Genomic DNA, 54203 nt, shown 5'->3' on the forward strand with positions numbered 1-54203 from the left:
CCGATCGCGATGGAAGACGGCCTGCGCTTTGCGATCCGCGAAGGCGGCCGCACCGTCGGCGCCGGCGTCGTCTCGAAAATCATCGAGTAATTCGCGTAAGCGAATATACAAAGAAAGGGCGTCCCTCGGGGCGCCCTTTTTCGTTTTTGCCTAAGCCAACAGTAATGCTAACTTCTTTCGTATTGAGACATTGCAATTAGAAAGAGGTCATAAGATGCACTTTTGGGCGCGTTCAGTTTGTCTTGTCGCAGCGGTTGCTTTCTCATCTACCTCTGCGTCCTCACAACAGATTGCGGATCGGATCTATTTGGGCGGGCCAATTGTAACGATGAACGATACGGCTCCGTCCGCAGAAGCTGTCGCAGTCAAAGACGGGCGCATTCTTGCGGTCGGGTCGCTATCTGACTTGTCGGTGCATCAGGGTGAGGAAACCGAAACCTATGATCTGGAAGGGCGCGCGATGCTTCCGGGTTTCGTTGATAGCCACGGACATGTCGTCATGGGCGGCCTGCAAGCCCTGTCCGCTAACCTTCTTGCGCCACCGGACGGGGATGTCATTGATATCGCCAGTCTGCAATCCACGCTGACTGACTGGGCCGAGGAGAATGCGCAAGCCGTTGAGCAGGTCAAAATGATCATCGGTTTTGGTTACGATAATGCTCAATTAAAGGAACTCCGTCACCCAACACGACAAGAGCTGGACATTGTGTCTGAGGACTTGCCGGTCGTCATTATTCATCAGTCTGGGCATATAGGTGTCGCAAACTCGAAAGCTTTGGAATTAGCTGGTATAACGGCGGCTTCCGAAGCACCTCCGGGCGGGGTGATCCAACGCGATGAGGCCGGAGAGCCAAACGGTGTTCTGGAGGAGTACGCGTTCTTTTCTGTTCTCGTTCCCTTGCTGGGAAATCTGGGTGAAGAGGGTCTGGCAGCATTTGCCCGAGCTGGAACCGACCTTTGGGCAAAGTTTGGATATACGACCGGGCAGGAAGGCCGATCATCAGGTCAGATTGTCGAGGTTCTCAGGAAAGTTGCTGCGGAAGAAGCTCTTCCAATCGATGTAGTAGCCTTCCCGGATGTTCTTGAGTCGAAAGAGTTTATTGGTGCGAACACTTCGAAAAGCTACGAAAACAGGGTTCGGGTCGGGGGCTGTAAACTTACAATTGATGGCTCGCCGCAAGGTTTCACCGCTTTAAGGGATCGACCCTATTATGATCCGGTTGGGAACTATGCTGCCGGCTACGCAGGATACGCAGCCATCACGATGGAGCAACTCCAGGACGCGGTGAATTGGTGTTACGACAACGATTTCCAAATCCTCGTGCATTCCAACGGTGAAGGGGCATCTGACATGCTGATTGCTGCACTCGAAGAGGCACAGATCAAGTATGGCGATCCTGGCAACCGCCCAGTTCTGATTCACGGTCAGTTTCTTCGCGAGGATCAAGTCGCAAGCCTTAAGCGCCTTGGTGTGTTTCCGTCGCTCTTTCCGATGCATACGTTCTATTGGGGCGATTGGCACCGGGATCATACGGTCGGGCCGATAAACGCAGAAAATATTTCGCCTACAGGATGGCTGCACGAGCGTGGCATGAAGTTCGGCACGCATCACGATGCGCCGGTCGCCTTTCCGAACAGCATGCGTGTTCTCGCCGCGACGGTAACCCGCCGCACACGGTCTGGTGACATTTTGGGTCCCCATCAAAGAGTCGACGTTATGACCGCCTTGAAAGCCATGACAATCTGGCCCGCCTGGCAGCATTTTGAAGAAGACGAGAAGGGGTCTATCGAAGTTGGAAAAGTCGCGGACTTTGTGATTTTGTCGGACGATCCTACTGTCGTCGATCCGGAAACACTGGCGGAGCTTGAAGTGCGTGTAACGATTAAAGGCGACGAGGTGGTCTATGAAGCGGAAGGCGATGTCAGAGAGGGAAATCTGCAATTCTCGCCATTTTCAAATGACCCTGTGATTGCACACCTTTTCATGCACGCGGTCTATCAAGGCATGAAGGTTGAAGCCCCGTGGCTTGTTAGGAACTAGCCTGTGGGTTTTGGGAACTGAGACGTCACCGAATTGGTTTTATCCGGCGACAGCTTTGGCTTCACCGTTGAGCTGATCGCGCCGATCGCGATGGAAGACGGTCTGCGCTTCGCGATCCGCGAAGGCGGTCGCACTGTCGGCGCCGGTGTTGTGTCGAAAGTCATCGAGTAATCACGGTAGGTCGGGGTTCAGCCCGGCACATCGGTGAGCCTAAGTAGGCCGCTCCAAAAGGGGCGGCCTTTATTACTTTTAGAGATTGAACACAGTCACTATTGAAACCACAATCTGGCAGTCTCTTTTTTAACCGACCAATCCTTTGAGAGAAGATGATTTGGACATGTCCAAAAAGCCGCGCTTTGCGATGTCAATTTTTTCAAGTTTAGTATTTTGGATTGGAACTTTAGCCCCGAACGTTTTGGTGTCCGCGCCATCCAGTGATGCGCAGGTATATAGCGCCTTAAAAAGCATGGGTTACTCAAACATTCTCATTGAAGGATGTAGTGTTTCGTTTTCGAGAATGATTGTGCCAACCAAAAGCAACGACTACCTAATCAAGTATGATCGATACGTTAACCTTCGCACACTTGATTTCAGTGATGCGTATGAAATTAGCGTTAGGGAAACTGACAACGGATATCTGCACATCGCCGTGGTGCCTCTTAACAAAAACTATTATCAGCACGAAACTCAAATACTTAACTTCAGAAGTTGGGTAATACGCAATTATCCAAACTCGAATTGGCCATACACTGACACAGGAATTGAAATTCAATCAGCTGCAAAAATTGAAGCCAAATTATGGAACATACTGCCTCAGGTTAAGCTCTTGAATCGATGGACTAAGCATAGTGCGAAGGGTTCATTGACATTACTTCCGCCTGAATTTCGGATGACTTATTTTGAACGCAACAACGTAGTTGAGTTCATGGATGCAATTGTTGAACAAGCAAAATACTATCATTGCTCTAACCTTGATGACGAGGGCGACGCATAGGCAGAGCGTATGTGGGTGAGTCTCTTTCGCTCAGCTAGCAAATCGAGACTTCGTTGATCCGTCTCGTTGAACTCTATTCTGTCAGACTGACGATATCTGATTTCCCCCTTGCCAAACCCCAACAACCCCACTAATACGCGCGAGTTCTCATCAAGAACATCAAGGCGGGGTGATTCCCGCCTTTTGGGTTCGATGAGGGTTGGCGATGCGCGTCTGTCCTCCTCTCAACCTCAACGCCTGATAAAAGGCTGTATCTATGCAAAGCCAAAACATCCGTATTCGGCTGAAGGCATTTGACTATCGCGTTCTGGATGCCAGCACGCAAGAGATCGTCAACACTGCCAAGCGGACCGGCGCGAACGTGCGCGGCCCGATCCCGCTGCCGAACAAGATCGAGAAGTTCACGGTTCTCCGTGGCCCTCACGTTGACAAGAAATCCCGCGACCAGTTCGAGATCCGCACGCACAAGCGTCTCTTGGACATCGTTGATCCGACCCCCCAGACCGTTGACGCGCTGATGAAGCTCGACCTCGCTGCTGGTGTGGATGTCGAGATCAAGCTGCAGTCGTAAGATCGGAGGGTATAGATTATGCGCTCTGGTATTATCGCAAAAAAAGTTGGCATGACCCGCCTGTTCATGGAAGACGGCAAGCAGATCCCTGTGACCGTTCTTCACCTGGACAACCTGCAGGTTGTTGCACAGCGCACCGCTGACAAAGACGGCTACACTGCCGTTCAGCTGGGCGCCGGTGCTGCCAAAGCAAAACGCACCTCGAAGGCCATGCGCGGTCACTATGCCGCTGCCAAGGTCGAGCCCAAGCGTAAGCTGGCCGAGTTCCGCGTCTCCGAAGATGGCCTGATCGATGTGGGCGCCGAGATTTCGGCAGAACACTTCCTGGAAGGTCAGAAAGTTGACGTTTCAGGCACCTCGATCGGTAAAGGCTTTGCCGGTGCAATGAAGCGTTGGAACTTTGGTGGTCTGCGCGCCTCGCACGGTGTTTCGATCAGCCACCGTTCGCACGGTTCGACAGGTCAGTGTCAGGACCCGGGCAAGGTGTTCAAAGGCAAGAAGATGGCCGGTCACATGGGTGCTGCCCGTGTTACCACCCAGAACCTGGAAGTTGTCAAAACCGACGCCGACCGGAACCTGGTCTTCATCAAAGGCGCCGTTCCCGGACCGAAATCGGGCTGGGTCACCGTCAAGGACGCCGTCAAGAAGAAAGCACCGGAAGGCCTGCCTTTCCCGGCAGCCGTAAAAGGTGCTGCAACTGAAGCTCCTGCGGAAGAAGCTCCCGCGGAAGGTGGTGAAGCATGAAACTTGATGTAATCAAACTGGACGGCGGCAAAGCCGGCAACATCGAGCTGGATGCGGACCTGTTCGGCCTTGAGCCGCGCGCGGACATCCTGCACCGTGTGGTCCGTTGGCAGCGCAACAACGCGCAGGCTGGCACTCACAAGGTCAAGACCCGCTCGGAAACCAGCTACTCGACCAAGAAGATCTATCGCCAGAAGGGCACCGGTGGCGCACGCCATGGTGACCGCAACGCGCCGATCTTCCGTGGTGGTGGTATCTATAAAGGCCCCGTGGTGCGTTCGCATGGCCACGACCTGCCGAAGAAGTTCCGCAAGCTTGGCCTGCGCCACGCTCTGTCGGCCAAAGCCAAAGCAGGTGAGCTGGTTGTGATCGAGAACGCCGAAGCCGAAGGCAAGACCGCCGCTCTGGCCAAACAGGTTGCAAACCTGGGCTGGAAACGCGCTCTGGTCATCGACGGCGCGACCGTGAACGAAGGGTTCCTGAAAGCGTCGAAGAACATCGAAGGTCTGGATATCCTGCCGTCGATGGGCGCAAACGTCTATGACATCCTCAAGCGTGACACCCTGGTGCTCACCAAAGCGGCTGTCGAAGCACTGGAGGCTCGTCTGAAATGAGCGCGAAGGCAGAACACTACGACGTGATCCGCAAGCCGATCATCACCGAAAAGTCGACCATGGCCTCTGAGAACGGCGCGGTTGTCTTTGAAGTGGCGATCGACAGCAACAAGCCGCAGATCAAAGAGGCCGTTGAGGCGCTGTTTGGTGTGAAGGTCAAAGCGGTGAACACCACCGTGACCAAAGGCAAGGTCAAGCGGTTCCGCGGCCAGTTGGGCAAGCGGAAAGACGTCAAAAAAGCATATGTGACCCTGGAAGAGGGTAACACCATCGACGTGAGCACCGGTCTCTGATCGAACCCGTCTTTGGAGAGAGATAAAGGCCCCCGCGCAAGCGGGGGTTTTTTTGTTGGTACCTAACTCAAGAGGATAGCAAGTTTGATTGTATTGGCTTGTTTGGCCACCCGTTGCACGATAGTCGTCTAGCAAATTTAACTTGTAGAAACCACTTGTTGATATATATGGCAACACTGTTAGAGTTATGTGAGTCGGGTCTACTGATAAAAATTGATCCGCTAGAAGATGATGAGCAACCTTGGAGAACGCTATATGCAACGCCTGAATTTGTTGAATGGCTTGACGCTGTCCTTCCGGTCATGGACCACAATGAACTTTATTCAAGTTTGTTGCCAATCGAACAGGTGTTCGCAGTTTTCCACGAATTTGTTTCCGGCGACGAGTTCTCTACGGATCGCCGCTTCAAAAAACTAAACTTCAATCCTGAACAGTATGTTTGGGAGATAAAAACGGATGACGTACGAATCTTTGGTTGGGTGCCGCAAAAAGACGCCTTTGTCTGTTGTTACGGTGACAGCGCGGATCAAATCAAATTGCTTTATCTTTACAGTAGGTACGTAGCTCAAACATCTTACGTTCGACATGAAATCGATTTGGACGAGCCGAAGTGCTGCCAGAGCAAGGAGTATGGTGATGTCATATCAACTAAAGATTGACCCTAAATCACGCAAAGCAGCCAAATTTATTTCTCAGCTCCAGAAGAAATTGCAAGCTGAGTTAGTTGCATCAGGAATGACACAGCAAGAAGTCGCTGAAGTGTTGGGAGTCGATCGGTCGGTGGTAAATCGACGCTTAAAAGGTAGTGCGAACTTGACTGCTAGATCGATTGCAGAGTTTGCTTACGCGTTTGACAAAGAAATCGACCTTGAGTTCGTCGAGAAAGATCGTCGGGAAAAGACAAACTCTACTGAGGCGACTTCAAATGTGATCGATTTGCGGCAAGAAGCACAAAACTCACCAACTGGAAACCTCGTCTCCGGATTGACGTTTAGAATTGAAAGTGCGGCGTCGTGAATTCAGAAGCATATGGCACGACAGTCTTCTGCGATGACATTAGGTACGAAACTAATGGCAAGCTGACATTGATCGGGTGCTACACCGGCGAGATGAACTTCTCTGGACCGGCTCCAGGTTTGCTGCCCAACTTTGGTGCGCTTGTTAATTTGAGGGTACCGATAAATGTCGAGATCAATACTATTAAACTCTGTGTCTACCTTGAACTTGCGAGTTCTCGGGATGAGATTTTTAGTACTGAAATTGAGATTACGGACGAACAGCGAAAGAGTGCATTTGCTGGGACTGAAAATGAACGCCCAGAGGACAAAGTCCTCTCTATGACGTTTCCTCTCCACTGGTCACCACTTCCGGTGAATGAAAAGGGGAGGATTAAGGTGAGAGCGTACTTGGACAATGATATAGAGGTGCGACTTGGCACCCTAAAAATGAACTTTGTCGAAGGTGATGGCAAAGGCGAAGAAGCCTAAAGGTTCTTGAGGGCTTGAGGGGCAAAAGGGAACAACGAAGTTTCTGCTTCAATCCCCTATAGACACCCACCCCCAACACTGCTAAACGCTCCCAATCTTGCGGCCTCGGATTCGTTCCGGGGCCTCTGATATTTGTAACCGGGGACCTTCGGGGCCCTATACCCTTGGCACCTACGGGGGCCTATCACATAGCGGGGAACATCCCTGCACTTGCTAAACGGAAGACAGAAAGCATGGCACTCAAGTCGTACAAGCCGACGACGCCGGGCCAGCGCGGGCTGGTGCTGATCGACCGTTCGGAGCTTTGGAAAGGACGTCCGGTCAAGTCTCTCACAGAGGGTTTGACCAAATCGGGCGGCCGGAACAACACCGGACGGATCACTTCACGCCGCCGCGGCGGTGGCGCAAAGCGTCTCTACCGGATCGTTGACTTCAAACGGAACAAATTTGATGTCGCGGCAACCGTCGAGCGGATCGAATATGACCCGAACCGGACCGCATTCATCGCACTGGTAAAATATGAAGACGGCGAGCAGGCATATATCCTGGCTCCGCAGCGTCTGGCTGTTGGTGACAAAGTCGTGGCATCCGCCAAGGCCGACATCAAGCCGGGCAACGCAATGCCCTTCTCGGGCATGCCCATTGGTACCATAGTCCACAACATCGAGATGAAGCCTGGTAAAGGCGGTCAGATCGCACGTGCGGCCGGTACTTATGCGCAATTCGTTGGTCGCGATGGCGGCTACGCTCAGATCCGTCTGAGCTCGGGCGAGCTGCGCATGGTCCGTCAGGAATGCATGGCCACCGTTGGTGCCGTGTCCAACCCCGACAACAGCAACCAAAACCTCGGTAAAGCCGGTCGTATGCGCCACAAGGGCGTTCGTCCGTCGGTTCGTGGTGTTGCAATGAACCCGATCGACCACCCGCACGGTGGTGGTGAAGGTCGTACCTCGGGTGGCCGTACGCCGGTTACTCCGTGGGGTAAGGACACCAAGGGTAAGCGTACCCGCAACAAGAACAAAGCGTCCCAGAAGCTGATCATCCGCTCGCGGCACGCCAAGAAGAAGGGACGTTAATCTATGTCTCGCTCTGTTTGGAAGGGTCCTTTCGTCGATGCTTACGTGCTGAAAAAAGCCGAAGCAGCGCGCGAGTCGGGCCGCAACGAAGTCATCAAGATTTGGTCGCGTCGTTCCACCATTCTGCCCCAGTTCGTGGGTCTGACCTTTGGTGTGTACAACGGCCATAAGCATATCCCCGTCAACGTCTCGGAAGACATGATCGGTCAGAAGTTCGGTGAATACTCGCCGACTCGTACCTATTACGGTCACGCCGCTGACAAAAAAGCGAAGCGGAAGTAAGTCATGGGCAAGGAAAAGAACCCCCGCCGCGTGGCTGAAAACGAAGCAATGGCGAAAACGCGCATGCTCCGTACTAGCCCGCAGAAACTGAACCTGGTTGCGCAGATGATCCGCGGCAAGAAAGTTGAGAAGGCTCTGACCGACCTGACTTTCTCGAACAAGCGTGTCGCGCAGGACGTCAAGAAGTGCCTGCAGTCTGCAATCGCCAACGCCGAGAACAACCACAACCTGGATGTCGACGAACTGATCGTCGCCGAAGCCTGGGTTGGCAAGAACCTGGTCATGAAGCGCGGTCGTCCGCGTGCCCGTGGCCGTTTCGGCAAGATCATGAAGCCGTTCTCGGAGATCACCATCAAGGTGCGTCAAGTTGAGGAGCAAGCCTAATGGGACATAAAGTCAATCCGATCGGCATGCGCCTTCAGGTCAACCGCACCTGGGACAGCCGCTGGTACGCCGACACCAAAGACTACGGTGATCTTCTGCTGGAAGACCTCAAAATCCGTGAGTTCATCAACAAAGAGTGCAAGCAGGCCGGTGTTGCCCGTGTGATCATCGAACGTCCGCACAAGAAGTGCCGCGTTACGATCCACACTGCACGTCCCGGTGTCATCATCGGCAAGAAAGGTGCAGACATTGAAGTTCTGCGCAAAAAGCTTGCTCGTATGACCGACAGCGAACTGCACCTGAACATCGTCGAAGTGCGCAAGCCCGAGCTTGACGCGCAGCTGGTTGCCGAGTCCATCGCTCAGCAGCTGGAACGTCGTGTTTCGTTCCGTCGCGCCATGAAGCGCTCGGTTCAGAACGCCATGCGCATGGGCGCCCTGGGTATCCGGGTGAACGTCGCTGGTCGTCTGGGCGGCGCCGAAATCGCACGGACCGAGTGGTACCGCGAAGGCCGCGTGCCTCTGCACACCCTGCGTGCCGACATCGATTACGCACATGCCGAAGCGATGACTCCTTACGGGATCATCGGGATCAAGGTCTGGATCTTCAAAGGTGAGATCATGGAGCACGATCCGCAGGCACGTGACCGTAAAGCACAGGAACTCCAGGACGGCCCTGCACCTCGTGGTGCTGGTGGCGGTCGTCGCTAAGGAGGGAAAGATATGCTTCAACCAAAGCGTACTAAATTCCGCAAGATGCACAAGGGCCGGATCAAGGGGCTCGCCAAAGGCGGTTCCGATCTGAACTTTGGCACCTACGGTCTGAAAGCACTGCAGCCCGAGCGCGTCACCGCGCGTCAGATCGAAGCTGCACGTCGTGCCATGACCCGTCACATGAAACGTCAAGGCCGCGTCTGGATCCGGATCTTCCCGGATACTCCCGTGACCTCGAAGCCGACCGAAGTCCGTATGGGTAAAGGTAAGGGCTCCGTTGACTTCTGGGCAGCGAAAGTAAAGCCCGGTCGTGTGATGTTTGAAATTGACGGCGTCAATGACGACATCGCCCGCGAGGCCCTGCGCCTGGCCGCGATGAAGCTGCCGATCAAGACGCGCGTTGTGGTCCGCGAAGACTGGTAAGCGATTGGGGCTTTGACCCCACTCGTTACAAGATTGACCCTCGTCGGGAAACCGGCGGGGGTTTTCTTTTGGCTCGGCAGCCCGTGATTTCGTGGGTCCTGAAAAACGTCGACCTCCAGCCACCCCGCCTCTAGGCTAACTTGCAGGAATGGGAGGGCCCTATGGTTCAGCTGCGCAAAAAGATGATCATTAAGGAAGTCATAACCACCGACCAGTTTGGCCAGCCTTGTGATCCGATCAGTCGGGTTGCAGCGCTGGCGGTGATGCAGAACCCTCTTGCCGGGCACTTATCGGACGATCTTTCAGAGTTGTTCGAGATCGGCGCCATTCTGGGTTTGGAACTCGCCGCTGAGGCAGTTTCTCAGCTTGATGGGCCGCCGGTTTCGTACGGCAAAGCCGCGATTGTCGGCATGAACGGCGATCTTGAGCAGGGCGGGGCGGTGATCCACCCCAAACTCGGTGCGCCCATGCGCGCTGCGGTGGGCGGAGGTGAGGCGGTGATACCGTCCAACGCCAAGCTGGGCGCGCCGGGTTGCGCGATTGATCCTCCGCTGGGGCACAAGGACAATCCGTGGTCGTTCGATCATTTCGACACGATGACGCTGAACATCCCAGATGCGCCGAAACCGGATGAGATCGTGCTGTGCCTCGCCTATGCCGACGGAGGTCGCCCGATACCACGCTGTGGCAAAGGGCCCATCAAGACCTAAGCGGCTGGTCTTGCCGAGAGGGCTGGGGTATGCCCAGCCCATGGCACAGATTGAATCACTCTTCGTCACCCGTCTCTATCGCGCAAACTTGTCCGAATTCGATCCCAGGATCGACGCGGAGGAATTGGAAAGTTCATGCCTTGTTATTGCTGAAGATGATGAGGCCGGGCAGGACTGGTGTGAAGCGAACGCGTATCCCGGCTACACCAGTTATGCTTCGCTGACCGATTTGCCTTGGCGATTTCCGATATTTGCCGATCTTGTCAAAGTGCTGGATCAGCACGTCGCGGCTTTCGCCAAGGATTTGGAGTTTGATCTGGACGACCGCGCGTTGAAGCTTGAGGATCTGTGGATCAATATCCTTCCTGAAGGCGGGATGCATGCCAGCCACCTGCATCCGCACAGCGTCATCTCAGGCACGACTTATGTGTCCATGCCCGAAGGGGCCAGTGCGTTGAAACTGGAAGACCCGCGGTCGGGCCGCATGATGGCCGCACCGACGCGGCTGAAGGGCGGGCGCCGGGAATTGCAGCCTTTCATCTATATGAAGCCGCAGGTAGGTGACGTCCTGCTGTGGGAAAGCTGGCTGCGCCACGAAGTGCCGATGAACATGGCCGAGGACGAGCGGATTTCTGTTAGCTTCAACTATAAATGGGAGTGAAGCGTCTTAAAGCGTCAAGGTGAAAGCGCTCCAGTTACTTCGTCGGAGGATACTATGACCAAAACAGCTCTCGTCACAGGCGCATCATCCGGAATTGGTCGGGAATTGGCACGTTATCATGCGTCACAAGGCGGCAATCTGATCATCAGTGCGCGGCGCGGAGATGCGTTGGATGCCCTCAGATCAGAGCTTGAGGCCGCCCACGATGTTACTGTCACTGCGATTCCGCTTGATCTGGGTGCTGTTGGAGGCGCGGAAAAACTTTATGAGGCCGTCAAGTGCAGAGACCTGACGGTCGACTACCTGATCAACAATGCTGGATTCGGAGGGCATGGGGCTTTTTTGGATCGCCGCCTTTCGGACGATCTGGATATGATCCGGCTGAACGTCGAAGCCCTTGTATCTTTGTGCCATCTGTTCGGCACGGATATGATCAGTGGCGGTGGCGGAAAGATACTGAATGTCAGTTCGACTGCGGCGCATATGCCGGGTCCATTGCAGGCGACCTATTTTGCCACCAAGGCCTATGTTTCGAGTTTCAGTCAGGCGCTCGCGGAGGAGCTGAAAGGCAATGGCGTCACTGTGACGGCGCTGGAGCCGGGCTATGTCGTGACCGAATTTGCTGCTGCTGCAAATCTTGAGGGCACGAAGCTTGTTGCCCAAAAAGGGGCGACTGCTGAGGCCGTGGCCAAAGTCGGCTATGACGCCATGATCGATGGGAAGCTCACGGTGATCAACGATAAGTCGCTCGCGTTTGTGCTGGGTTGGGTCATGCCGTTGCTGCCGCGACGCGCGCGCCTGAAAATGGTTCGGAAAATGCAGGAGAAGGGTGCCTGAGCACTTGGCCGCGTTTGTCGGGATCCAGAAAGGTCGCAGTAGTGATCTGCTGCCCGGTTTCAGAGGGCGGCGGTAATTTGGAAACAGGTAGTTTCATCTGCCCGAACACGGTTTGAAACTTTCCCTTGCCACCCACCCCCCAAACCCTTATACGGCGGCATCCTGCGATCTCCCGGCGTTGTCGGGCGATTCGTATGTCTATCATTCATCCACCAGGTCAAAGGTGACCCTGTAAGGGGGCCTTCTGGTGTTTTGAGCAAAGGAAAAGGCGATGAACGCCCAAGAACTGCGTGACAAAACCCCGGACCAGCTCCGCGAGGAACTGGCCAACCTGAAGAAAGAAAGCTTTAACCTGCGCTTTCAACAGGCAACCGGTCAGCTGGAAAACACAGCCGGTATCAAAGCGGCCCGCCGCAATGCTGCCCGTGTCAAAACCATTCTGAACGAAAAGGCCGCTGCTGCGGCATCCGAGGAGTAATCAGATGCCCAAGCGTATCCTGCAAGGCACCGTGACCAGCGACGCCAACGAACAGACCGTAACCGTATCCGTCGAGCGCCGCTTTACGCATCCGGTTCTGAAGAAAACCATCCGTAAGTCCAAGAAATACAGGGCTCACGATGAAAAGAACGCCTTCAAGGTCGGCGACACCGTACGCATCATCGAATGCGCGCCGAAATCGAAGACGAAACGTTGGGAAGTTCTGGAAGCGTAAGCTTCCGGGATTTTTCCATTTGTCGAAACCCTGGGGGATTTAACGAGACCAGCCCCCACAGGTCGGGAGAAACCACATGATCCAGATGCAGACCAATCTGGATGTCGCTGACAACTCCGGCGCACGCCGAGTTCAGTGCATCAAGGTCCTGGGTGGTTCCAAGCGTAAATACGCCTCCGTCGGCGACATCATTGTCGTCTCGGTGAAGGAAGCCATCCCGCGCGGCCGCGTAAAGAAAGGTGACGTCCGTAAGGCCGTCGTCGTACGCACCGCCAAGGAAGTCCGTCGCGAAGACGGCACCGCGATCCGTTTCGATCGCAACGCCGCCGTCATCCTGAACAACAACAACGAGCCCGTAGGTACCCGTATCTTTGGCCCCGTTGTTCGCGAACTGCGCGGCAAGAACTTCATGAAAATCATCTCGCTGGCTCCGGAGGTGCTGTAATCATGGCTGCTAAACTCCGCAAAGGCGACAAGGTCGTCGTGCTGGCCGGCAAGGACAAGGGCAAAGAGGGGACTATCACCTCGGTTGACCCTAAAGCCGGTAAAGCTGTTGTCGATGGCATCAACATCGCCATCCGCCACACCCGTCAGTCGCAAACCTCGCAAGGTGGTCGCCTGCCTCAGGCAAACCCGATCGAGCTGTCGAACCTGGCACTGCTGGACAAAAACGGCAAAGCAACCCGCGTTGGCTTCCGCATGGAAGGCGACAAGAAAGTGCGCTTCGCCAAGACCACAGGGGACTTGATCGATGCTTGATACCGCAACCTACACCCCGCGTCTGAAAGCTCAGTACGCCGAAACCATCCGTGCCGCTCTGAAAGAAGAGTTCGGCTATAAGAACGACATGCAGCTGCCCAAGCTGGAAAAAATCGTTCTGAACATCGGTTGTGGTGCTGAGGCCGTCAAAGACTCGAAAAAAGCGAAAGCTGCTGTCGAAGATCTGACTGCGATTGCTGGCCAGAAGGCCGTTGCAACCAAGGCGAAGAAGTCGATCGCGGGTTTCCGCGTCCGTGAAGACATGCCGCTGGGTGCGAAAGTGACCCTGCGCGGCGACCGGATGTACGAATTCCTGGATCGTCTGATCACCATCGCGATGCCTCGCGTTCGTGACTTCCGCGGTGTGAAGCCGTCTTTCGATGGTCGTGGCAACTTTGCCATGGGCATGAAAGAGCACATCGTGTTCCCGGAAATCGACTTCGACAAGGTCGACGAGGTCTGGGGCCTGGATATCGTAATTGCCACCACAGCGAAAACCGACGCTGAAGCAAAGGCATTGTTGAAAGCATTCAACATGCCGTTCAACGCGTAAGCGCCGGGAGGATTGAGACATGGCTAAAAAAGCAATGATCGAACGCGAGAAGAAGCGCGAACGCCTGGTGGCCAAATATGCCGCAAAGCGTGCCGAGCTGAAAGAAATCGCGAATGACGAGAGCAAGCCGATGGAAGAGCGTTTCAAAGCGCGTCTGAAACTGGCGAAACTGCCGCGTAACAGCTCGGCTACCCGTCTGCACAACCGTTGTCAGCTGACCGGTCGTCCCCACGCTTACTACCGTAAGCTGAAGGTCAGCCGTATCGCGCTGCGCGAGCTGGGTTCTGCTGGTCAGATCCCCGGCATGGTGAAATCGAGCTGGTAAGGGAGACATAGATATGAATGATCCTATCGGCGATATGCTCACCCGTATCCGCAACGCGCAAATGCGCGGCAAGTCCACCGTTTCCACCCCGGCTTCCAAGCTGCGCGGCTGGGTTCTGGACGTGCTGGCGGACGAAGGTTACATCCGTGGCTACGAAGCGACGACCGGTGAAAACGGTCATCCGGCCATCGAAATCAGCCTGAAATACTACGAAGGCACCCCTGTTATTCGCGAACTCAAGCGGGTTTCCAAGCCTGGCCGTCGCGTCTACATGGGCGTCAATGACATCCCGCAGGTCCGTCAGGGTCTGGGTGTGTCGATTGTCAGCACTCCGAAAGGTGTGATGTCGGATGCAAACGCTCGCTCCAACAATGTTGGCGGCGAAGTGCTCTGCACCGTCTTCTAAGGAGGTCTGCAATGTCTCGTATTGGTAAAAAACCGGTCGAGCTGCCCAGCGGCGTTACCGCCTCTGTGTCGGGTCAGACCATCGAAGTGAAAGGTCCGAAAGGCACCCGTAGCTTCACCGCCACCGACGACGTTACGTTGTCGGTTGAAGACAACGTGGTCAAGATCGATCCCCGTGGCATGTCCAAGCGTGCGCGTCAGCAGTGGGGCATGAGCCGCACCATGGTCGCCAATCTGGTTGAAGGCGTAACAAACGGCTTCAAAAAAGAGCTGGAGATCCAGGGTGTTGGCTACCGGGCTCAGATGCAGGGCAACACCCTGAAGCTGAACCTGGGTTACAGCCACGATGTTGATTTCACTGCTCCGGAAGGTGTCACCATCACCGCGCCGAAGCAGACCGAGATCGTTGTGGAAGGTATCGACCAGCAGCAGGTGGGCGAAGTCGCGGCCAAAATCCGCGAATGGCGCCGTCCCGAGCCGTACAAAGGCAAGGGCATCCGCTATAAGGGCGAGTTCATCTTCCGCAAAGAAGGCAAGAAGAAGTAAGGACGCAAACAATGGCAAACAGCAAAAGAACCCTGTTTCTGAAGCGCCGCCTGCGCGTTCGGAACAAACTTCGCAAGGTCAACGCGGGTCGTCCGCGTCTGTCCGTACACCGTTCGAACAAGAACATCTCTGTTCAGCTGATCGACGACGTACGTGGCGTGACCCTGGCCGCAGCCTCGACCCTGGAAAAGGATCTGGGCGTTGTGGGCAAGAACAACGTCGAAGCGGCCACCAAAGTGGGCGCGGCCATCGCCGAGCGTGCCAAAAAGGCGGGCGTCGAAGAGGCCTATTTCGATCGTGGCGGTTTCCTGTTCCACGGCAAGGTGAAGGCTCTGGCCGACGCTGCGCGTGAAGGTGGTCTGAAGATCTAAGACTTGCGGGCAGCTTTGCGGCTGCCCCGATGATCCGGGGGCCTCGGCGACAGTCGGGGCTCACTTGGATTGAACTAAACGGCGCCGCATGCGCCACATGAGAAAAGGGATGCCAAATGGCAGAACGTGAAAACCGTCGGGGCCGTGGCCGCGACCGTGAAGAAGCACCGGAATTTGCAGATCGTCTGGTCGCAATCAACCGTGTGTCGAAAACCGTAAAAGGTGGTAAGCGCTTTGGCTTCGCCGCTCTGGTGGTTGTCGGCGATCAGAAAGGCCGCGTCGGCTTTGGCAAAGGTAAAGCGAAAGAAGTACCTGAGGCCATCCGCAAGGCAACCGAACAAGCCAAGCGTCAGATGATCCGCGTGCAACTGCGCGAAGGTCGGACCCTGCACCACGACATCGAGGGCCGTCACGGCGCTGGTAAAGTGGTTATGCGCACCGCACCTGAAGGTACTGGTATCATCGCCGGTGGTCCGATGCGTGCTGTGTTCGAAATGCTGGGCGTCAAGGACGTTGTGTCCAAGTCGCTGGGCTCGCAGAACCCGTACAACATGATCCGCGCCACCATCAACGGCCTGCAGAAAGAGCAGAGCCCGCGTTCGGTTGCCGCACGTCGTGGCAAAAAGGTTGCTGACATCCTGCCCAAGCGGGACGAAGCACCGGCTGCTGCTGAAGCAGAAGCATAAGGAGAGCGACCCATGGCAAAAACCATCGTCGTCAAGCAGATCGGCTCCCCGATCCGCCGCCCCGCCGAACAGCGCGCAACCCTGATCGGCCTGGGCCTGAACAAGATGAACAAAACCCGTGAGCTGGAAGACACTCCTTCGGTCCGCGGCATGGTCAACAAGATCCCGCATTTGGTTGAGATCATCGAAGAGCGCGGCTAAGCGTAACTTCTTTGCAAGATTTGAAACGCCTCCGATTTTCGGGGGCGTTTTTTTAGTTTACCAATCAGCTGGGTGCAATTCACGAACCGCTTTTTCGTTGCTGAAATTGTCGTGAGAACGGACTTCCAGAATATTATCCGAAAGAAAGCGCACAGGCGGTACCGGTAGGTTTTCTGGTGCCGGACCTGCCCGAACACGACCTGCTGAATCGTATCGCCCACCATGTGATGGGCAATTGATCCAGTAGGGATCGCCCCTCAAGGGCTGCATTGTAGGCATGGTGACAAGCCCGAGATGTGTGCAGATGGGGCGGTATACTAACCATTGGCCATTATCACCGAATGATCGGTTGGCATCCGTTGCAGGTGCATCTGCGCGCAGATTTGCGTTTCGTGCAAATTTATCCGGTAATTCGACTAGAGGCGTCGAGCGCGCCGCCTCAACCTCTTCTTGCGTTCTGTATCTGACAGTGACTGGACCGTCCCGAAACTTGATCAGTAATTGTTGGCCAGGAGTCAGCCCGGTCAGATCGACCTTCGCTACCTCGACGGGCCGAGAGCGTCTATACCGTTCGCTCCACGTTTGTGGAGATGCAGCGCTGTAAGGCACGGTCAGACAGGTTGCACCGCCAAATATCAAGAATTCCCTGCGTATCATAATACATGCACCCTGATTTCAAACGATTATACCAATGTTCGGAACTGATTGGAGAAGAATTGCTACGGTTTTTTGTCATCGCATTCTAAAACGTGAATTCTGCAAGACCTACATAGAGTTGTGTTGTTTGAATAAGTCTGCAGGAGTTTGGCGCTGAGCTTATCTGGGTGTTTTAACATTCCTAAAACGCATACCGGCTAGACCAAAACACGCGTTGTTAGCGGTACCCAACACTCCTATCTGAGCGTTGTCCACAAAGGAACACATGGAAACGCCCGGGGAATACGCCTCGGTACAGAAAGGATTAGAAATATGGCACATACAGCTACTCTGATACATGGCGGCTTCAATCTGCGAGGCCGTATCGCGGCCTTCGTTGAAGGCATGAAAGAAACCCGCGCGCGCGCGATCGAATACAACCGCACCTATTCCGAGCTTCAGCGCCTCAGCAATCGCGAGCTGGACGATATCGGTATTCGTCGGTGCGACATCGCTGATATCGCGCGTGAGCACGCGTACTGCTCGTAAGACACCTACCACTCACGAAGAAAGGGGCGCCGGACCGGCGCCTCTTTTGGTTTTGGCAGTTGTGATACAACAAACCTTGCAACCGAAGGCGCGACGCTGTAGAGCGCTCCGGTGGCATCGCGCCACGAGAATCAAAACCAAGAAACGCCGTGGTTGGCCCATCACGCTTCGGGGGTCACATCCGGCTTAGGAGAAGCGATATGAAACTGAACGAATTGCGCGACAACCCTGGCGCCGCACCGAAACGCACTCGCGTTGGCCGTGGTCCCGGTTCCGGCAAAGGTAAAATGGGTGGCCGTGGTATCAAAGGCCAGAAATCCCGTTCGGGTGTGGCCATCAATGGCTACGAAGGCGGCCAGATGCCGCTCTATCAGCGTCTGCCCAAGCGTGGCTTCAACAAGCCGAACCGCAAGGAATTCGCTGTTATCAACCTGGGCCTGATCCAGAAATTCGTCGACGCCGGCAAGCTGGACGCCAAAGCTGCGATCACCGAAGATGCACTGGTTGCCTCCGGTCTGGTTCGTCGCAAGCTGGACGGTGTCCGCGTTCTGGCCAAAGGTGAAATCACCGCCAAAGTGAACCTGGAAGTCACAGGTGCTTCGAAATCTGCTGTTGAGGCAGTTGAGAAAGCGGGCGGTTCACTGACGGTCACAAAAGCTGCTGCGGCAGAGTAAGCGCTTGTGAGCGGGCCAAGACCCGCTTACATAGACCTCAGAGTTTTCCAAGACGCCGCCCGAGCCGGAAAACGGTTCCGGGCGGTGTTTTCATAAGAGAGACCGATTTATGGTATCAGCAGCAGAACAAATGGCAGCCAACACAAGCTGGGCTGCTTTGGGCAAAGCCACCGATCTGCGCAACCGCATCCTGTTCACGCTGGGTTTGTTGATCGTCTATCGTCTGGGCACCTTCATTCCGGTCCCAGGTATCGACGGGCAAGCCCTGCGTGAGTTCATGGAGCAAGCGGGGCAGGGCATCGGCGGCATGGTTTCGATGTTCACCGGCGGGGCGCTGGGGCGGATGGGTATCTTTGCCCTCGGCATCATGCCCTATATCTCGGCCTCGATCATCGTGCAGCTGCTGACATCGATGGTTCCCGCGCTCGAACAGCTCAAGAAAGAGGGCGAGCAAGGGCGCAAGAAGATCAACCAATACACCCGTTTCGGTACCGTGGCTCTGGCCACCGTTCAGGCTTATGGTCTGGCGGTTTCGTTGGAATCGGGCGATCTTGCGACCGATCCGGGCATGTTCTTCCGTATGTCGACCATGATCACTTTGGTCGGCGGCACCATGTTTCTGATGTGGCTGGGCGAGCAGATCACCGCACGCGGCATCGGTAACGGTATCTCTCTGATCATCTTCGTTGGCATTATTGCCGAGGTTCCCGCCGCTCTGGCGCAGTTCTTCGCTTCGGGCCGCAGCGGTGCGATCAGCCCCGCCGTGATCGTGGGTGTGATCATCATGGTCATCGCCGTGATCACCTTTGTGGTGTTCATGGAGCGGGCCCTGCGCAAGATCCATATCCAATACCCGCGCCGTCAGGCTGGTATGAAAGTCTACGAAGGCGGCTCCAGCCACCTGCCGGTCAAAGTGAACCCGGCGGGTGTGATCCCTGCGATCTTTGCAAGCTCGCTGCTGTTGCTGCCGGTAACGATCTCGACCTTCTCGTCGGGCGCCACAAATGGCCCGGTGATGTCGTGGCTGCTGGCCAACTTCGGCCCCGGACAGCCGCTTTATCTGCTGTTCTTCGCTTCGATGATCGTGTTCTTCGCCTATTTCTACACGTTCAACGTTTCGTTCAAGCCGGACGATGTGGCGGACAACCTGAAAAAGCAGAACGGTTTTGTGCCGGGTATCCGTCCCGGCAAGAAGACCGCCGAGTATCTGGAATACGTCGTCAACCGCGTGCTGGTTCTGGGTTCGGCCTATCTGGCGGCCGTTTGTCTGCTGCCTGAAATCCTGCGGGGCCAGTTTGCTATCCCGTTCTATTTCGGCGGCACCTCGGTTCTGATTATCGTCTCTGTGACCATGGACACGATCCAACAAGTCCAGAGCCACCTGCTGGCGCATCAATACGAAGGGCTGATTGAAAAGTCCCAGCTGCGCGGCAAAGGCAAGAAACGCGGCAGAAAGGGAGCTGCTCGTCGATGAACATCATTCTTCTCGGCCCCCCGGGGGCAGGCAAAGGAACGCAGGCGCGTCACCTGGTTGAAACCCGCGGTATGGTGCAACTCAGCACCGGAGACATGCTGCGCGAGGCCAAAACCTCGGGCACGGTGATGGGCCAGAAGGTTGCTGCGATAATGGACGCGGGTAAGCTGGTCACCGATGAGATCGTGATCGGCCTAATCGAAGAGAAACTGACCACCGAAAAAGGCGCCGGTTTCATCTTTGACGGCTTCCCCCGGACGTTGGCACAGGCCGACGCGCTGTCGGCTCTGCTGACCAAGCTGGGCCAGTCGCTGCATACGGTGATCGAGATGCGTGTGGATGATGACGCGCTGGTGGACCGGATTACGGCGCGGTCAACCTGCGGCGGATGTGGGGAGGTCTATAACGACAACACCAAACCGATTCCTGCGGATCGCAAATGCACCAATTGCGGTAAGGAAAATGACTTCGTCCGTCGTGCCGACGACAACGAAGACAGCCTGCGTACGCGCTTGATGGAATACTACAAGAAGACCTCTCCGCTGATTGGTTACTACTACGCCAAAGGCGATCTGCGTCCGGTGAACGGGCTGGCGGATATCAAGGAAGTCACCGCGTCGATTGAGGCGGTTCTTGGCTGATATCAATATGGGCTTGACGGCACCGCCAAAAGCCCATATCGACCCCCATCCCTAAAGGGAATCAAAACCGCATGCGGGATTCGTCCCAATTGCCCCGACCACCTCGAATAATACTGGACCCTCTGGCGTCACTGCCACGGTCAAGTGTTGTGAAAAAAGGTTCCGGAGTTACGGAACCGCAACAAAAAGGAAAGTGACACGTGGCACGTATTGCCGGCGTAAACATCCCGACTACAAAGCGGGTACCAATCGCCCTCACATATATCACCGGTATCGGAAACACCTCGGCCAAAGCAATCTGCGAAGCCGTAGGCATCGAAGCGCACCGTCGCGTCAACGAACTGTCCGACGCCGAAGTTCTGGCCATCCGCGAGCACATCGATGCAAACTTCACCGTCGAAGGTGACCTGCGTCGTGAAGTTCAGATGAACGTCAAGCGCCTGATGGACCTGGGCTGCTATCGCGGTCTGCGTCACCGCCGCAACCTGCCGGTTCGCGGTCAGCGTACCCACACCAATGCTCGTACCCGCAAAGGCCCCGCAAAGGCCATTGCCGGTAAGAAGAAATAAGGGAGGGTCTGACTGATGGCACGTGACAAGACTCGCGTTAAGCGCAAAGAGCGTAAGAACATCGCATCGGGCGTTGCCCATGTGAACTCGACCTTCAACAACACCAAGATCCTGATCTCGGACGTACAGGGCAACGCCATCTCGTGGTCGTCTGCCGGTACCATGGGCTTCAAGGGATCGCGGAAATCGACCCCCTACGCCGCTCAGATGGCTGCAGAAGATGCAGGCAAAAAGGCGCAGGAACATGGCGTCAAGACGCTGGAAGTCGAAGTTCAGGGCCCCGGTTCGGGTCGTGAATCGGCTCTGCGTGCGCTGGCTGCAGTGGGCTTCAACATCACGTCGATCCGCGATGTGACACCGATTGCTCACAACGGCTGCCGTCCGCCGAAGCGTCGTCGCGTCTAAGCGATTTTGAATTAGGCTGGGGCTGTGTTTTTGCACGGCCCCAGCACGTCATTTTGAACCTCGGGCGTCTGCACCTTGTTGGTCATGGGGCGCGGACAGGAATGGAGGGATTACATGATCCACAAGAATTGGGCAGAATTGATCAAGCCGACCCAACTGGACGGCAAGCCGGGCAACGACCCTGCACGTCAGGCAACCCTGGTTGCCGAGCCGCTTGAGCGTGGCTTTGGTCTGACCCTGGGCAACGCGCTGCGCCGCGTTCTGATGAGCTCGCTGCAAGGTGCGGCCATCACCAGCGTTCAAATCGACAACGTCCTGCACGAGTTCTCCTCGGTTGCGGGCGTACGTGAAGACGTCACCGACATCATCCTGAACCTCAAAGGCGTGTCGCTGCGCATGGAAGTCGAAGGGCCCAAGCGCCTGTCGATCAATGCCAAAGGCCCCGCAGTTGTCACCGCTGGCGACATCAGCGAAAGCGCTGGCATCGAGGTTCTGAACCGCGATCACGTCATCTGCCACCTGGACGATGGCGCAGACCTGTTCATGGAGCTGACCGTCAACACCGGCAAGGGCTATGTCTCGGCTGAGAAGAACAAGCCCGAAGACGCACCCATCGGCCTGATCCCGATCGACGCGATCTACTCGCCGGTCAAAAAGGTTGCCTATGACGTTCAGCCGACCCGTGAAGGTCAGGTTCTGGACTATGACAAGCTGACCCTGAAAATCGACACCGACGGTTCGATCACGCCCGAGGATGCGCTGGCATTTGCCGCACGCATCCTGCAGGATCAGCTGTCAATCTTCGTCAACTTCGATGAGCCGGAATCGGCTGGCCGCCAGGACGAAGACGATGGTCTGGAGTTCAACCCGCTGCTGCTGAAGAAAGTGGACGAGCTGGAACTGTCGGTCCGTTCGGCAAACTGCCTGAAGAACGACAACATCGTTTACATCGGCGATCTGATCCAGAAGACCGAAGCCGAGATGCTGCGCACTCCGAACTTCGGCCGCAAGTCGCTGAACGAGATCAAGGAAGTGCTGTCCGGTATGGGTCTGCACCTCGGCATGGATGTCGAGGACTGGCCGCCCGACAACATCGAAGATCTGGCCAAAAAATTCGAAGACGCGTTCTAAGCGCGTCTTCACAAATGCCCGGGCTGCCGGGGACCATATGGGCACTTCCGCCCCAAGGAGAGCCGGTGACACGCATCGCCGGCCAGACAAAGCAAAACGCGAAAGAAGGAACTAGAAAATGCGTCACGCACGTGGTTATCGCCGCCTGAACCGTACTCATGAGCACCGCAAAGCTCTGTTTGCAAACATGGCTGGCTCGCTCATCGAGCATGAGCAAATCAAAACAACTCTGCCCAAGGCAAAAGAACTGCGCCCGATCGTTGAAAAACTGATCACTCTGGGCAAGCGCGGCGACCTGCACGCCCGCCGTCAGGCCGCAGCACAGCTGAAAGAAGACAAAGACGTCGCCAAGCTGTTCGAAGTTCTGGGCCCTCGTTACGCCGAGCGTCAGGGCGGTTATGTCCGTATCCTAAAAGCAGGCTTCCGCTATGGTGACATGGCACCGATGGCGATCATCGAATTCGTTGACCGCGACATCGACGCCAAAGGCGCAGCTGACAAAGCTCGTGTTGCCGCCGAAGAGGCCGCAGACGAAGAATAAGCCTTGGCTATATCTGAGTTTCAGCCCCCGCGTCGCAGACGCGGGGGTTTTCTTTTGCTCTGTGTGAAAATCCAAGGCGGTTTAAATTTAATTGCTTTCGGCTTTCAGAATACCATCCGTCGACGCTCCCGCGGACAAATTGGCGTCAGAGAAATCCTCTGTCTCTGGCAGTTCCAGATGAAGAGACGACGTGTGATCGATTTCGATCTTTCCCCGGGTCAATGTATAATCAAGTACGTGCCCACCGGTGGTCCGGTCGTCAGAGATGAAATGCAAGTGGTAACCCGGTACGCCAATCCCGACTGCGTAGTCAGGGCAGCGGAACCCGAGAATAGTTCCCTCCACGTTTTCCAATTCAAACTCGGCCTGCGTTTTGACCACTTCCAGCAAAGGTTTGTATGGCCGTTCCTGTTTCAAAACGTTTCGATACCTAATGTGTTTGATCAATCCGGTGAAACGAACCGCATAAAACAAGTTCTTTGCATCGGCCATGTCATCCAAACCCTCCTCGAAACCGGATTTGTTAACAGGAGAATCCAACGCAAGCGAAATCGTCGGTTCAAAGTCAATGACGGCTGCGTATGGTGTCAGCGCGCCGTTATCCGCAATTGTCGCTTTGCCTTCCCCATCCAGGCGATAAGCGACACCATCCAGCACCACCATTTCTCCGTCCAGGGCGTTGAAGGTACCGAGACCGAAATCTCCGTGTTCCAGCAGCTGACCGATGGAAACAGTCCCGTCATAGACTCCCTGCATGACGGCACTCAGTAGTGAGGCCTGGTAATACTCGTGGGCGTGCTCTTCCCGCACAAAGCTCTTATTTCGATGATGAGAGGCAAGGGCCGTTGCAAAGGTCAATTCCCGGTCTTTGTGCATGGTCGTTCCCTCTGATTGGATTCAGCGCCAAGTCCAACACATAGCACAACTCCCTGTGAAACTTTTGCAACGCTTTGCGAAGCCATAATGCTCAAGCAGGATATTTGTGCGAATAGCTCAAAAGAAAGCGGTAGGTCCTCTGCATTGTCGAAGGCAGCGGGTTATGTCGCTTGCAATCTTTGCATCGGCCCCGCATATCCGGTTGGCGATATTGCCGGAGGGCCGATGATGCTAAGACTATTGTGTTCCCTAGTATTGCTGATGGGCGCAATACCGGCAGCCGCAGAGACGCAGGTACCAAAAAGCCAGACCGAAATCAGCCTCGGGTTCGCCCCTGTCGTAAAGCAGGCTGCCCCGGCGGTTGTGAACATCTACGCCAAGATTGTTCGCGAAGGGCGGGCAAATCCGCTATTTTCTGACCCGTTCTTTCAGGACTTCTTTGGCCGTGGATTTGGGACGCCACGCCCCCGTGTGCAGAATTCGCTCGGCTCCGGCGTGATCCTCACTGGTGATGGGTATGTGGTGTCAAACTACCACGTTGTGGGGATGGCATCGGAAATTCAGGTCGTGACTACCGACCGTCGTGAATTCACTGCCGAAGTCGTTCTGGGTGACAAAGAAAGCGACATTGCAATCTTGCGGTTGGAAGAGGCAAACGATCTGCCGTTCCTGCAGATGCGCGATTCCGATCAGGTTGAAGTAGGAGAGCTGACGCTGGCGATTGGCAACCCCTTCGGCGTTGGCCAAACTGTTTCGTCAGGTATTATTTCAGGGCTGGCGCGCACAGGAACCGCAACCGGAAACGCACGAGGGTACTTCATTCAAACCGATGCGGCGATCAACCCGGGCAATTCCGGTGGCGCGCTGATCGATGTGAATGGTGATCTGATTGGTATCAATACTTCAATCCTGACCCGCTCGGGCGGGTCGAACGGTATCGGCTTTGCCATTCCGGCCAATTTGGTAGCCGAATTCCTTCGGCAGGCGCAGTCTGGCAACGAAAGCTTCGTAAGTCCTTGGGCAGGAATGGCCGGTCAACACATGAGCGCGGACATAGCCGAGTCTCTGGGTATGGCCATCCCTCTAGGTGTGGTGATTTCTGACTTGCATGAACTGAGTCCGCTGGCAGAAGCGGGTCTGCGGGTCGGTGACGTTGTCACTCATGTCGACGGAGACGAGGTGAATTCTCCGGCCGAGATGAAATTTCGCATGGCTGTTGCCGGGGTAGGTGGAAAGTCGGTCCTGACTCGGCTGCGGGGCGAAGACCGCTCGGATATTGAAGTGGCGCTGATCAAACCGCCTGAAACGCCTGCGGCGGATGAGACTACGCTGGACGAGGATACGGTCATGCCAGGTCTGATCGTTTCGGGCGTAAATCCGGCGGTGATCATAAAGCTTGGCTTGTCGCTGTCTCAGACCGGCGTCGTGGTGGTTGATCCGAGCCGCTATGGCGGCCGCGCAGGATTGCGTGTGGGCGATGTCGTTAAAGGTATCAACGGAACCAGAACCGAGACACCGGAGGATATCGTTCAGGCCCTGACCGATCCAGGTCGCCGGGTACAGATGGAGGTTGAGCGGGGAAGCCGGTTAATCTCATTGCGGTTTCGGTTGTGATCCGTGAGTGATTTGTTCGATACCGGTTCTGCGGAACCAACCGCTTCGCCGCACAGGCCGCTTGCGGATCGCTTGCGCCCACAATCCCTGTCTGAGGTGATCGGGCAAGAGCAGGTTTTGGGACCAGATGCGCCATTGGGGGTGATGCTCGCGTCAGGTAGTCTGTCCAGCCTGATCTTCTGGGGCCCGCCGGGTGTGGGAAAGACAACCATCGCCCGGTTGCTGGCGCAGGAGACCGATCTGCATTTCGTGCAGATCAGCGCGATTTTTACCGGTGTGCCGGATCTGAAGAAGGTATTTGAGGCTGCTAAAATCCGTCGTCAAAACGGGCAGGGCACCTTGTTATTTGTTGACGAAATCCATCGTTTCAATAAAGCGCAACAGGACGGGTTTCTGCCGCATATGGAGGACGGCACGATCCTATTGGTTGGCGCGACGACCGAAAACCCTTCCTTCGAGTTGAACGCGGCGGTACTCAGCCGGTCTCAGGTGCTGGTTCTGGAACGCCTTAGCCTTGCTGATCTTGAGCGTTTGACACAACGCGCCGAGAAAGAGCTTGACCGCGCCTTGCCGCTAACGTCTGCCGCCCGCGAGGCGCTGCAGGAGATGGCGGATGGCGACGGTCGCGCACTACTGAACCTGATTGAACAGGTTGCTGCTTGGAAAGTGGACGCCGATCTGGACCCGGATGCATTGTCGACGCGCCTGATGCGGCGGGCCGCAAAATACGACAAATCGGGGGATGAGCATTATAATCTGATCTCAGCCCTGCACAAATCGGTGCGTGGATCGGACCCTGACGCGGCGCTGTATTGGTTTGCGCGGATGCTGACCGGCGGCGAAGACCCGCGCTATCTGGCGCGGAGGATCACGCGGATGGCGGTTGAAGATATCGGTTTGGCCGATCCTCAGGCGCAATCGATCTGCCTGCACAGTTGGGAAACCTATGAACGGCTCGGCTCGCCCGAGGGCGAGTTGGCACTGGCGCAGGCGTTGGTGTATCTGGCTCTCGCTCCGAAATCGAACGGGGCCTATGTGGGGTATAAGGCGGCGATGCGGCTGGCCAAGCAATCGGGCAGTGAACCGCCACCCAAACATATCCTGAACGCTCCGACATCGCTGATGAAGGATCAGGGATATGGTGCAGGGTATGCCTATGACCACGATGCCGAAGATGGGTTCTCGGGTCAGAACTATTTCCCGGATGATATGAAGCGCCCGGTTCTCTATCAGCCGGTAGAGCGTGGTTTTGAGCGCGAGCTGAAAAAACGGCTGGAATACTTCGCCAAGCTGAGAACGCAACGCAATCAGGGCTAGACTTGACTCTGCACCCGATGCGCGCGACAGACGCGCATGATTTCTAAGGCACTGAAACAAGCACAATCCGGGCGGATCAGCCGTGCGGAACAAGGGGCAATGGCATGAGCGGCGTACAGGTGATCACCGTAGCAGAGGGCGATGGCGACCAGAGGCTGGATCGTTGGCTGCGCCGCCTGTTTCCTCATGTCAGCCAGGGCCGGATCGAGAAGATGTGCCGCAAGGGTGAATTGCGCGTAGATGGCAGTCGGGTCAAAGCTTCGACGCGGCTAGAGGTCGGGCAGTCCGTGCGCGTGCCGCCGCTGCCAGACGCCGACCATAAGCCCGCTGTCGTAAAGCATCGTGTTTCGGACGCTGACGCAAAGATGATCCAGTCTTGCGTGATTTATGAAGACGATCACGTGCTGGCGCTGAACAAGCCGCATGGCTTGCCAGTTCAGGGTGGCAGCGGTCAAACCCGCCATGTGGACAGCCTGTCCGAAGCGTTGCGCTTTGGGTATGAAGAGAACCCGCGCCTTGTGCATCGTTTGGATAAGGACACATCTGGCGTTCTGCTGATGGCCCGTACGCGCGAGGCCGCCAAAGGGCTGACAGCAGCCTTCCGGCACCGAAACACCCAAAAGATCTATTGGGCGCTGGTAGCTGGTGTACCAACTCCGTACCTGGGCGAAATCAAGACCGGGCTGGTCAAGGCTCCGGGACATGGCAAACAGGGTGAAGGCGAGAAGATGATCGCTGTTCATCCGAGCGAGGTGAACGATACGCCCGGCGCGAAACGTGCGCATACGCTCTATGCAACGCTGTATCGCGTTGCAGGGCGGGCAGCCTGGGTCGCGATGGAGCCGGTGACGGGGCGGACCCATCAGCTGCGCGCACATATGGCGGCGATCGGCCACCCGATCATTGGCGATGGGAAATATGGCGGCTCGGGGCAGGAAAATCTCGGCGATGGCTGGGGCGCGCAGTTGGGAGGTATCATCAGCAAAAAGCTGCATCTCCACGCCCGCAGCCTGTCCTTTGAACACCCGATGACCCGCAAACCCATCTCGCTTACGGCGCCTTTACCGGATCATATGAAACACAGCTGGGATACGCTGGGCTGGACCGAAGACCTCGCTGCAGATGATCCGTTTGAGGAGTTGCGATGAACGCTCCATTGCGGCTGGTCCTGTTTGATGTGGATGGCACTCTGGTCGATAGTCAGGGTGCCATTGTTTCGGCAATGACTGCCTGTTTTCAGGCGCAGTCACTGCCGGTCCCGGATCGTGACGCCATCCTGTCCATCGTCGGTTTATCTCTGCCCCATGCAATGGCGCGTCTGGCAGCAGATCAGTCCGAGCGGATACAAAGCGCATTGGTTGACGGATATAAGCAGGCCTATCACGCGCAAAGGTTGGAGCAGGGCGCCGCAAGCTCGCCGCTTTATCCCGGTGCGCGCCAAGTGATTGAGGCTCTTCACGCTCAGCCCGAGGTTCTTTTGGGAGTGGCCACAGGCAAATCTCAGCGCGGGCTTGATGCGCTGCTTGAAGGGCATGGGTTGCAGCAGCATTTCATTACTCGTCAGGTTGCAGATCACCACCCGTCCAAGCCGCACCCGTCGATGATAGAAACAGCTTTGGCTGAAACGGGCGTGCCGGCTGCGCAAGCCGTCATGGTGGGCGACACCAGCTTTGACATGGATATGGCCGCAGCCGCGCAAGTTGCCGGGATCGGTGTCAGCTGGGGTTATCACGATCGTCGGGCACTGACGACCGCAACACATGTGATCGAAACATTCGAAGAATTGCCAGGCGCACTGGCCAAGATCTGGGGCTAAAGAGATGAGCGACTGGAAACCCAAACGCTTCTGGACGACAAGCACGGTCGTTGAGACCGACGGGGGCTATACGGTTGAACTGGATGGTCGGCGGGTCAAAACGCCCGCCAAGGCTGCGCTGGACCTGCCCACGCGCCCTATGGCCGAGGCCGTTGCCCGGGAATGGGATGCACAGGAAAAGGAAATTGATCCGACCACGATGCCATTCACCCGTTCGGCCAATGCGGCGATCGACAAGGTGCGGCACCAGCATGGTGAGGTTGCCGATATGCTGGCCGATTACGGCGACTCGGATCTGTTGTGTTATCGGGCGACCCATCCCGAAACGTTGCAGCAGCGGCAGTCCGAGGCCTGGGATCCTGCATTGGATTGGGCTGCGGACGTGCTGGGCGCGCGGTTGATCCCGCGTGCAGGGGTGGTGCATCAACCGCAAGCTGCCGAGGTGCTGCACGGCCTGCGTGACCGGGTGCATGGACTGAATGCGTTCCAGCTGGCGGCGTTTCATGACCTCGTCAGCCTGTCGGGATCATTGATTCTTGGTTTCGCGGCAGCCCAGAATTGGCGCAAACCGGACGAGATATGGCGCATTTCTCGACTGGACGAGCTTTGGCAGATCGAACAATGGGGCCACGACGATGAGGCACATGCCGCCGCCGAAGTGAAACGGGCCGCCTTTCTGCACGCAAAGCAGTTCTTTGACCTCTCGTTCTGAGACGGATTCTCGTCAAATCGTGAATTTGTGTCCGATTCTGCCCGAAAAGACCTATCGTTTTCCCTGATCCAGCCCTTGACGTTTGTTGATGAATACGCCCAAACTCGGGCCACTAAAGGGGAGACACCTTTTGGGTAACCTTTCTGGCGCCTATGCGCCGGATCGAACCGTTCTATTCAGGGATGGAAAATCAGGAAGAGGTAAAAATGAAAAAATCCGTAATTTTGGGCGTGGCAACCATTGCCGGCCTGGCTGCTGGCGCGGCTGCAGCGGGTACCGTTGACGACGTGAAAGCCCGCGGCAAGCTGAACTGCGGCGTTGCAACCGGCGTACCCGGCTTTGCCAGCCCCGATGCCAATGGTGAGTGGCAGGGTTTTGACGTGGCCGTATGCCGCGCGGTAGCCGCTGCCGTTCTGGACGACCCAAGCGCCGTTGAGTTCATCCCGACCACCGGTAAAACACGTTTCACCGCGCTGGCTTCGGGCGAGATTGACATGCTGGCCCGTAACACCACGTGGACCTTCAGCCGCGACGTCGACCTGAAGTTCGAATTCGTCGGCATCAACTACTACGATGGTCAGGGCTTCATGGTTCCCAAGGCACTGGGCGTCAGCTCGGCCAAGGAACTGGACGGTGCAACCGTTTGCATCCAGACCGGCACCACAACTGAGCTTAACCTGGCGGATTTCTTCCGCATCAACAACATGAGCTACGAGCCGGTTCCGATCGAAACCAACGCCGAAGCGCAGCAGCAGTATCTGGCTGGTGCCTGTGACGTTTACACCACCGACGCATCGGGTCTGGCTGCTACGCGCGCCACCTTTGAAAACGCAGGCGACCACGTGATCCTGCCCGAAATCATCTCGAAAGAGCCGCTGGGCCCGCTTGTCCGTCATGGCGATCACGAGTGGGGCGATGTGGTCCGCTGGACCCTGAACGCACTGATCGCAGCGGAAGAGCTGGGTGTAACCTCGGCGAACATCGACGAGATGTCCAGCGGTGCCACCGACAACCCAGAGGTAAACCGCCTGTTGGGTACCGAAGGTACGCTGGGTGAGATGCTGGGTCTGGACGCGAACTGGGCACAGCGCGCGATCAAAGTCGGCGGTAACTACGGCGAAGTGTTTGCCAAGAACATCGGCGAGGAAACCCCGATCGGTCTGGCACGCGGCCTGAACGCACAGTGGACCGATGGTGGCCTGCTGTACGCACCGCCTTTCCGCTAAGATCCACGGAAAAGGGCGCGGGGGAACCCGCGCCCTTTTTCCTTCCATAAGAAACACGCCCGGAACGATCTGAGCAGAGGCAAACTCTGCCAACATCCGGGATGCACGGGGATATACATAGGTCATGACGACACTCACTGACCCGCCGAAGGAGCACTTCCGGCTGTCCATGCTCCTTTATGATACGCGGTACCGATCTGCGACCATTCAGGTCATAGCGATGATCGGTTTCATGCTTCTGGCAGCCTGGATTATCAACAACACCATTCAGAACCTTGAAACGCTGGGCAGAACAGTCGGGTTCGACTTTTTTGCCGAACCGGCCAGCTATGACATCAACCAACGCCTGCTGGAATACGACTCGCGCGATACACATCTGCGCGCGGCGTTTATAGGCCTGCTAAACACTCTGGTTGTTGCAGTTCTGGGCTGTATCACAGCAACGATCATCGGTGTCATGGTCGGTGTTTTGCGCCTGTCGAATAACTGGCTGATCGCGCGGATCATGACAGTCTATGTCGAGATGTTCCGTAACGTTCCAGTGCTGCTTTGGATCGTGTTCGCCATGGCGATCCTGATTGAAAGCCTGCCAGCACCGCGCGCCTTCCGAGGTGAAAACCCAGAAGCCACGATGGATCTTTTTGGCACGGTCGCGGTCACAAATCGCGGTGTCTATATCCCCGAGTTTCTGTTCTCGCGCGGATTGGGCGATATCCACCTTTTCGGTACATCAAGCCTGCGCTTTGATGTTTCGCTTGACCTGATCGCCTTCCTGATCGTGTTTGGCGGCAGCATCTTTGCGATGCGCAAGGTTTCGGCCTGGGCCAATTCAACGCAAGAAAAGACTGGCGATCGCCCGACCATCTGGCACATCCAACTGGGCCTTTTGTTCGTGCCATCAGCCATCCTGCTGGGCGTTCTGGGTTTTCACCTGGGCTACCCTGAGCTGAAAGGCTTCAACTTCAGCGGCGGTACCCACCTTCGTAACTCGCTGATTGCCTTGTGGCTGGCCCTGTCGCTGTACACTGCGGCATTCATCGCCGAGATCGTGCGCGCCGGTATTCTGGCCATTTCCAAGGGTCAGACCGAGGCCGCATCCGCACTGGGCCTGCGCCCGGGCCGGACCATGCGTCTGGTGATCTTGCCGCAGGCGTTGCGGGTGATCATCCCGCCAATGATCTCGAACTATCTGAACCTGACCAAGAACTCGTCGCTGGCGATCGCGGTCGGATATATGGACATCACGGGTACGCTGGGTGGCATCACCATGAACCAAACCGGTCGCGAGCTGGAATGCGTTCTGCTGCTGATGCTGGTCTACCTGTCCATCTCGCTGAGCATTTCGGCGGTGATGAACTGGTACAACAACCGTGTCAAACTGGTGGAGCGGTAATATGAGTGATGTTTCATTTGTCCGCACGGAAATGTTGCCGGAACAGGCACCACCCGCCTCCGAGGTCGGTGTACTGGGCTGGATCAAGCATAACCTGTTTTCAAGCTGGCTGAACGCCATCCTGACGATCGTATCGCTGGTCTTCATCTACTATGTGCTCTCCAACATCCTGTCCTGGACGTTCGAATCCGTTTGGAACGCCAATTCCCTGTCGGAATGTCGTGAGATCATGATGGCCACCTGGGGCGATACGCATGGTCATGCCTGCTGGGGTGTGATCAAGGATCGTTGGCTACAGCTGCTATATGGGTTCTATCCGCCGTATCCGGCGCATCCGGATGCCACATGGTCGAACCCGCCTGAAACAGGGGCATGGCCGGCCTATTTCCGTCCGAACCTGACCTTCATCCTGTTGTTGGTTGCTATTGCGCCAGTGTTGTTCACTAAGGTGCCGCGTAAGCTGTTGATTGTAACGGCGGCTTATCCGTTCCTGCTGCCTTGGCTGATGTGGGGTGGGTCGATCTGGGGGCCGCTCATGGTCGCCGCCGGATTTGCCATCGGGTATTTCGCGTACAAGTTTGCGCTTCCGGTTGCCGGGTCTCTTGCCGCGATTATCCTTGCGATTGCGCTGCCCATACTATGGTGGCTGTTTGCTGCCGGTTCCGTGGCTGACGCAATCAATGCAATCATTCCGATCGGTATCGCGCCGGTGGAAAGCCGCGACTTTGGTGGCTTTATGCTAGCGATCCTGTTGGGTGTCGTGGCCATTGGTGTTTCGCTGCCTATCGGTATCGTGCTGGCGCTGGGTCGTCAGTCCGATCTGATGATCGTCAAATACCTGTGCGTGGGCTTTATCGAGTTCATTCGGGGCGTGCCGCTGATTACCCTGCTGTTTGTGGCATCGCTTTTGCTGAACCTGTTCCTGCCGCCGGGCACTAATTTTGACATCATCCTGCGGGTGATGATCATGATGACCCTGTTCTCGGCCGCCTATATGGCCGAGGTGATCCGGGGTGGTCTGGCTGCCCTGCCGCGTGGTCAGTACGAAGGCGCAGACAGTCTGGGCCTGAACTACTGGCAGGCGCAGCGGCTGATCATCATGCCACAGGCGCTGAAAATCTCGATCCCGGGCATCGTGAGCACGTTCATCGGTATTTTCAAGGATACGACTTTGGTCTCGATCATCGGTCTGTTCGACGTGATTGGCCTGACCAACGGCATCCGCGCCGATACCGCCTGGAACGGCGTCTACTGGGAACTGTTTGCCTTTATCGGCGTTCTGTTCTTCGTGGTTTGCTTCTCCATGTCCCGTTATTCCATGTACCTGGAGCGCAAGCTTCAGACTGGCCACCGTTAAGGAGTTCAACACATGTCTGAACTTGCAATTGAACGCGAAATCGACCGCTCCAAAATGCAGGTGAGCGACGAAATCGCCATCGAAATCACCAATATGAACAAGTGGTACGGTGCCTTCCACGTGCTGCGCGATATCAATCTGACCGTCAATCAGGGCGAGCGGATTGTGATCGCGGGGCCGTCGGGGTCGGGCAAGTCTACCCTGATCCGCTGCCTGAACGCGCTGGAGGAACACCAGCAAGGCACGATCATCGTGGACGGGACCGAACTGTCGAATGACCTGAAAAACATCGACAAGATCCGGTCCGAGGTTGGCATGGTGTTCCAGCACTTCAACCTGTTCCCGCACCTGACCATTCTGGAAAACTGCACGCTGGCCCCGATCTGGGTGCGCAAGACGCCAAAGAAAGAGGCCGAAGAACGCGCGATGCATTTCCTGGAAAAGGTGAAAATTCCGGAACAGGCCGACAAGTATCCCGGCCAGCTTTCGGGTGGTCAGCAGCAGCGTGTGGCGATTGCCCGTTCGCTGTGCATGATGCCGCGGATCATGTTGTTCGATGAACCGACATCGGCGCTGGACCCCGAGATGATCAAAGAGGTGCTCGACACCATGATCGAACTGGCCGAGGAAGGCATGACCATGTTGTGCGTCACGCACGAGATGGGCTTTGCCCGTCAGGTCGCCAACCGTGTGATCTTTATGGATGCCGGTCAGATCGTGGAACAGAACGAACCGGAAGAGTTCTTCAACAACCCGCAGAGCGAACGGACCAAGTTGTTCCTCAGCCAGATACTGGGACACTAAATTCGGATCAGAAAACCAAGAAGGCGGGGTGTCGACCTCGCCTTTTTCTATTCCAGCAGCTCGCGTGGGATCGTGAAGCCCAGAACCTCACCCTGATGCCATTCGAGCGCATTCCAGTCGGGGATATCGAACCGGATTACATTCGTTGCACAAGTCGGATAGTCGTAGAATCTCGAATGATCGGGCTGGTTGCGTACCAGCCGATTTGCAAATGCAGCGATGCCGGGATTATGCCCCAGCATTAGTACGGTATTGCCGGTGGCTGTGGCCAATTCGGCGAACATCTCATCGGGGCCTGTCAGATACAAGGCGGGGGTAAAGCGGATTTCCGGGGTGCTCAGCCCCAGCCTGTCCCACGTTTCCCGGGTGCGCTTGGCGCTTGAGCAGATAACGTCATCCGGCAGCCAGCCATTGCTTTGCAGCCACGCCCCAATCGCGGGGGCCGATTTGCGTCCTCGATTGTTCAACGGGCGGTCGTGATCTTCGGCAAAGGGATCGCCCCAACTGGACTTGGCATGGCGCATTAGGATCAGTGTGCGGGTCATGATCGGTGAAATGCTTTCATGTGATGCGCAGATTGCTCTGGCTGGCGCTCTGCGCCGGCGCTGAGAGGGCAGGCGAGCCGGGCAAGGCAGCCTTTATTCATGCAGCTGTGTCCCGCTTTGGTATCGAGATGATCATGACAGGCTGCCACGTCATAGAAGCTGTGGGTGTTCAATGCCCCAACCGGACAGGTTGTTGCACAAGGCGCGGGGCATTCTGTGCAGGGTGACGATTGAGAAACGGATGGAATTGAGAACTCATCCGCAAAATGCAACGCACCACGGAATGACATCATCATCCCTACCGTATCGTGCACCAGGGCCCCGACCGGGCTGCTGAAGGTGCGACCGGACTTAAGTGCCCAGTCAATGAAGGGTGCGTATGGTGGGCCGCCGAACGGATAGTAGGCGGTGCCCCTCATGTCCCGCGCAAGCTGGCCGATCACCCGTCTGGACCAGCGATCAACCGGGTCGGGTTGGCCATCCTGCCACTCAGCCGAGGCCTTCAGAGCGGGCCAGAATGCCCCCGCAGCCCCCAGAAGGATTAGGGTTCCGTCATCAAGTTGCTTTGCTTCACTGGGCCTTGGATGAAGTGCACCCATAACTATCAGCCCAACCTGAGTGGCTGCTCGTTCGACATTGGCGTAGGTCATCAACGGCGGAAGGGCAGAGCCAGGCTCCAGCCCAGTTTTGTTGGTCGATCGTCCTGCCATTCCAATCCCACGCTCATTTGTTCGTGCCCGTCCCGAGGTTGTGCGATGTAAGTCCCCAGCATTCGGTCCCAGATAGACAGTGCAAAGCCATAATTGCTGTCATGCTCTGTTCGGAATACCGAATGATGTACGCGATGCATATCGGGTGTCACAAGAATCCTACGTACCACAGCGTCAACGGCAAGGGGGAGCTTCAAGTTTGAATGATTGAACAACGCTGTGCCATTAAGAAGGATCTCGAACAGGAACACAGCCAGGGCGCTGGCGCCGAGCAGATAGATTAGCCCGATTTTCAGGATCATGGACAACGCGATTTCAACAGGGTGAAAGCGGACTGCAGTAGTGACGTCCATGTCTCGGTCGGCGTGATGCACACGATGTAGCCGCCAAAGGATTGGCACCTTGTGGGTAATCAGATGCTGTAGCCAGATTGCAAAGTCCAGAATCAGCACACACAGAATAAGCTCAACCCACCCTGGCCAGGCGAGCCAATTAAAAACGCCCAATCCATTTTTCCCGGCATCAATGGCAGCGCCAACTGCCAATAAGGGCAACCCAATCGCCATAGTCCTGAGCATCAGTGTGTTCAAAACAGTGATTGATAGATTGGTTAGCCACCGATTTTTTCGCGAACAGGTTCGTAAGCGTTTTGGCGCAATTGTCTCTGCCGCCGCAAACAAAACAAACAGGATCAAAAACACGCTTAGGCGAAATAGGGGCTCGTTCTCCATACATTCACAATCGGGCATGTTAATGCCCGGTGCAAGATGTTGAAGATCACTATGGCGTTAATCAGGACGGATCAAGGATCCGGCACCGTGTTCCGTAAACAGTTCGAGCAGTACCGCATTGGGCGCGCGCCCGTCCAGAATAACGACCGCCCGAACGCCATTATGCAGCGCGTCCAGCGCAGTTTCGGTTTTTGGAATCATCCCACCCGCAATAGTGCCTTCACGCGTCATCTCACGAATTTGGCCAGCCTTGAGCTCGGTCACGACATCGCCTGCTGCGTTCTTGACGCCCGCTACATCGGTCAGCAGCAGCAGGCGGTCTGCCTTAAGAGCTGAGGCGATCGCCCCGGCTGCAGTGTCGCCATTCACATTGAAGGTTTCGCTATTCCGACCTGCGCCCAGCGGCGCGATCACAGGGATAACATCATGCGCAAACAGGTCATGCAGGACTTTGGGGTTCATCTCGGACGGTGTGCCGACAAACCCGAGCGAGGCGTCGGTCTGTTCGCACATCATCAAATGGGCATCCTTGCCCGACAGACCCACAGCCATGCCACCCTGCGCATTGATCGCCTGCACGATCCGCTTGTTCACAAGGCCCGACAGGACCATTTCGACCACTTCGACTGTGGCTTTGTCCGTCACGCGTTTACCACCCACAAACTCGGACTGGATGTCCAGTTTGTCGAGCATCGCATTGATCATTGGGCCACCGCCGTGCACGACGACCGGGTTTACGCCAACCTGACGCATAAGCACCACATCGCGCGCAAAGCTTTCCATGGCTTCGTCGCTGCCCATGGCGTGGCCACCTAGCTTGATGACGACAATCGCACCGTCGTATCGCTGCAGATAGGGCAGGGCGCTGTTCAATGTGGCGGCGGTGGCGATCCAATCCCGGTTCATATCTCGTGTCTTCATGGCTGATTGTCCCTCTGGGACCCTGTGTTAGGGCGTTTGGAGGATGGTGCCAAGACCGGATCGCGGAAACAGCCAATCTGAACGGGCCGTACCCGATGGGCGCGACCCGGCTTCCTTAGCTCATGACTTGTATATTGCTGAACAGAGTCACTCCAGATGCGCAATGATCGAACGCAGGGTCGGAATGCCGTCGCCCTTCTCGGATGAGGTCAACACGATCTCGGGGAAGGCCGCAGGATGTTTCGAAAGCGCGGCGCGTACCTGGTCCAGCACTTTTTCCCGGTCTTTTGCTTTGACCTTGTCGGCCTTTGTCAGAACGCACTGAAAGGTCACTGCGCTGGTATCCAGCAGCTTCATGATCTCGGCGTCCACAGGTTTCACCCCGTGGCGCGAGTCGATCAGGACGAAGGCACGGCGCAGGGTCTGACGTCCACTCAGATACTGTTTCAGCAGACGTTGCCATTTTTCCACGACCTTCACCGGCGCGTTCGCATACCCGTACCCAGGCAGGTCGACCAAATAGAGTTCAGGCCCTTGCGTGAAAAAGTTGATTTCTTGAGTGCGCCCCGGCGTGTTCGAGGCACGTGCTAACCCCTTGGTGCCCGTTAGCGCGTTGATCAAGCTGGATTTACCGACATTCGAACGCCCGGCGAAACATACCTCCAACCGATCGGGGGCAGGCAGGCCATCCATCGCAACGACGCCTTTGACGAATTCGGATGGCCCGGCAAACAGCTTTCGACCGGTTTCCGTTGCGAATTCATCTGGAGTTTCAGCTAGTGGAAAGGGAAGTGTGGTCATAGAACCTGAACCTCGTCACCGGTGTGAATGGTGCCGCCTTCCAGAACTTCGGCATAAACGCCAAAATCCTGATGATCCCAGCTGCTCAGCGCACCCAGTGTGTCGGCATCCCGCTCACCCGTTTCAGGGTTGGCGGTTGTCGCCAAACACCGCGTGATGCGTTCGCGCACATGAAAAACGGCCTTGCCGATCCGGATGTCGCGGCCAATCCAGTCGAGCTCATTCCACAGCGGCAGGCCATCGAACCAGATATTTCCACGCCAGCGAGCGATAGAAAGATCCCTGCCTAGCTTCTGCTCGACCGCCCGATGCGACGACATGTTGCACAAACTGATCGAAGGAAAATCGCTGTCCGTCATGCCGCGATTAGCGGCGCGGACAATGCGGGCAGACGCAGCGCGATCTGCAGGCATCAGTGGTTTGACCCAGTCCAGAAAGGTGTCCTGATGCGCGTCGGGCTCAAAGCTTAGATCGGGGCGATTGGGATGGCTCAGCGTGACCGAGTCGCCTTGCAGCTGCGCCGAGATTGCCATCAACTGAGGGGCCTTCGCGCCTCGGCTGAAATTGGCGCAGGGTGCCCATTCCGATCCATCCGCTTTCGACGCCTCATGTGCAACCGCCCAAACACGATCCCCGGGCATGGTATGCCCGGGGATCATGGTAACGTGATCAAGGCGTTCACGCCCGTGACTTTTGATCGGGTGCCGCCAAATGCTGGTGACCGAACCGCTCATTTGTCGTCCGTCTTTGGCGTTCGTTTGAAGCCTGATTTGATGTTGCCGAATACATCGGGCGTATAGCCCTGGCTCCGCATGATCAGGTATTGCTGGGTAAATGTGATCGTGTTGTTCGCGATCCAGTAGACCACCAAACCGCTGGCAAATCCGCCCAGCATGAACATGAAAACCCATGGCATCCAGGCAAAGATCATCGCCTGTGTTGCATCGGTCGGTGCCGGGTTCAGTTTCTGCTGCAGCCACATCGAGATACCCAGCAGCAGTGGCAGGATACCGATAAAGATCAGCGCCATGAAGCTTTCAGGCTGCGGTGCCGCCCAAGGCAGCCAACCAAAGAAGTTGAAGATTGAGGTCGGATCCGGAGCGCTGAGGTCCTGGAACGGGCCAAACCATGGGGCTTGACGCAGTTCGATGGTGACAAAAATCACCTTGTACAGCGAGAAGAAGATGGGGATCTGCATCAGGATCGGCAAACAGCCTGCGGCCGGGTTAACCTTTTCCTTCTTGTACAGCTCCATCATGCCTTGCTGCATCTTCTGGCGGTCATCCCCTGCGGCCTCTTTCAAGGCCTCCATCTGGGGCTGCAATTCCTTCATCTTGGCCATCGAAACGTAGGATTTGAACGCCAGCGGGAACAGGATCGCCTTGATGATCAGGGTCAGGCCGATGATGGACCAGCCCATGTTGCCGATCAGCAGGTTGATGTTGTGCAGCAGCCAGAAGATCGGCTTGGTCAGGAAGAAGAACCAGCCCCAGTCGATGCTGTCGATGAACTTCTGCACACCTTCGGCCTGGTATTCCCGAATGGCTTCCCATTCCTTGGCACCAGCGAACAGGCGTGTGGTCACTTTAGCAGTCTCACCCGGCGCTACGGTCAGCGTCGGCAGCACCGTTTCGGTTTGATAGATTTTGCGGCGCGAGTCATATTTTGCGGCTGCTTTGAAGGTCGAGCCCGGCTCTGGGATCAGCGTGGTCATCCAGTAGTGATCCGTGAAGCCGATCCAGCCATCTTCCTTGACCTGATAGACCTCGGCCTGCGCCCGTTCGTTCGGGTCGATGTCAAAATCGCGGACATCACCATAGTCAACTTCTGACAGCGTGCCGTCCGCCATGCCGATCACACCCTCATGCAGGATGAAGAAGTTTTTCAGGCCCGGAAGGTCGCCATCTTCACCAATACCGTGGCGTGCAAGAATGCCATAGGGGGCCATGCCCACCTCGGATTGGGTCGCGTTTTCAACCGATTGGGTAACTGTGAACATGTAGTCCTGGTCGACCGCGATGGTGCGGCGGAAAGTCAGGCCATTGCCATTGTCCCAGGCCAGCGTGATGGGGTTGTCTACGCCAAGCGTCTCACCCTCTTCCAATGTCCAGAGCGTGTTGGGGCCCGGGACATCCGCACCTGCAACTCCTGTACCCGGTGCCCAGCCGTAAAGGGCATAATAAGCCGATTCCGAACCAACCGGAGACAGCAGCTCAACAATAGGCGCGCCTTCTTCGATCGAGACTTTATAATCTTTCAGAAACAGCTCATCGATCCGCCCGCCGGACAGGGACAGGCTGCCTTTCAGACGGGGGGTGTCGATGTTGACGCGAGGGGCTTGTTCCTCTGGCAGTGTTTCCTCGGCGGTCGCTGTGGCTTCACCCACGGTGCTGGTCGCGCTGGGTGTTTGCACCTCGTCGCCTTCCAGAGCAGCAATTTCTGCAGCGTCCTGCGTCGTGGTTGATTCCGGCGGTGGGAACAGCACGAACCAGACAAGGATCACCAGAAAGCTGAGCGCGGTTGCAAGGATGAGATTTTTGTTCTGATCGTCCATCGGGGACAGCCACCTTGAGCAGTGAAACACACCCGGTGGGTTCAACAGAGTGCAGCCCCAAAGGTCAAGCGGAATCGCCCATCAAATCGCTCCGGCGCTGGATTTGGCGCACCGTAATTGCAGATTTCATCCCATTTTGCGACCGATCTTGGATGCACCCCTGATCTTGGCACGATGCGCCGCGATCCAATCCAGGGTCTGCTCAAATGGCATTGGCTCTGCAATTCCGAACCCCTGAACGTGGTTACTGCCCAATTGCGCCATCAGCGCGTGCTCGCCGGGCGTTTCCACGCCTTCGGCGAGCGTCTCGAGGTTCAGACGTTCAGCCATGGTCAGAATGGCGCTGACCAGTTGCTGCTGGCTGGGATCTTGATCCGATTTGGTGACAAATGTCCGATCAATCTTGATCCTCGAGACGTCAAACCGCTTGATCGAGGCGATCGAGGCATGGCCGGTTCCAAAGTCATCCAGGTCGATACAGCATCCAAGCGCAGCCATGCCGGTTACATTCCGCGTGATCACGTCATCCGGCCTGCGCGAGAACACGGTTTCCAGAATCTCAACCGCCAGCCGATCCGGTGTCAAATCAAACTGATCCAACTCCCATTTCAGGCGGTCGATCAAGCCGGGATTGCGCAACTCATCGGATGAGAAATTGATACCGATCCGGGGCACAACGCATGCTGCACGATCCCAAGCTTGCATCGCTTCAAAAGCATGGTGACGCATGATTTGGCCTAGCCGCTCCATCAGTTCGGCTTGCTCGGCGAAGGGCAGGAATACCTGCGGGCTGAGAACACCTTTTATTGGATGCTCCCACCTTGCCAAAGCCTCGAACCCTGTGATGTTCCCATTATCCGTTGAAACCTGAGGCTGAAACCAGGGCCGAATCTCTCCATTGTCCAATGCCGCCTCGAACTCTTTTCTCAAATTGGCTCGGACCAGGGATCGCCGACGGGTCGCGGTTGAATAGGCGCGTATGGTCGAGGGACCGCTTCTTTGCGCCTCGGACAGTGCAGCGGTGGCGGCGCCAATCCACTCATCAGCCTCGACCTGTCGCAGGTCTGAATGCAGGCAGAACCCGATCGAGCAGGATTGGTAAACTCCTGTGCCATTCAACAAAAGTGGCTCTTCGACTGCGCTTTGGATGCGGCCAGACATTTGAATGCAGGCTTCCAGATCAAGATGTGGGGAGGGATGCAGGCCAATGAGAAACCGGTTCTGATCGATCTGCGAAAAGATGTCCTGATTTCGGATGATCGACAGGATGCGATCACTGAATTGCTGCTTTACATGAGTGGCGGCAGCCTGACCGTGCAGATCCTGAAGGTCGGCATAGCCGTCCAAAGCAATTGCGATACAGGCGGCATTCTCACCTGATTTGCTGACCGATTCACTCAACGCCTCCAACTCTGATTGGAATACGTCATATGGAACCAGGCCGCTGGGGCGCATACCTGAATTGTGGGCTGTATAAGAACGGCTTCCCCAATTTCCGATGACGGCAAAAGCAGGGGGCAACCCCAACGCTGTGGTAACAAGCGCCCGTTCACCGCCCAACCAGAAGGCGGCTAAACACGCCGCAGGAATAAAGGCCAGAACCTGCGGTCCGGTGAGAAGTATCCGCAGTGTTTCGGAACAACGGTCGACAAAGAGGAATTTCCGCATAGATTTTACGGCCTTCAGCTTGGGCTAGGATCGCGCAAGCCAACCGTAGGAAATCAATCTGAGTCAGGCGTTAACGTAACTGGGGAATTTCGTCTGAATTTTCGTCTTTTTGAATCGGATCGATCGAAAGGTTTGCAAAATCAAACAGTTTCGGGTCCAGAAGATGCGAAGGCCGGGCATTGGTCAATGCCCGAAACATCACTTGCCGCCGACCGGGGCTGTTCTTTTCCCATTGATCGAGGATTTGCTTGACCTGCTGGCGCTGCAGCCCGTCCTGACTGCCACATAAGTCGCAGGGTATGATGGGATAGTTCATCGCCTTGGCGAATTTCTCGCAATCTGCCTCGGCCACATGGGCCAGCGGGCGATAGACGAACAGATCACCTTCTTCATTCACCAGTTTGGGGGGCATGGTTGCAAGACGACCGCCATGGAACAGGTTCATGAAAAAGGTCTCAAGAATGTCATCGCGGTGATGGCCAAGCACGACCGCGGAACAACCTTCCTCGCGCGCGATACGATAGAGGTTGCCCCGACGCAGGCGTGAACACAGCGCACAATAGGTGCGGCCCTGCGGAACTTTGTCCATCACAACGGAATAGGTGTCCTGATACTCAATCCGATGTGGCACCCCCATACGGTCTAGGAATTCTGGCAGGACTGTTGCCGGGAACCCCGGTTGCCCCTGATCCAGATTGCAGGCCAGAAGATCCACGGGCAGCAGACCGCGCCATTTCAGTTCGTAGAGCACCGCCAGAAGGGTATAGCTGTCCTTGCCGCCCGACAGGCAGACCAACCAGCGGGGTGTTTTACCTTCGGCGGTGCGGTCCACCATGCCGTACTGCTCAATGGCCTCGCGCGTCTGGCGCACGATGCGCTTGCGCAGCTTCTTGAACTCGGTGGTTGAAGGCGCACCGGCAAAAAGCGGATGGATATCGTCGGCTTCATCAAACATGGGCGGGGCCTATCGCAGTTGGGTGAACCGGGCAAGGGTCAGGGTCGTTCGTCGTCGGGCACAGGGTCATAGCCATCGCCACCCCACGGATGGCAGCGCCCGATCCGGCGCGCCGCCAGCCATGCGCCCTTGATGGCGCCGTGTTTATCAAGCGCTTCCAGTGCATAGGCGGAACAAGTCGGCTGATAGCGGCAGTTAAATCCAACCCAGGGGCTGAAGATCAACCGGTAGGCCCGGACGGGCAGGGCGAGGAGATGGGCAAAGAGGGTCATTTGCCACCCCCGTGTATTTTGCGCAGCGCATAGCGCAAATCGTCTTTAAGCGCATCAAACGGCCGTGCAGCGGTAACCTCGGCGCGGCCGATCAACACGTAGTCCCAGCCCGCATGCCCATGAATAGGTAATACGGCTCGCGCGGCTTCACGCAGGCGGCGTTTGGCGCGGTTGCGGGCGACGGCATTGCCGACCTTCTTTGAGCAGGTGAACCCGATGCGAATGCCCGCAGCCTCATCAGCGCCACGTTTACGCGCCTGCACCATCATCGATGCAGTGCCTTGCCGTTTGGCCCGCGCGGCTTTCAGAAAGTCCGAGCGATTCTGCAGTACGGTCAATGATTCAGATGCGCAAACGGACGCCGCCGGGGGCATCACCCTCGGCTGGTTGTTACCATCCTCAGGGGCCTCCGGCGGCGTCATGTTCATAACCTGAAAGGTCGAGCGGCTTATGCGCTCAGCGACTTGCGGCCGCGTGCGCGACGTGCGTTCAGGATTTTGCGGCCGGCTTTGGTAGCCATGCGCGCGCGGAAACCGTGGCGGCGTTTGCGAACCAGGTTCGAAGGCTGATAGGTGCGTTTCATCGCTCCGTCTCCAATCTATAGCGGTGGGTGCGGCGCGGATTCGCCTAGCCCTAGTGTTCGAAGCCCGTCCTCTACTGGGTAGCGGGGGGTAAGTCAAACCCCTAGGTGGGGGTTTTGGTGCGTTTTGCAACAAATCTGTAATCTGCCCGGGCAAAAGATTTCAAAAACCGGGTTCAGAGCGCGTATCCCTCACATTAAGTGCCATAAACATCAAGGCCCCGTGAGGCCTCTGTTGCAGCGCGCGCGGGCGGCGCATGTTGTGGGCAAGATGAATGAACAAGAACCTGCTACCCAGATGAACGAAACCACCAAGATCCCGCGCAACGGGCTGGCACGTCATATCCCATTGGCGGTGATTCTCGCCGTTGCCGCCGTGGGGTTCTTTGCGCTGGGCGACTATCTGACCTTTGAAACCCTGCGTGACAATCGCGAGGCTCTGCTGGCCTGGCGCGATTCAAACTACTGGGCGATGGCGGCGGCTTTCGTAGGGATTTACATCATTATTGTTGCTTTCTCGCTGCCTGGCGCTGCGGTCGCCTCGATGACCGGTGGGTTCCTGTTCGGGTTGCTTGCAGGAACGGCTTTCAATGTTTTTGCCGCCACCATAGGCGCTTCGACGATCTTTCTGGCCGCACGCTGGGGTTTGGGTGAATCTCTGACCGCCAAGCTTGAAGCCTCGGAAGGGACGGTCAAGAAACTGAAGGACGGGCTGCGTGAGAATGAAATCTCGGTTTTGTTCCTGCTGCGTCTTGTACCTGTGGTGCCCTTCTTCGTTGCCAATCTGGTGCCGGCATTGGTTGGGGTAAAGTTCCGAAACTTCCTGATTACGACGGCGCTGGGCATCATCCCTGGTGGGATTGTCTATACCTGGATCGGTGTTGGGCTGGGTGGTGTCTTTGATCGCGGCGAAACCCCGGATGTCTCGCTGTTATGGGAACCCTTCGTGATCGGGCCAATTATTGGCTTGTGCGCGCTGGCAGCGCTGCCGATTGTCATCAAATCCCTCCGTGGTCGAAAGGGCTCCTGATCCATGCAAGAGTTGAAAACCGATATCCTGGTGATCGGGGCCGGGTCAGGCGGGTTGTCTGTAGCCGCCGGGGCCAGACAGATGGGTGCGGATGTCATCCTGCTGGAAGGCCACAAGATGGGTGGGGATTGCCTGAACTTCGGCTGTGTCCCATCCAAAGCTCTGATCGCCAGCGGCAAGGCTGCATATGCTCAAGCCCACGCGTCGGCTTTTGGCGTCGCGGATGCGATGCCACAAGTGGATTATGCAGCAGCCAAGGATCATGTGCAGAGTGTTATCGCCCAGATCGAACCCATGGATAGTCAGGAGCGTTTTGAAGGCTTTGGCGTCAAGGTAATCCGGGAGTACGGTCGCTTCATCTCACCCACGCAGGTACAGGCCGGAGATCATCTGATCACCGCCCGTCGCGTCGTGGTGGCCACAGGTTCATCGCCCTTGGTGCCGCCGCTGCCCGGGCTGGATCAAGTGCCGTATTACACCAACGAGACCATATTCGACCTGCGCGATAAGCCCGAGCACCTGCTGATCATTGGCGGAGGTCCCATCGGCATGGAAATGGCGCAGGCGCATAACCGGCTGGGCTGCAAAGTGGCCGTGATCGAGGGCCTTAGTGCGCTGGGCAAAGACGACCCTGAAGCTGCAGCCGTCGTGCTGGACAGCCTTCGGACTGAAGGTGTCGAAATCCATGAAAACGCCATGGTGTCCCAGATCCGAGAAAATGCAGGCACCATTGAGGTGGTCACTGAGAATGATGAGGTCTACGCGGGCTCTCATCTGTTGCTGGCCGTCGGACGCAAGGCCAATATCGACCGTCTGAACCTCGACACTGCCGGGATCGACAGCACGCGGGCAGGCATCAAGGTGGACGACTCTTTACGCACGAGCAATCGCAAGGTCTATGCCATTGGTGATGTTGCAGGTGGGCTGCAATTCACCCATGTCGCCGGATATCATGCGGGGATCATCATCCGCTCTGCCTTATTTGGGCTTCCGTCGAAAGCGAAGACCGCTCATATCCCATGGGCCACCTATACAGATCCCGAACTGGCACAGGTCGGCCTGACCGAGGCACAAGCCCGTGAACAGCATGGCGACGCGGTGGAGGTTGCCCGGTTCGACTATCACCACAATGACCGCGCAGTTTCCGAGCGCAAGACCAAGGGGTTCATCAAGGTGATGGTCGTAAAGGGCCGACCTGTGGGCGTGACAATCGTCGGATATCAGGCCGGAGAATTGATCAACTTGTGGTCGCTTGCGCTGGCCAATAATCTCAAGATGGGTCAGATCGCAGCGATGGTTTCGCCTTACCCAACGGTCGGAGAGCTTAACAAACGTGTGGCAGGAGCCTATTTCTCTCCAAGGCTGTTTGAGAATCAAATGGTTAAACGAGTGGTCAGGTTCGTCCAGGGCTGGATTCCCTGACCCAAGGAGGAGCGCAAAGTGAACTCGCTGTCGGGCCGATTTCTGATCCTGACGACGGTCTTCGTCATGTTGGCCGAAGTGCTGATCTTTGTGCCCTCGATCGCGCGTTTCCGTGAAGATTTTCTGCTGAACCGGCTGGAACGCGCCCAGATCGCCTCGCTTGCTTTGTTGGCCGACGATATGCTGGCTGATGAGCTTGAAGCGGAATTGCTGTCAAATGCGGGGGTCTATAACGTCGTATTGCGCCGCGACGAGGTGCGTCAGCTAATGCTGTCTTCACCGATCCCGACCCAGATCACCAAGACCTTTGATTTGCGTAATGCCAGCGCTTGGGTGCTGATCCGTGATGCTGTCTCGAGGCTGTTTACCCCCGAAAACGAGGTCATTCGTGTGATCGGCGCGCCGGTCAAAGACGCAGGACTGTTGATCGAGGTGACAATGGACAGTGAGCCCTTGCGCATGGCCATGACGGATTATGGGCTCCGCATCCTTGGGCTGTCCTTTGTGATCTCAATCATAACGGCCTCGTTCCTGTTTCTGGCTGTGCGCGTGGTACTGGTGCGTCCGATCAAAAGCGTTGTTGGCTACATGCAGCGCTATGCCAGCGCACCTGAGGATGCGCGCGGCATCATCTCCCCCAATTCCAAGGTGACCGAACTGCGCGAGGCCGAAGAGGCCCTGCAGATGCTTCAAACCGATCTGACCCAGGCCCTGAAACAACGTGAACGTCTGGCCCAGTTGGGCGGGGCGGTGGCTAAGGTCAGCCACGATCTGCGCAACATTCTGACCTCTGCTCAGCTGTTTACCGATCGAATTGAGGCCAGCAATGACCCCCTGGTGGCGCGAATGGCACCCAAACTTGTCAATTCGATCACGCGGGCGGTTTCCTTGTGCGAAAGCACCTTGGCGTTCGGACGCGCCGAAGAACCAGCCCCAACCCTGACCATGGTGCGCTTGCGGGACGTTACCGCAGATGTTGTCGCCAGCGAACAACTCGCCATTGCCGATGCCTGCGTTGAGATCGTGAACGACGTACCCGAAGATCTTGTTATCCGTGCCGACCCGGAACAGATTTTCAGGGTTGTCATGAATCTTGTGCGCAATGCCCGTCAGGCGCTTTTGGTCTCTGGTAAGGCGGGGCGCGTAACAGTGTCTGCATCTGAGCTTGAAGCCGACTGGTGCATCGAAATCAGCGATACGGGTCCAGGCCTGCCTCCTAAGGCCCGAGAGAATCTGTTTACACCATTTCAGGGTGGTGTTCGCAAAGGCGGCTCGGGACTTGGGCTCGCGATTTCGCAAGAATTGGTGCGGGGTCACGGCGGAGACCTGTTTCTGAAAGACACAGGGCCTGATGGAACCACCTTTGAAATAAGGCTTCCACGCGGCGATATGACTTTTTGAAGTTTTTTTGAAGAATCGACTTGCGCGCCCTTGGCCTCGGGTCTACATACCGCCTCACCAACGCGGACCGATAGCTCAGCTGGATAGAGTACTTGACTACGAATCAAGGGGTCGGGGGTTCGAATCCTCCTCGGTCCGCCACTTTCCTTTGTGTAAGGCGACACATAGTTCTGCCACCAGCGACAGAACCTTGCCATTTCGCCTCACTTCCTTCATCCAGCACCTAAGCCGATTTTATTGATCCTGACTTCCTTTTGGGAAAATCAGGACTGATTTGCAGATCAGACGCCGAAGGCGCCTGTTCCTGCTGATCTGCCACGTGGCGAACGCGGATGGGGGCGAGGCAATACTATTCGACAATAGTGGTGCGGCCCGCAGGCTCAGCCGAGGACACGGTGTTGTCTAATGGGGTTGCCCGAGGGGGAAGGCAACGTCTTACCCCTGATGGCCAGGGGCGTTTGGCTTGTCCAAATCCCGCGGCCCCGAAAACAAGTGCGGCGGTGCAGGTCGCGCCATCAATCTCTTTGCCAGCAACACGTTGTTTTTTATAGAATTGGACGGAAAGCGGTCGTTCGCTGCCAAGCATAATGGAATACCGAAGTCTATGTAACCAGACTTTCGATCCGCAGAGCGTCAAGTTTTATGCGATGGGTTAGCCTCAACCGACGTGTACCGAATTTTAGCACGCTCCACTCCAGCAACTGGCATCAGAACACCCCAAGGGTAGGCGGGACTCTCGCCGCGCTGATATTGGTAGACTACGATTTCAGGGAGGTTTCGTTTGTCATAGCGTCTGCCGAATGTGAAAACGACGCTGTTGGGGGCTGCAAACACTAGATTGATACGTCGCACTCCTTTATCGCTCAGTTGCTTTGCAACTTCGAGAAAGTTCTGCGCAAGCCGGTTCTGTTTTTTTTGCGACCAATGCGAGTCTGACGACATACCATCAAGCGTCAATCTGATCGTCGGTAGCGCAAAAGTCGTTGCCAAGTCCTCATCATTTACTGGATAAGAAAAGGTGATTGCCAAAATGACTTCCGAGGCATCCGAAATCGCGTCTAGCCCATCTACGACGAAGCGGGCACCATCGTCTTCACCTTCGATGTTGCGCCAGGTTTCCTGAAAGCGATCCCAGTCATAGACTACGATGGAGCCCTCGTCATCGAGCAGAACTCCCGTCAGAAATGTGTACGGGACCGGCGTCAATCCACCATAGAATGTCCTCACATCCGCCCGGTCACCGTCCATGCGGTATTGTTGAAAGGACCGGTGCATAGCCATGATGTCGTCCAAGGCCCTTTCTGGCTCCATCACTTTACCATCGAGCCTGTTGCGCAAATCCAGCAAAACCGGTGTCACAGCCCCGTCGTGACACTTCGCAATCGTGTCTGCCAATGCATTGCCATCATCGTCCCGCAGGCCACGCGCTTCGATCACAACGTTGCGCTTCTTTGATCGCACTCGGGCATCGCTGACGAATCTTGCGACTGCAAGTGTAAGACCCGCGATTATAAGGAGTAGTGCAATGCCTAAAATGGCGACATCGACGGTCTCGATCGCGGCACTTAATTTCTCTATACTTTCTGGCACCGCGCTCAGCGCAAGACGCAACAACTCAATGATCAAGGGAACGCCGCCATAAACAGCGATCAATAGTCCGAGGCCAGCTCCGATCAAATAACGTTCGATCGCAGCAACTCGAAACCACCAATCAATGAGTTTCGTAAGAAAGTTGTCGAAGTGTCGTTTCAGCATTTTAGATCGGTTCTTTCGCGTTGCCCGTTGTCAAGGACATTGGGTCATTTGGCAGTTTGGGCTAAGAGACGTTCTTGCAATTTCTTGAAACGGCGCTGGCCAGCGCGCGGCTCCAGATTTGAAGATTTGTGACTTTATGCAGTTGCTATCCATTGTTCGATATCAACTCTTGCCCATTTTCGGGTTCGTAGTTTCTATCTCAGGAAATCTCCTGGTCCGCTGGTTGCGCTCGGTAATCAATTGACCTTGCTCAGGCGGTAAACCACGTTGAAAAGTTGTTATGGTCGCTTGGAGCAATTCTGCACTCAGCATCCGGACAATTAGCAACGTGGCAAAAGACGGCCCGTTGTGTTCGACCATCTTGGTCATTGCAGCTACGTCGATATCGCTTGGGATCGGCGGGAATGTAGGATGAGAATGCCACTCGCCCAAATAGTCCACTCGTCCTGTTCGATCTGCGTGCTCAAGTAGTATCTTGTCGAGTTGCTCACCATGCGTAACAGGAAGACTGGCGAAGCGATTATGTGTCCCAACCTCAAGGTCAACTGTGAAACCTACCAGCTCAAATTCCCCAGGCCCAAGTTGTTCCGCAGCCAACCATCCGCCTATCTCTCGTCTACCACCTTTCTGCAAGCACGCCCGCATGGCATTCCAGTGAGTTGCGGGAAACCGGAGACTAAGTGTCATACACAATCCCTAGATGTTCCATAACTTTAGCCAACGCGAGTCCGCTATCCTCAGCATCCTCGCTGCCCCATCCGCCAAGAGAACTGTAGATAACGGGATGAGTGTCAAACGGATGTTCAAAAATCCATCCTCTCCGAAGACCGATATAATATGCTGGCTCCGGATGGACTCTCATTTCTGGAGTAGAAAGTGCATCCAAGGCATGTCGAGATGTTCGGTTGGCAATTACGCCGACATCACCATCTGAAGCGAATAATGGTTGATCTTGGTCGCCACCCTGCACCCCATAGTTATGCTGAAGTCCTTCTGGAGGTGATTTGTCTTTTGCTTCACACCATGCACTCAATTGGTCAGCTGCAAGGATAGGGGGTGGATCTTCAGTCGGAACGCTCCGAGCTACCAGCCCTCCAATCCCACCGGCGTAAACCCGCGCCCAAACAAGCGGCTTTCTTTGTTTCGTACAAATAGCCGCAGCTATGCGAAACACAGCGCTATCGGCCGTTGTTTCGATGACAAGATCACAGGAACTAATGATCTCGCCCAGTTTTGCAATGTTCTGAATTGTCGACTGTGACGTCAGACTCATTCCTAAAGCGGATACCCGCACCTTTGGATTTATTCGGCGTAGCCTTTGTTCGAGTGAAATCGCCTTGTGATGGCCTACGTCCATTTCATCCAGTTCGTTGCGTACCAAGTTGTCGGACCAAAGGACATCGTTGTCTAGCAACATGAAGTGCCCAACACCCTCGCGAGCCAGACCAGCGGCAATCTTGGAACCAAGCGAGCCAGCACCAATAATGCAGACGCTGGATTTTCGAAATATTTGGCCGTGTGACCTGCGCTCCTTAACCCGAGGTGGCTCGAACGTATAGAAAAGATCTATTTGTCTGTTTGCTCCGCTATGTCGAACCAGGAACAATACCTCATCCCTACCGTTCGACAAGACAACCGGCATTTCTTCAGATCTTGAAATCCACTCTCGCAACCAACGCGGTAGAAGCAAGTACAACTGCTTGGTAGCATTTTCCTGGGTAAGATCCGGTAACTTGTGAATTCCAGGTAGCCGATACAACACTCCATGAACGACTTTACCACCAAAGCCTGGGCCATCATTTGGAACACTAAAGTTGGATTCGTAGCCAATCGACGCAACTCGAGCGACAAGAGCTGCTTGAGTGCCGGTTGACGCAATCCGATGCTCAAGCGTCAGGCGAAGATCGGTGGCGCGTCCAGCCAGCCGATTTCTGAGCAGTCTCCTCGTTTCGGACGGCAACATGAAGCGTCTTTCATAACCCGCAAGCAATGACGGTAGATCGGAAGGATGATCACTTTCGACTACAGAAACAAAGTCGTTCGCTGGAGTGGCCTCAAGAAGCGCTTTCGCACTCCGAACCACATCTATGCTTTTGCAATCTGGATGCCAATTGTCGGGTCGATATTGGAGGCAAAGCTCACCACCTTCACCATACTGGTGCTGAGAAAGCCTCACTGTTTCATCTGCGGGAAGCACGAAGGGTGGTAAGTCTGGAAAAAGGGCGGGAAAAACTAGGCGTAGTGGTATTTGTCTATCCTCTATCACCAACGTAAATGACCACGATAACAGACCACTGCTGTTTTGACTGAAAACAGCTCCCTGGATCCAATCAAAGCTCGACGCCAACTCGGACAACTCTTCACACTCTTGTATCAGTCGCCCAATTATGGGCGCGTCAGGCATCAGCCGAACCCCTTTGGCTCCGTGGGTCTACGCTGTTCATCACCAAATACTAGGCCGGGCGATGAAGCCCCAGCTGCAGCAACGGGGGCAACAGTTGCAGCACGAGATCCAGCACTAGTAGCAACACGCAACCGAGCGGCGTCAACGATTGGATCACCAAGGCTCCGCGAAAGTTCATTCAGTACAAAATTCGCGTCACTAAACCCTCGAACTGCTCCGAAATGCTCTCGGGCAGCCTCCAGCCACTCGAAAAAAGCTTCCGCCCGTTCTGGGTAAGTTTCCCAGCGATCAGCAAAATTCTCAGAAGGGTCTGTCGGATTAGCGATCCAATAAACTCCACTCCGATCATCAATATGTTGAGGCATATCCCTTAGGATTTTTTCGATTGCCTCGGACACGCGATCTTCGCCGGCATACGCATGTGTTGATAGTGTTGTCAGAATGATACTGATCACCTTTAGATCTTGATCATCTTGCTTAGCGAACCACTCGTCACGATGCCGCTTCAAAATCATAATGGCCGATTGCAGAGGGGTACGAACCCGGAACACAGGTACATCTTCGACACTGGCTGTTACTTTGCCCTGCTCATCTAGGAAAGCTCGACGGCGTTGGTTTAACTGTTCAAGCTGTCTAGACTTAAACCAAGCGGCAAAGCCACGAGGATTACTTCCCGGCCAGTCGTCCGTGATAACATAATATGTTTCGGTTTTCTCTCTATCTGTAATTGCGATGGCACCTTCTGCAAGTGCCTCATTTGCTCGGTAAGATGAGAGGATAAGGCGCATCTTGCCCTCGTTAGGAACCGCAGGCAAAACATCCATGTGGAATTGTGCCCCATCGGCATAAACGAGGGTACAGCATCTTCTAGACTCATCGACTTTGTTCTGAATGCCACGAACCTTGCGATAAGCCTTCAACTCATCCTTTAACAGATGACGAAGCTCAGCCTGGCTAATTTTCTCTTTTGAGAGATTCTTGAAGGATACAACGATGTCGAGATCATAGTCTTCTTCTGCTGATGCTGGCTTGATCGGTGTTCCTAGGGCAAAAGAACCCTGGATATAAACATCAGGATCAAAATCGCGGACCTTAGAGCCATCGCGGTGCAAAAAGTCGCCTAAATCCTTGTATCGCTTTTCGACCTGTTCGAAACGATCTTGAGGAACTGCAAGCTCTTCGGCCAACTTTTCTACTGCAACGTTGTATCCGTATCCAATGCCCGAAGCTGTATTACTCATTTCACTACCACCTCAAATAAATTCAACTTTAGATGTGTTTTTTGTTATGTGCTTTCAACCCACAAGTCACCTGTCGCAAGCATTCTTTCGGTCAAATTCTTCTAGGAAAGCAGCTTCGTCGCGCACGAACGACTTTGGGCAACGCGCTGATCTAGCGGTCGCAGCGAACGGTCGCTTAGGTGGACTGCGCCACGGCGTTTGACCGTGCTGGGAAGGTTCGGTTTGGATCGCCCTATACTGAGCGGGAAATACCCGCCTATAAGATGCTACGCTCACTCCAACGTCAGTACAGAGCCTCCAACCGATGTGCAGCAAGTTTCTTGCGTGCATTCGGTTGCGATCTTATAGCAGGCGCTGAGACCCTCGGAGAAGCTTGCCTAAGCAAGCCATTCGCAAGCGCGCAATGTTGCGCTTTCGTACCATACAGGATCGCTTAGAATCTATGAATACTCGCGGAGCAGTGCGTGGTAACTAAATCGTCGAAACAGAACGGTTCCGACCAAGATCGCCAACGTCAAGCACTTGTCATAGGTGTAAATAAGTACCTTGGCCAAGAATTGAACAATGCAGTAGGTGACGCAACTCGCGTCGCAGGTGCGTTGGAAAAGCGCAGCTTCGTAACAACCGTAGTTAAAGACGCAACGAAAGAACAAATTGATGCTGCTCTCGAAAAATTCAAACTGATGGCCCAAAAGGCAGAGCAGGCGGTAATCTTTCTCGCGGGTCACGCAGTCGAACGCCATGGCAGTGGCTATTTCTTACCGGCGGATTTCGAGTTTCCTTTGCAACCAGCTAGTGTTCCATACACGGGTTTGAGCTTGAATGCATTCGTCGAGGCTACTGAAGGTGCTGCGTCCCGCATCGTTGTTCTCGATGCCTGTAGAAACTGGCCGCAAGATCCAGAAGAAGCGCGGCGGTCCTCAAACGACCTTGATGAACTAATTTCCTCTGAGCGCGATTGGCAGAATCTTCTACTCGCTTACTCCACGAGCGCAACACGCGAAGCTGGAGACGGTACGCCGGGCTCCGGGAGCACCTTCGCCAACTCTATGTGCGAACATCTTCTAAACCACAACTTGACTGTTGATG

At 55.8% G+C, this 54203-nt stretch carries 68 protein-coding genes, 1 tRNA gene and 1 pseudogene (1 of these 70 running past the window's edge); 52 read left to right on the top strand and 18 right to left on the bottom strand.

Features of this window, described 5'->3' with window-relative positions:
* The 30 genes and pseudogenes from ACR0BI_RS17130 to rpmD form a co-directional block, all read left to right on the top strand.
* A partial coding sequence (locus ACR0BI_RS17130; RefSeq protein WP_211330766.1) for an EF-Tu C-terminal domain-related protein occupies positions 1-90 on the top strand: 90 nt, incomplete at its 5' end.
* A gap of 238 nt (positions 91-328) precedes the next feature.
* On the top strand, positions 329-2041 hold the full coding sequence (locus tag ACR0BI_RS17135) for an amidohydrolase (protein ID WP_480562680.1): 1713 nt from the start codon (positions 329-331) through the stop codon (positions 2039-2041).
* Between the two features lie 27 nt (positions 2042-2068).
* Positions 2069-2212 (top strand): annotated as a pseudogene (locus ACR0BI_RS17140) (EF-Tu C-terminal domain-related protein); the annotation flags it as partial.
* Between the two features lie 166 nt (positions 2213-2378).
* Positions 2379-3035, top strand: a complete 657-nt coding sequence (locus ACR0BI_RS17145; protein ID WP_170392904.1) for a hypothetical protein — start codon at positions 2379-2381, stop codon at positions 3033-3035.
* Positions 3036-3291: 256 nt separating this feature from the next.
* Positions 3292-3606: a 30S ribosomal protein S10 gene (gene rpsJ, locus ACR0BI_RS17150; protein ID WP_008756422.1), complete on the top strand. Its 315-nt coding sequence runs from the start codon at positions 3292-3294 to the stop codon at positions 3604-3606.
* A gap of 18 nt (positions 3607-3624) precedes the next feature.
* Positions 3625-4350, top strand: coding sequence for a 50S ribosomal protein L3 (gene rplC / locus ACR0BI_RS17155; protein WP_039538255.1), 726 nt, complete (start codon positions 3625-3627; stop codon positions 4348-4350).
* Complete coding sequence (gene rplD, locus ACR0BI_RS17160) at positions 4347-4964, top strand: 50S ribosomal protein L4 (RefSeq protein WP_010437039.1); 618 nt, start codon at positions 4347-4349, stop codon at positions 4962-4964. The genes rplC and rplD overlap by 4 nt, the downstream gene beginning before the upstream one ends.
* Positions 4961-5257 carry a 50S ribosomal protein L23 gene (locus tag ACR0BI_RS17165; RefSeq protein ID WP_009176651.1) on the top strand — a complete coding sequence of 99 codons (297 nt, stop codon included), beginning with the start codon at positions 4961-4963 and terminating at the stop codon, positions 5255-5257. Before rplD ends, ACR0BI_RS17165 begins: the two co-directional genes overlap by 4 nt.
* Positions 5258-5424: 167 nt before the next feature.
* Positions 5425-5916 (top strand): hypothetical protein, encoded by a 492-nt coding sequence (locus ACR0BI_RS17170; RefSeq protein WP_480562679.1) that lies wholly within the window; start codon positions 5425-5427, stop codon positions 5914-5916.
* Entirely contained in the window at positions 5894-6274 is a 381-nt protein-coding gene (locus tag ACR0BI_RS17175; RefSeq protein ID WP_170609986.1) for a helix-turn-helix domain-containing protein, read from the top strand. Before ACR0BI_RS17170 ends, ACR0BI_RS17175 begins: the two co-directional genes overlap by 23 nt.
* Complete coding sequence (locus ACR0BI_RS17180; RefSeq protein WP_170609984.1) at positions 6271-6744, top strand: hypothetical protein; 474 nt, start codon at positions 6271-6273, stop codon at positions 6742-6744. The genes ACR0BI_RS17175 and ACR0BI_RS17180 overlap by 4 nt, the downstream gene beginning before the upstream one ends.
* Before the next feature lie 233 nt (positions 6745-6977).
* Entirely contained in the window at positions 6978-7820 is an 843-nt protein-coding gene (rplB, locus tag ACR0BI_RS17185; RefSeq protein ID WP_008757664.1) for a 50S ribosomal protein L2, read from the top strand.
* A gap of 3 nt (positions 7821-7823) precedes the next feature.
* Positions 7824-8102: a 30S ribosomal protein S19 gene (gene rpsS / locus ACR0BI_RS17190; protein WP_010437056.1), complete on the top strand. Its 279-nt coding sequence runs from the start codon at positions 7824-7826 to the stop codon at positions 8100-8102.
* A gap of 3 nt (positions 8103-8105) precedes the next feature.
* Positions 8106-8486: a 50S ribosomal protein L22 gene (gene rplV / locus ACR0BI_RS17195; protein WP_039538267.1), complete on the top strand. Its 381-nt coding sequence runs from the start codon at positions 8106-8108 to the stop codon at positions 8484-8486.
* The gene (rpsC, locus tag ACR0BI_RS17200; RefSeq protein ID WP_008758042.1) at positions 8486-9196 is read left to right on the top strand and encodes a 30S ribosomal protein S3; all 711 of its coding nucleotides are present in this window, start codon (positions 8486-8488) and stop codon (positions 9194-9196) included. The genes rplV and rpsC overlap by 1 nt, the downstream gene beginning before the upstream one ends.
* A 12-nt stretch (positions 9197-9208) precedes the next feature.
* The gene (gene rplP / locus ACR0BI_RS17205; protein ID WP_039538270.1) at positions 9209-9622 is read left to right on the top strand and encodes a 50S ribosomal protein L16; all 414 of its coding nucleotides are present in this window, start codon (positions 9209-9211) and stop codon (positions 9620-9622) included.
* Positions 9623-9783: 161 nt separating this feature from the next.
* The gene (locus ACR0BI_RS17210) at positions 9784-10332 is read left to right on the top strand and encodes an amino acid synthesis family protein (protein ID WP_480562678.1); all 549 of its coding nucleotides are present in this window, start codon (positions 9784-9786) and stop codon (positions 10330-10332) included.
* A 40-nt stretch (positions 10333-10372) separates the two neighbouring features.
* A complete protein-coding gene (locus ACR0BI_RS17215) occupies positions 10373-10993 on the top strand; it encodes a 2OG-Fe(II) oxygenase family protein (RefSeq protein ID WP_170392899.1) in 621 nt (206 codons plus the stop codon).
* A gap of 54 nt (positions 10994-11047) precedes the next feature.
* Positions 11048-11830 (top strand): SDR family NAD(P)-dependent oxidoreductase, encoded by a 783-nt coding sequence (locus ACR0BI_RS17220; protein WP_480562677.1) that lies wholly within the window; start codon positions 11048-11050, stop codon positions 11828-11830.
* A 271-nt stretch (positions 11831-12101) separates the two neighbouring features.
* Positions 12102-12308, top strand: a complete 207-nt coding sequence (gene rpmC / locus ACR0BI_RS17225; protein ID WP_010437082.1) for a 50S ribosomal protein L29 — start codon at positions 12102-12104, stop codon at positions 12306-12308.
* A gap of 4 nt (positions 12309-12312) precedes the next feature.
* Entirely contained in the window at positions 12313-12543 is a 231-nt protein-coding gene (gene rpsQ, locus ACR0BI_RS17230; protein ID WP_068340771.1) for a 30S ribosomal protein S17, read from the top strand.
* Between the two features lie 76 nt (positions 12544-12619).
* Positions 12620-12988, top strand: coding sequence for a 50S ribosomal protein L14 (gene rplN, locus ACR0BI_RS17235; protein ID WP_008757934.1), 369 nt, complete (start codon positions 12620-12622; stop codon positions 12986-12988).
* Positions 12989-12990: 2 nt separating this feature from the next.
* Entirely contained in the window at positions 12991-13302 is a 312-nt protein-coding gene (rplX, locus tag ACR0BI_RS17240; RefSeq protein WP_223117091.1) for a 50S ribosomal protein L24, read from the top strand.
* On the top strand, positions 13295-13855 hold the full coding sequence (gene rplE / locus ACR0BI_RS17245) for a 50S ribosomal protein L5 (RefSeq protein ID WP_170544316.1): 561 nt from the start codon (positions 13295-13297) through the stop codon (positions 13853-13855). Before rplX ends, rplE begins: the two co-directional genes overlap by 8 nt.
* A 19-nt stretch (positions 13856-13874) precedes the next feature.
* Entirely contained in the window at positions 13875-14180 is a 306-nt protein-coding gene (gene rpsN / locus ACR0BI_RS17250) for a 30S ribosomal protein S14 (RefSeq protein WP_010437098.1), read from the top strand.
* 13 nt (positions 14181-14193) lie between these two features.
* Complete coding sequence (rpsH, locus tag ACR0BI_RS17255) at positions 14194-14586, top strand: 30S ribosomal protein S8 (protein WP_010437099.1); 393 nt, start codon at positions 14194-14196, stop codon at positions 14584-14586.
* Between the two features lie 11 nt (positions 14587-14597).
* On the top strand, positions 14598-15131 hold the full coding sequence (gene rplF, locus ACR0BI_RS17260) for a 50S ribosomal protein L6 (protein ID WP_170392896.1): 534 nt from the start codon (positions 14598-14600) through the stop codon (positions 15129-15131).
* Between the two features lie 11 nt (positions 15132-15142).
* Positions 15143-15502 carry a 50S ribosomal protein L18 gene (rplR, locus tag ACR0BI_RS17265; protein WP_170392895.1) on the top strand — a complete coding sequence of 120 codons (360 nt, stop codon included), beginning with the start codon at positions 15143-15145 and terminating at the stop codon, positions 15500-15502.
* A gap of 116 nt (positions 15503-15618) precedes the next feature.
* The gene (rpsE, locus tag ACR0BI_RS17270) at positions 15619-16188 is read left to right on the top strand and encodes a 30S ribosomal protein S5 (protein ID WP_155148691.1); all 570 of its coding nucleotides are present in this window, start codon (positions 15619-15621) and stop codon (positions 16186-16188) included.
* A gap of 12 nt (positions 16189-16200) precedes the next feature.
* A complete protein-coding gene (gene rpmD, locus ACR0BI_RS17275; protein ID WP_170402795.1) occupies positions 16201-16389 on the top strand; it encodes a 50S ribosomal protein L30 in 189 nt (62 codons plus the stop codon).
* 57 nt (positions 16390-16446) lie between these two features.
* On the opposite strand, the gene petA is transcribed toward rpmD, so the two are convergent.
* Positions 16447-17046, bottom strand: coding sequence for a ubiquinol-cytochrome c reductase iron-sulfur subunit (gene petA / locus ACR0BI_RS17280; RefSeq protein WP_480562676.1), 600 nt, complete (start codon positions 17044-17046; stop codon positions 16447-16449).
* Positions 17047-17358: 312 nt separating this feature from the next.
* Between petA and ACR0BI_RS17285 the strand changes: the two genes are divergently transcribed.
* The 8 genes from ACR0BI_RS17285 to rplQ all read left to right on the top strand — a co-directional run bounded on the left by ACR0BI_RS17285 (position 17359) and on the right by rplQ (position 23009).
* Complete coding sequence (locus tag ACR0BI_RS17285; protein ID WP_480562675.1) at positions 17359-17574, top strand: DUF1127 domain-containing protein; 216 nt, start codon at positions 17359-17361, stop codon at positions 17572-17574.
* A gap of 200 nt (positions 17575-17774) precedes the next feature.
* Positions 17775-18248 (top strand): 50S ribosomal protein L15, encoded by a 474-nt coding sequence (gene rplO / locus ACR0BI_RS17290; protein WP_170402786.1) that lies wholly within the window; start codon positions 17775-17777, stop codon positions 18246-18248.
* 109 nt (positions 18249-18357) lie between these two features.
* The gene (secY, locus tag ACR0BI_RS17295; RefSeq protein ID WP_170392890.1) at positions 18358-19722 is read left to right on the top strand and encodes a preprotein translocase subunit SecY; all 1365 of its coding nucleotides are present in this window, start codon (positions 18358-18360) and stop codon (positions 19720-19722) included.
* Positions 19719-20363: an adenylate kinase gene (locus ACR0BI_RS17300; RefSeq protein WP_480562674.1), complete on the top strand. Its 645-nt coding sequence runs from the start codon at positions 19719-19721 to the stop codon at positions 20361-20363. The genes secY and ACR0BI_RS17300 overlap by 4 nt, the downstream gene beginning before the upstream one ends.
* Positions 20364-20563: 200 nt before the next feature.
* Entirely contained in the window at positions 20564-20932 is a 369-nt protein-coding gene (gene rpsM / locus ACR0BI_RS17305; RefSeq protein ID WP_480562673.1) for a 30S ribosomal protein S13, read from the top strand.
* 15 nt (positions 20933-20947) lie between these two features.
* Positions 20948-21337 carry a 30S ribosomal protein S11 gene (gene rpsK, locus ACR0BI_RS17310; RefSeq protein WP_008757289.1) on the top strand — a complete coding sequence of 130 codons (390 nt, stop codon included), beginning with the start codon at positions 20948-20950 and terminating at the stop codon, positions 21335-21337.
* Between the two features lie 114 nt (positions 21338-21451).
* Positions 21452-22468 carry a DNA-directed RNA polymerase subunit alpha gene (locus tag ACR0BI_RS17315; protein WP_010437127.1) on the top strand — a complete coding sequence of 339 codons (1017 nt, stop codon included), beginning with the start codon at positions 21452-21454 and terminating at the stop codon, positions 22466-22468.
* Between the two features lie 118 nt (positions 22469-22586).
* Positions 22587-23009 carry a 50S ribosomal protein L17 gene (gene rplQ / locus ACR0BI_RS17320; protein WP_170392888.1) on the top strand — a complete coding sequence of 141 codons (423 nt, stop codon included), beginning with the start codon at positions 22587-22589 and terminating at the stop codon, positions 23007-23009.
* Between the two features lie 87 nt (positions 23010-23096).
* Here the strand turns inward: rplQ and budA are convergent, their stop codons facing one another.
* Positions 23097-23885, bottom strand: a complete 789-nt coding sequence (budA, locus tag ACR0BI_RS17325; RefSeq protein ID WP_480562672.1) for an acetolactate decarboxylase — start codon at positions 23883-23885, stop codon at positions 23097-23099.
* Between the two features lie 228 nt (positions 23886-24113).
* Between budA and ACR0BI_RS17330 the strand changes: the two genes are divergently transcribed.
* The 9 genes from ACR0BI_RS17330 (at position 24114) to ACR0BI_RS17370 (ending at position 34124) form a co-directional block, all read left to right on the top strand.
* Positions 24114-25499: a trypsin-like peptidase domain-containing protein gene (locus tag ACR0BI_RS17330; RefSeq protein ID WP_480562685.1), complete on the top strand. Its 1386-nt coding sequence runs from the start codon at positions 24114-24116 to the stop codon at positions 25497-25499.
* A 3-nt stretch (positions 25500-25502) separates the two neighbouring features.
* The gene (locus ACR0BI_RS17335; RefSeq protein ID WP_170392886.1) at positions 25503-26816 is read left to right on the top strand and encodes a replication-associated recombination protein A; all 1314 of its coding nucleotides are present in this window, start codon (positions 25503-25505) and stop codon (positions 26814-26816) included.
* Between the two features lie 104 nt (positions 26817-26920).
* Positions 26921-27964: an RluA family pseudouridine synthase gene (locus tag ACR0BI_RS17340; RefSeq protein ID WP_170465255.1), complete on the top strand. Its 1044-nt coding sequence runs from the start codon at positions 26921-26923 to the stop codon at positions 27962-27964.
* Positions 27961-28632 (top strand): HAD-IA family hydrolase, encoded by a 672-nt coding sequence (locus ACR0BI_RS17345; RefSeq protein ID WP_170465253.1) that lies wholly within the window; start codon positions 27961-27963, stop codon positions 28630-28632. The genes ACR0BI_RS17340 and ACR0BI_RS17345 overlap by 4 nt, the downstream gene beginning before the upstream one ends.
* Positions 28633-28636: 4 nt before the next feature.
* A complete protein-coding gene (locus ACR0BI_RS17350) occupies positions 28637-29344 on the top strand; it encodes an ATP12 family protein (protein ID WP_170567416.1) in 708 nt (235 codons plus the stop codon).
* Positions 29345-29550: 206 nt separating this feature from the next.
* On the top strand, positions 29551-30570 hold the full coding sequence (locus tag ACR0BI_RS17355; RefSeq protein ID WP_170392882.1) for an amino acid ABC transporter substrate-binding protein: 1020 nt from the start codon (positions 29551-29553) through the stop codon (positions 30568-30570).
* 124 nt (positions 30571-30694) lie between these two features.
* Positions 30695-31963 (top strand): ABC transporter permease subunit, encoded by a 1269-nt coding sequence (locus tag ACR0BI_RS17360; protein ID WP_170392881.1) that lies wholly within the window; start codon positions 30695-30697, stop codon positions 31961-31963.
* Position 31964: 1 nt separating this feature from the next.
* Positions 31965-33320 (top strand): amino acid ABC transporter permease, encoded by a 1356-nt coding sequence (locus ACR0BI_RS17365; RefSeq protein ID WP_170392880.1) that lies wholly within the window; start codon positions 31965-31967, stop codon positions 33318-33320.
* Between the two features lie 12 nt (positions 33321-33332).
* Complete coding sequence (locus ACR0BI_RS17370; RefSeq protein WP_304621965.1) at positions 33333-34124, top strand: amino acid ABC transporter ATP-binding protein; 792 nt, start codon at positions 33333-33335, stop codon at positions 34122-34124.
* A gap of 47 nt (positions 34125-34171) precedes the next feature.
* On the opposite strand, the gene ACR0BI_RS17375 is transcribed toward ACR0BI_RS17370, so the two are convergent.
* The 12 genes from ACR0BI_RS17375 to rpmH form a co-directional block, all read right to left on the bottom strand.
* Positions 34172-34669, bottom strand: a complete 498-nt coding sequence (locus ACR0BI_RS17375) for a SixA phosphatase family protein (RefSeq protein ID WP_480562671.1) — start codon at positions 34667-34669, stop codon at positions 34172-34174.
* Positions 34666-35319, bottom strand: a complete 654-nt coding sequence (locus tag ACR0BI_RS17380; RefSeq protein ID WP_170424565.1) for a ferredoxin — start codon at positions 35317-35319, stop codon at positions 34666-34668. Before ACR0BI_RS17380 ends, ACR0BI_RS17375 begins: the two co-directional genes overlap by 4 nt.
* Complete coding sequence (locus ACR0BI_RS17385; protein ID WP_170567446.1) at positions 35319-36110, bottom strand: sterol desaturase family protein; 792 nt, start codon at positions 36108-36110, stop codon at positions 35319-35321. Before ACR0BI_RS17385 ends, ACR0BI_RS17380 begins: the two co-directional genes overlap by 1 nt.
* Before the next feature lie 57 nt (positions 36111-36167).
* Positions 36168-37031 carry an acetylglutamate kinase gene (gene argB, locus ACR0BI_RS17390; protein ID WP_170567414.1) on the bottom strand — a complete coding sequence of 288 codons (864 nt, stop codon included), beginning with the start codon at positions 37029-37031 and terminating at the stop codon, positions 36168-36170.
* Between the two features lie 147 nt (positions 37032-37178).
* Positions 37179-37832, bottom strand: a complete 654-nt coding sequence (yihA, locus tag ACR0BI_RS17395) for a ribosome biogenesis GTP-binding protein YihA/YsxC (protein ID WP_170392875.1) — start codon at positions 37830-37832, stop codon at positions 37179-37181.
* Positions 37829-38566, bottom strand: coding sequence for an MOSC domain-containing protein (locus tag ACR0BI_RS17400; protein WP_480562670.1), 738 nt, complete (start codon positions 38564-38566; stop codon positions 37829-37831). The genes yihA and ACR0BI_RS17400 overlap by 4 nt, the downstream gene beginning before the upstream one ends.
* A complete protein-coding gene (gene yidC, locus ACR0BI_RS17405) occupies positions 38563-40386 on the bottom strand; it encodes a membrane protein insertase YidC (protein ID WP_170392873.1) in 1824 nt (607 codons plus the stop codon). The genes ACR0BI_RS17400 and yidC overlap by 4 nt, the downstream gene beginning before the upstream one ends.
* A gap of 126 nt (positions 40387-40512) precedes the next feature.
* Positions 40513-42054, bottom strand: coding sequence for a putative bifunctional diguanylate cyclase/phosphodiesterase (locus ACR0BI_RS17410; RefSeq protein WP_480562669.1), 1542 nt, complete (start codon positions 42052-42054; stop codon positions 40513-40515).
* Between the two features lie 70 nt (positions 42055-42124).
* Entirely contained in the window at positions 42125-43009 is an 885-nt protein-coding gene (gene ttcA / locus ACR0BI_RS17415; protein WP_170508729.1) for a tRNA 2-thiocytidine(32) synthetase TtcA, read from the bottom strand.
* 38 nt (positions 43010-43047) lie between these two features.
* On the bottom strand, positions 43048-43281 hold the full coding sequence (gene yidD / locus ACR0BI_RS17420) for a membrane protein insertion efficiency factor YidD (protein ID WP_170508727.1): 234 nt from the start codon (positions 43279-43281) through the stop codon (positions 43048-43050).
* Positions 43278-43703 (bottom strand): ribonuclease P protein component, encoded by a 426-nt coding sequence (rnpA, locus tag ACR0BI_RS17425; RefSeq protein ID WP_170392869.1) that lies wholly within the window; start codon positions 43701-43703, stop codon positions 43278-43280. The genes yidD and rnpA overlap by 4 nt, the downstream gene beginning before the upstream one ends.
* 26 nt (positions 43704-43729) lie before the next feature.
* Entirely contained in the window at positions 43730-43864 is a 135-nt protein-coding gene (gene rpmH / locus ACR0BI_RS17430) for a 50S ribosomal protein L34 (RefSeq protein ID WP_005980833.1), read from the bottom strand.
* A gap of 268 nt (positions 43865-44132) precedes the next feature.
* Between rpmH and ACR0BI_RS17435 the strand changes: the two genes are divergently transcribed.
* The 4 genes from ACR0BI_RS17435 to ACR0BI_RS17450 all read left to right on the top strand — a co-directional run bounded on the left by ACR0BI_RS17435 (position 44133) and on the right by ACR0BI_RS17450 (position 47855).
* On the top strand, positions 44133-44891 hold the full coding sequence (locus tag ACR0BI_RS17435; RefSeq protein WP_480503723.1) for a TVP38/TMEM64 family protein: 759 nt from the start codon (positions 44133-44135) through the stop codon (positions 44889-44891).
* A gap of 3 nt (positions 44892-44894) precedes the next feature.
* Complete coding sequence (locus ACR0BI_RS17440; protein ID WP_480562668.1) at positions 44895-46313, top strand: dihydrolipoyl dehydrogenase family protein; 1419 nt, start codon at positions 44895-44897, stop codon at positions 46311-46313.
* Positions 46314-46331: 18 nt separating this feature from the next.
* Positions 46332-47714, top strand: a complete 1383-nt coding sequence (locus ACR0BI_RS17445; protein WP_480562667.1) for a sensor histidine kinase — start codon at positions 46332-46334, stop codon at positions 47712-47714.
* A gap of 64 nt (positions 47715-47778) precedes the next feature.
* Positions 47779-47855: transfer RNA gene (locus ACR0BI_RS17450), tRNA-Arg, on the top strand.
* A 492-nt stretch (positions 47856-48347) separates the two neighbouring features.
* Here ACR0BI_RS17450 and ACR0BI_RS17455 read toward each other — a convergent pair.
* The 4 genes from ACR0BI_RS17455 to ACR0BI_RS17470 all read right to left on the bottom strand — a co-directional run bounded on the left by ACR0BI_RS17455 (position 48348) and on the right by ACR0BI_RS17470 (position 53114).
* A complete protein-coding gene (locus ACR0BI_RS17455) occupies positions 48348-49469 on the bottom strand; it encodes an SAVED domain-containing protein (RefSeq protein ID WP_480562666.1) in 1122 nt (373 codons plus the stop codon).
* Positions 49470-49631: 162 nt separating this feature from the next.
* Complete coding sequence (locus ACR0BI_RS17460) at positions 49632-50156, bottom strand: Mov34/MPN/PAD-1 family protein (protein ID WP_480562665.1); 525 nt, start codon at positions 50154-50156, stop codon at positions 49632-49634.
* On the bottom strand, positions 50146-51873 hold the full coding sequence (locus tag ACR0BI_RS17465; RefSeq protein ID WP_480562664.1) for a ThiF family adenylyltransferase: 1728 nt from the start codon (positions 51871-51873) through the stop codon (positions 50146-50148). The genes ACR0BI_RS17460 and ACR0BI_RS17465 overlap by 11 nt, the downstream gene beginning before the upstream one ends.
* Complete coding sequence (locus ACR0BI_RS17470) at positions 51873-53114, bottom strand: nucleotidyltransferase domain-containing protein (protein ID WP_480562663.1); 1242 nt, start codon at positions 53112-53114, stop codon at positions 51873-51875. Before ACR0BI_RS17470 ends, ACR0BI_RS17465 begins: the two co-directional genes overlap by 1 nt.
* A gap of 464 nt (positions 53115-53578) precedes the next feature.
* On the opposite strand from ACR0BI_RS17470, the gene ACR0BI_RS17475 reads away from it, so the two are divergent.
* Positions 53579-54203, top strand: the 5' portion of a protein-coding gene (locus ACR0BI_RS17475; protein WP_480562662.1) for a caspase family protein. The gene runs 1115 nt beyond the window's last position; 625 of the gene's 1740 nt are visible here — the first part of the coding sequence; the start codon lies at positions 53579-53581; the stop codon falls past the right edge of the window.

The organism is Ruegeria sp. E5, from assembly GCF_056534105.1.

What these genes read in the sequence shown, in the direction of transcription:
- ACR0BI_RS17135 (WP_480562680.1), top strand. Translation starts at nt 329, where the DNA reads ATGAACGATACGGCTCCGTCCGCAGAAGCTGTCGCAGTCAAAGACGGG.
- ACR0BI_RS17145 (WP_170392904.1), top strand. Translation starts at nt 2,379, where the DNA reads ATGTCCAAAAAGCCGCGCTTTGCGATGTCAATTTTTTCAAGTTTAGTA.
- rpsJ (WP_008756422.1), top strand. Translation starts at nt 3,292, where the DNA reads ATGCAAAGCCAAAACATCCGTATTCGGCTGAAGGCATTTGACTATCGC.
- rplC (WP_039538255.1), top strand. Translation starts at nt 3,625, where the DNA reads ATGCGCTCTGGTATTATCGCAAAAAAAGTTGGCATGACCCGCCTGTTC.
- rplD (WP_010437039.1), top strand. Translation starts at nt 4,347, where the DNA reads ATGAAACTTGATGTAATCAAACTGGACGGCGGCAAAGCCGGCAACATC.
- ACR0BI_RS17165 (WP_009176651.1), top strand. Translation starts at nt 4,961, where the DNA reads ATGAGCGCGAAGGCAGAACACTACGACGTGATCCGCAAGCCGATCATC.
- ACR0BI_RS17170 (WP_480562679.1), top strand. Translation starts at nt 5,425, where the DNA reads ATGGCAACACTGTTAGAGTTATGTGAGTCGGGTCTACTGATAAAAATT.
- ACR0BI_RS17175 (WP_170609986.1), top strand. Translation starts at nt 5,894, where the DNA reads ATGTCATATCAACTAAAGATTGACCCTAAATCACGCAAAGCAGCCAAA.
- rplB (WP_008757664.1), top strand. Translation starts at nt 6,978, where the DNA reads ATGGCACTCAAGTCGTACAAGCCGACGACGCCGGGCCAGCGCGGGCTG.
- rpsS (WP_010437056.1), top strand. Translation starts at nt 7,824, where the DNA reads ATGTCTCGCTCTGTTTGGAAGGGTCCTTTCGTCGATGCTTACGTGCTG.
- rplV (WP_039538267.1), top strand. Translation starts at nt 8,106, where the DNA reads ATGGGCAAGGAAAAGAACCCCCGCCGCGTGGCTGAAAACGAAGCAATG.
- rpsC (WP_008758042.1), top strand. Translation starts at nt 8,486, where the DNA reads ATGGGACATAAAGTCAATCCGATCGGCATGCGCCTTCAGGTCAACCGC.
- rplP (WP_039538270.1), top strand. Translation starts at nt 9,209, where the DNA reads ATGCTTCAACCAAAGCGTACTAAATTCCGCAAGATGCACAAGGGCCGG.
- ACR0BI_RS17210 (WP_480562678.1), top strand. Translation starts at nt 9,784, where the DNA reads ATGGTTCAGCTGCGCAAAAAGATGATCATTAAGGAAGTCATAACCACC.
- ACR0BI_RS17215 (WP_170392899.1), top strand. Translation starts at nt 10,373, where the DNA reads ATGGCACAGATTGAATCACTCTTCGTCACCCGTCTCTATCGCGCAAAC.
- ACR0BI_RS17220 (WP_480562677.1), top strand. Translation starts at nt 11,048, where the DNA reads ATGACCAAAACAGCTCTCGTCACAGGCGCATCATCCGGAATTGGTCGG.
- rpmC (WP_010437082.1), top strand. Translation starts at nt 12,102, where the DNA reads ATGAACGCCCAAGAACTGCGTGACAAAACCCCGGACCAGCTCCGCGAG.
- rpsQ (WP_068340771.1), top strand. Translation starts at nt 12,313, where the DNA reads ATGCCCAAGCGTATCCTGCAAGGCACCGTGACCAGCGACGCCAACGAA.
- rplN (WP_008757934.1), top strand. Translation starts at nt 12,620, where the DNA reads ATGATCCAGATGCAGACCAATCTGGATGTCGCTGACAACTCCGGCGCA.
- rplX (WP_223117091.1), top strand. Translation starts at nt 12,991, where the DNA reads ATGGCTGCTAAACTCCGCAAAGGCGACAAGGTCGTCGTGCTGGCCGGC.
- rplE (WP_170544316.1), top strand. Translation starts at nt 13,295, where the DNA reads ATGCTTGATACCGCAACCTACACCCCGCGTCTGAAAGCTCAGTACGCC.
- rpsN (WP_010437098.1), top strand. Translation starts at nt 13,875, where the DNA reads ATGGCTAAAAAAGCAATGATCGAACGCGAGAAGAAGCGCGAACGCCTG.
- rpsH (WP_010437099.1), top strand. Translation starts at nt 14,194, where the DNA reads ATGAATGATCCTATCGGCGATATGCTCACCCGTATCCGCAACGCGCAA.
- rplF (WP_170392896.1), top strand. Translation starts at nt 14,598, where the DNA reads ATGTCTCGTATTGGTAAAAAACCGGTCGAGCTGCCCAGCGGCGTTACC.
- rplR (WP_170392895.1), top strand. Translation starts at nt 15,143, where the DNA reads ATGGCAAACAGCAAAAGAACCCTGTTTCTGAAGCGCCGCCTGCGCGTT.
- rpsE (WP_155148691.1), top strand. Translation starts at nt 15,619, where the DNA reads ATGGCAGAACGTGAAAACCGTCGGGGCCGTGGCCGCGACCGTGAAGAA.
- rpmD (WP_170402795.1), top strand. Translation starts at nt 16,201, where the DNA reads ATGGCAAAAACCATCGTCGTCAAGCAGATCGGCTCCCCGATCCGCCGC.
- petA (WP_480562676.1), bottom strand. Translation starts at nt 17,046, where the DNA reads ATGATACGCAGGGAATTCTTGATATTTGGCGGTGCAACCTGTCTGACC.
- ACR0BI_RS17285 (WP_480562675.1), top strand. Translation starts at nt 17,359, where the DNA reads ATGGCACATACAGCTACTCTGATACATGGCGGCTTCAATCTGCGAGGC.
- rplO (WP_170402786.1), top strand. Translation starts at nt 17,775, where the DNA reads ATGAAACTGAACGAATTGCGCGACAACCCTGGCGCCGCACCGAAACGC.
- secY (WP_170392890.1), top strand. Translation starts at nt 18,358, where the DNA reads ATGGTATCAGCAGCAGAACAAATGGCAGCCAACACAAGCTGGGCTGCT.
- ACR0BI_RS17300 (WP_480562674.1), top strand. Translation starts at nt 19,719, where the DNA reads ATGAACATCATTCTTCTCGGCCCCCCGGGGGCAGGCAAAGGAACGCAG.
- rpsK (WP_008757289.1), top strand. Translation starts at nt 20,948, where the DNA reads ATGGCACGTGACAAGACTCGCGTTAAGCGCAAAGAGCGTAAGAACATC.
- ACR0BI_RS17315 (WP_010437127.1), top strand. Translation starts at nt 21,452, where the DNA reads ATGATCCACAAGAATTGGGCAGAATTGATCAAGCCGACCCAACTGGAC.
- rplQ (WP_170392888.1), top strand. Translation starts at nt 22,587, where the DNA reads ATGCGTCACGCACGTGGTTATCGCCGCCTGAACCGTACTCATGAGCAC.
- budA (WP_480562672.1), bottom strand. Translation starts at nt 23,885, where the DNA reads ATGCACAAAGACCGGGAATTGACCTTTGCAACGGCCCTTGCCTCTCAT.
- ACR0BI_RS17330 (WP_480562685.1), top strand. Translation starts at nt 24,114, where the DNA reads ATGCTAAGACTATTGTGTTCCCTAGTATTGCTGATGGGCGCAATACCG.
- ACR0BI_RS17340 (WP_170465255.1), top strand. Translation starts at nt 26,921, where the DNA reads ATGAGCGGCGTACAGGTGATCACCGTAGCAGAGGGCGATGGCGACCAG.
- ACR0BI_RS17345 (WP_170465253.1), top strand. Translation starts at nt 27,961, where the DNA reads ATGAACGCTCCATTGCGGCTGGTCCTGTTTGATGTGGATGGCACTCTG.
- ACR0BI_RS17350 (WP_170567416.1), top strand. Translation starts at nt 28,637, where the DNA reads ATGAGCGACTGGAAACCCAAACGCTTCTGGACGACAAGCACGGTCGTT.
- ACR0BI_RS17355 (WP_170392882.1), top strand. Translation starts at nt 29,551, where the DNA reads ATGAAAAAATCCGTAATTTTGGGCGTGGCAACCATTGCCGGCCTGGCT.
- ACR0BI_RS17360 (WP_170392881.1), top strand. Translation starts at nt 30,695, where the DNA reads ATGACGACACTCACTGACCCGCCGAAGGAGCACTTCCGGCTGTCCATG.
- ACR0BI_RS17365 (WP_170392880.1), top strand. Translation starts at nt 31,965, where the DNA reads ATGAGTGATGTTTCATTTGTCCGCACGGAAATGTTGCCGGAACAGGCA.
- ACR0BI_RS17370 (WP_304621965.1), top strand. Translation starts at nt 33,333, where the DNA reads ATGTCTGAACTTGCAATTGAACGCGAAATCGACCGCTCCAAAATGCAG.
- ACR0BI_RS17375 (WP_480562671.1), bottom strand. Translation starts at nt 34,669, where the DNA reads ATGACCCGCACACTGATCCTAATGCGCCATGCCAAGTCCAGTTGGGGC.
- ACR0BI_RS17380 (WP_170424565.1), bottom strand. Translation starts at nt 35,319, where the DNA reads ATGACCTACGCCAATGTCGAACGAGCAGCCACTCAGGTTGGGCTGATA.
- ACR0BI_RS17385 (WP_170567446.1), bottom strand. Translation starts at nt 36,110, where the DNA reads ATGGAGAACGAGCCCCTATTTCGCCTAAGCGTGTTTTTGATCCTGTTT.
- argB (WP_170567414.1), bottom strand. Translation starts at nt 37,031, where the DNA reads ATGAAGACACGAGATATGAACCGGGATTGGATCGCCACCGCCGCCACA.
- yihA (WP_170392875.1), bottom strand. Translation starts at nt 37,832, where the DNA reads ATGACCACACTTCCCTTTCCACTAGCTGAAACTCCAGATGAATTCGCA.
- ACR0BI_RS17400 (WP_480562670.1), bottom strand. Translation starts at nt 38,566, where the DNA reads ATGAGCGGTTCGGTCACCAGCATTTGGCGGCACCCGATCAAAAGTCAC.
- yidC (WP_170392873.1), bottom strand. Translation starts at nt 40,386, where the DNA reads ATGGACGATCAGAACAAAAATCTCATCCTTGCAACCGCGCTCAGCTTT.
- ACR0BI_RS17410 (WP_480562669.1), bottom strand. Translation starts at nt 42,054, where the DNA reads ATGCGGAAATTCCTCTTTGTCGACCGTTGTTCCGAAACACTGCGGATA.
- ttcA (WP_170508729.1), bottom strand. Translation starts at nt 43,009, where the DNA reads ATGTTTGATGAAGCCGACGATATCCATCCGCTTTTTGCCGGTGCGCCT.
- yidD (WP_170508727.1), bottom strand. Translation starts at nt 43,281, where the DNA reads ATGACCCTCTTTGCCCATCTCCTCGCCCTGCCCGTCCGGGCCTACCGG.
- rnpA (WP_170392869.1), bottom strand. Translation starts at nt 43,703, where the DNA reads ATGACGCCGCCGGAGGCCCCTGAGGATGGTAACAACCAGCCGAGGGTG.
- rpmH (WP_005980833.1), bottom strand. Translation starts at nt 43,864, where the DNA reads ATGAAACGCACCTATCAGCCTTCGAACCTGGTTCGCAAACGCCGCCAC.
- ACR0BI_RS17435 (WP_480503723.1), top strand. Translation starts at nt 44,133, where the DNA reads ATGAATGAACAAGAACCTGCTACCCAGATGAACGAAACCACCAAGATC.
- ACR0BI_RS17440 (WP_480562668.1), top strand. Translation starts at nt 44,895, where the DNA reads ATGCAAGAGTTGAAAACCGATATCCTGGTGATCGGGGCCGGGTCAGGC.
- ACR0BI_RS17455 (WP_480562666.1), bottom strand. Translation starts at nt 49,469, where the DNA reads ATGCTGAAACGACACTTCGACAACTTTCTTACGAAACTCATTGATTGG.
- ACR0BI_RS17460 (WP_480562665.1), bottom strand. Translation starts at nt 50,156, where the DNA reads ATGACACTTAGTCTCCGGTTTCCCGCAACTCACTGGAATGCCATGCGG.
- ACR0BI_RS17465 (WP_480562664.1), bottom strand. Translation starts at nt 51,873, where the DNA reads ATGCCTGACGCGCCCATAATTGGGCGACTGATACAAGAGTGTGAAGAG.
- ACR0BI_RS17470 (WP_480562663.1), bottom strand. Translation starts at nt 53,114, where the DNA reads ATGAGTAATACAGCTTCGGGCATTGGATACGGATACAACGTTGCAGTA.